The sequence below is a fragment of the Corynebacterium sp. UBA4397 genome, from assembly GCF_002390965.1.
In the GTDB taxonomy this organism is placed as follows: domain Bacteria; phylum Actinomycetota; class Actinomycetes; order Mycobacteriales; family Mycobacteriaceae; genus Corynebacterium; species Corynebacterium flavescens.
Genome location: NZ_DGRD01000003.1, coordinates 1 through 56,334, shown reverse-complemented (window position 1 = coordinate 56,334; position 56,334 = coordinate 1). Strand labels below are relative to the sequence as shown.

At 62.1% G+C, this 56,334-nt stretch carries 52 protein-coding genes, 2 pseudogenes, 1 CRISPR repeat array and 1 riboswitch (1 of these 56 only partly in view); of the genes and pseudogenes, 35 read left to right on the top strand and 19 right to left on the bottom strand.

Annotated elements, in window-relative coordinates; genetic code table 11:
• The 4 genes in view from B2696_RS01215 to B2696_RS01200 are tightly spaced (at most 49 nt apart) and all read left to right on the top strand, a layout consistent with a single transcriptional unit that may run on beyond the window.
• Positions 1-223, top strand: the final stretch of a protein-coding gene (locus B2696_RS01215; RefSeq protein ID WP_286953481.1) for a DUF445 domain-containing protein. The gene continues 1,082 nt to the left of window position 1, outside the view; only the last 223 of its 1,305 coding nucleotides appear in the window; its start codon lies beyond the left edge, outside the window; its stop codon occupies positions 221-223.
• A 49-nt stretch (positions 224-272) separates the two neighbouring features.
• On the top strand, positions 273-788 hold the full coding sequence (locus B2696_RS01210; protein WP_276622507.1) for a CGLAU_01105 family protein: 516 nt from the start codon (positions 273-275) through the stop codon (positions 786-788).
• Between the two features lie 6 nt (positions 789-794).
• Positions 795-1,085: a DUF2516 family protein gene (locus B2696_RS01205; RefSeq protein WP_075729027.1), complete on the top strand. Its 291-nt coding sequence runs from the start codon at positions 795-797 to the stop codon at positions 1,083-1,085.
• Positions 1,086-1,103: 18 nt separating this feature from the next.
• A complete protein-coding gene (locus B2696_RS01200) occupies positions 1,104-1,592 on the top strand; it encodes a deoxyribose-phosphate aldolase (protein ID WP_286953476.1) in 489 nt (162 codons plus the stop codon).
• A gap of 19 nt (positions 1,593-1,611) precedes the next feature.
• Here B2696_RS01200 and B2696_RS01195 read toward each other — a convergent pair whose 3' ends face one another.
• The 3 genes and pseudogenes from B2696_RS01195 to B2696_RS01185 form a co-directional block, all read right to left on the bottom strand.
• The gene (locus tag B2696_RS01195; RefSeq protein WP_286953473.1) at positions 1,612-2,409 is read right to left on the bottom strand and encodes a DUF2993 domain-containing protein; all 798 of its coding nucleotides are present in this window, start codon (positions 2,407-2,409) and stop codon (positions 1,612-1,614) included.
• A 175-nt stretch (positions 2,410-2,584) separates the two neighbouring features.
• Positions 2,585-2,665 (bottom strand): annotated as a pseudogene (locus B2696_RS11505) (class I SAM-dependent methyltransferase); the annotation flags it as partial.
• Between the two features lie 20 nt (positions 2,666-2,685).
• Entirely contained in the window at positions 2,686-3,177 is a 492-nt protein-coding gene (locus tag B2696_RS01185; protein ID WP_075729030.1) for a DUF2505 domain-containing protein, read from the bottom strand.
• A 24-nt stretch (positions 3,178-3,201) separates the two neighbouring features.
• Here B2696_RS01185 and B2696_RS01180 point away from each other — a divergent pair, with 24 nt between their 5' ends.
• Positions 3,202-4,296: a UDP-N-acetylmuramate dehydrogenase gene (locus B2696_RS01180; protein WP_286953468.1), complete on the top strand. Its 1,095-nt coding sequence runs from the start codon at positions 3,202-3,204 to the stop codon at positions 4,294-4,296.
• 107 nt (positions 4,297-4,403) lie between these two features.
• Here the strand turns inward: B2696_RS01180 and B2696_RS01175 are convergent, their stop codons facing one another.
• A complete protein-coding gene (locus tag B2696_RS01175; RefSeq protein WP_075729032.1) occupies positions 4,404-4,865 on the bottom strand; it encodes an S-ribosylhomocysteine lyase in 462 nt (153 codons plus the stop codon).
• Positions 4,866-4,998: 133 nt separating this feature from the next.
• On the opposite strand from B2696_RS01175, the gene B2696_RS01170 reads away from it, so the two are divergent.
• Positions 4,999-6,150, top strand: coding sequence for a YihY/virulence factor BrkB family protein (locus tag B2696_RS01170; protein ID WP_286953465.1), 1,152 nt, complete (start codon positions 4,999-5,001; stop codon positions 6,148-6,150).
• Between the two features lie 60 nt (positions 6,151-6,210).
• On the opposite strand, the pseudogene B2696_RS01165 reads toward B2696_RS01170, so the two are convergent.
• The 3 genes and pseudogenes from B2696_RS01165 to B2696_RS01155 all read right to left on the bottom strand — a co-directional run bounded on the left by B2696_RS01165 (position 6,211) and on the right by B2696_RS01155 (position 19,125).
• Positions 6,211-15,283: pseudogene (locus tag B2696_RS01165) on the bottom strand (fatty acid synthase subunit beta domain-containing protein).
• A gap of 239 nt (positions 15,284-15,522) precedes the next feature.
• Positions 15,523-17,238: a long-chain-fatty-acid--CoA ligase gene (locus B2696_RS01160; protein ID WP_286953464.1), complete on the bottom strand. Its 1,716-nt coding sequence runs from the start codon at positions 17,236-17,238 to the stop codon at positions 15,523-15,525.
• 174 nt (positions 17,239-17,412) lie between these two features.
• Entirely contained in the window at positions 17,413-19,125 is a 1,713-nt protein-coding gene (locus B2696_RS01155) for a long-chain-fatty-acid--CoA ligase (protein WP_286953463.1), read from the bottom strand.
• Positions 19,126-19,188: 63 nt separating this feature from the next.
• Here B2696_RS01155 and mshA point away from each other — a divergent pair, with 63 nt between their 5' ends.
• The 4 genes from mshA to B2696_RS01135 all read left to right on the top strand — a co-directional run bounded on the left by mshA (position 19,189) and on the right by B2696_RS01135 (position 23,415).
• Positions 19,189-20,454, top strand: coding sequence for a D-inositol-3-phosphate glycosyltransferase (mshA, locus tag B2696_RS01150; protein WP_075729037.1), 1,266 nt, complete (start codon positions 19,189-19,191; stop codon positions 20,452-20,454).
• A 115-nt stretch (positions 20,455-20,569) separates the two neighbouring features.
• Complete coding sequence (locus B2696_RS01145; protein ID WP_075729038.1) at positions 20,570-21,316, top strand: phosphoglyceromutase; 747 nt, start codon at positions 20,570-20,572, stop codon at positions 21,314-21,316.
• Positions 21,317-21,457: 141 nt separating this feature from the next.
• Positions 21,458-22,717: a sensor histidine kinase gene (locus tag B2696_RS01140; protein ID WP_286953460.1), complete on the top strand. Its 1,260-nt coding sequence runs from the start codon at positions 21,458-21,460 to the stop codon at positions 22,715-22,717.
• Positions 22,717-23,415: a response regulator transcription factor gene (locus tag B2696_RS01135; RefSeq protein ID WP_286953456.1), complete on the top strand. Its 699-nt coding sequence runs from the start codon at positions 22,717-22,719 to the stop codon at positions 23,413-23,415. Before B2696_RS01140 ends, B2696_RS01135 begins: the two co-directional genes overlap by 1 nt.
• 3 nt (positions 23,416-23,418) lie before the next feature.
• Here B2696_RS01135 and B2696_RS01130 read toward each other — a convergent pair whose 3' ends face one another.
• On the bottom strand, positions 23,419-24,369 hold the full coding sequence (locus tag B2696_RS01130; protein ID WP_286953453.1) for a hypothetical protein: 951 nt from the start codon (positions 24,367-24,369) through the stop codon (positions 23,419-23,421).
• Between the two features lie 33 nt (positions 24,370-24,402).
• Between B2696_RS01130 and B2696_RS01125 the strand changes: the two genes are divergently transcribed.
• The 5 genes from B2696_RS01125 (at position 24,403) to B2696_RS01105 (ending at position 28,178) form a co-directional block, all read left to right on the top strand.
• The gene (locus B2696_RS01125) at positions 24,403-25,332 is read left to right on the top strand and encodes a Ppx/GppA phosphatase family protein (protein ID WP_075729042.1); all 930 of its coding nucleotides are present in this window, start codon (positions 24,403-24,405) and stop codon (positions 25,330-25,332) included.
• Between the two features lie 9 nt (positions 25,333-25,341).
• Positions 25,342-26,352 carry a tripartite tricarboxylate transporter TctB family protein gene (locus B2696_RS01120; protein WP_286953451.1) on the top strand — a complete coding sequence of 337 codons (1,011 nt, stop codon included), beginning with the start codon at positions 25,342-25,344 and terminating at the stop codon, positions 26,350-26,352.
• Between the two features lie 94 nt (positions 26,353-26,446).
• A complete protein-coding gene (proC, locus tag B2696_RS01115; protein WP_276623145.1) occupies positions 26,447-27,238 on the top strand; it encodes a pyrroline-5-carboxylate reductase in 792 nt (263 codons plus the stop codon).
• 303 nt (positions 27,239-27,541) lie between these two features.
• Positions 27,542-27,730 carry a helix-turn-helix domain-containing protein gene (locus tag B2696_RS01110; RefSeq protein ID WP_075729045.1) on the top strand — a complete coding sequence of 63 codons (189 nt, stop codon included), beginning with the start codon at positions 27,542-27,544 and terminating at the stop codon, positions 27,728-27,730.
• Positions 27,731-28,076: 346 nt separating this feature from the next.
• The gene (locus B2696_RS01105; protein ID WP_003855542.1) at positions 28,077-28,178 is read left to right on the top strand and encodes a 30S ribosomal protein bS22; all 102 of its coding nucleotides are present in this window, start codon (positions 28,077-28,079) and stop codon (positions 28,176-28,178) included.
• A gap of 99 nt (positions 28,179-28,277) precedes the next feature.
• Here B2696_RS01105 and B2696_RS01100 read toward each other — a convergent pair whose 3' ends face one another.
• Positions 28,278-29,267 carry an HAD family hydrolase gene (locus B2696_RS01100; RefSeq protein ID WP_286953449.1) on the bottom strand — a complete coding sequence of 330 codons (990 nt, stop codon included), beginning with the start codon at positions 29,265-29,267 and terminating at the stop codon, positions 28,278-28,280.
• Between the two features lie 181 nt (positions 29,268-29,448).
• Between B2696_RS01100 and B2696_RS01095 the strand changes: the two genes are divergently transcribed.
• From B2696_RS01095 to B2696_RS01050, 10 genes are all read left to right on the top strand, one after another.
• On the top strand, positions 29,449-29,691 hold the full coding sequence (locus tag B2696_RS01095; RefSeq protein ID WP_286953448.1) for a glutaredoxin family protein: 243 nt from the start codon (positions 29,449-29,451) through the stop codon (positions 29,689-29,691).
• Between the two features lie 193 nt (positions 29,692-29,884).
• Positions 29,885-31,267 carry a glutamyl-tRNA reductase gene (locus B2696_RS01090; RefSeq protein WP_286953446.1) on the top strand — a complete coding sequence of 461 codons (1,383 nt, stop codon included), beginning with the start codon at positions 29,885-29,887 and terminating at the stop codon, positions 31,265-31,267.
• The gene (gene hemC / locus B2696_RS01085; RefSeq protein ID WP_286953445.1) at positions 31,268-32,152 is read left to right on the top strand and encodes a hydroxymethylbilane synthase; all 885 of its coding nucleotides are present in this window, start codon (positions 31,268-31,270) and stop codon (positions 32,150-32,152) included.
• 241 nt (positions 32,153-32,393) lie between these two features.
• Positions 32,394-34,103, top strand: a complete 1,710-nt coding sequence (locus tag B2696_RS01080) for a uroporphyrinogen-III synthase (RefSeq protein ID WP_075729049.1) — start codon at positions 32,394-32,396, stop codon at positions 34,101-34,103.
• Positions 34,104-34,137: 34 nt separating this feature from the next.
• Positions 34,138-35,121, top strand: a complete 984-nt coding sequence (hemB, locus tag B2696_RS01075; RefSeq protein ID WP_075729050.1) for a porphobilinogen synthase — start codon at positions 34,138-34,140, stop codon at positions 35,119-35,121.
• An 8-nt stretch (positions 35,122-35,129) separates the two neighbouring features.
• Positions 35,130-35,948: a hypothetical protein gene (locus tag B2696_RS01070; RefSeq protein WP_174775520.1), complete on the top strand. Its 819-nt coding sequence runs from the start codon at positions 35,130-35,132 to the stop codon at positions 35,946-35,948.
• An 11-nt stretch (positions 35,949-35,959) separates the two neighbouring features.
• Entirely contained in the window at positions 35,960-36,487 is a 528-nt protein-coding gene (locus B2696_RS01065) for a tellurium resistance protein TerC (protein WP_286953441.1), read from the top strand.
• 47 nt (positions 36,488-36,534) lie between these two features.
• Positions 36,535-37,581 (top strand): uroporphyrinogen decarboxylase, encoded by a 1,047-nt coding sequence (hemE, locus tag B2696_RS01060; RefSeq protein WP_286953439.1) that lies wholly within the window; start codon positions 36,535-36,537, stop codon positions 37,579-37,581.
• The gene (locus B2696_RS01055; RefSeq protein WP_286953436.1) at positions 37,582-38,970 is read left to right on the top strand and encodes a protoporphyrinogen oxidase; all 1,389 of its coding nucleotides are present in this window, start codon (positions 37,582-37,584) and stop codon (positions 38,968-38,970) included.
• Between the two features lie 106 nt (positions 38,971-39,076).
• On the top strand, positions 39,077-39,451 hold the full coding sequence (locus B2696_RS01050; protein WP_286953434.1) for a hypothetical protein: 375 nt from the start codon (positions 39,077-39,079) through the stop codon (positions 39,449-39,451).
• Here B2696_RS01050 and B2696_RS01045 read toward each other — a convergent pair.
• From B2696_RS01045 to B2696_RS01035, 3 genes are all read right to left on the bottom strand, one after another.
• Entirely contained in the window at positions 39,448-40,572 is a 1,125-nt protein-coding gene (locus tag B2696_RS01045; protein ID WP_286953432.1) for a DUF1648 domain-containing protein, read from the bottom strand. The genes B2696_RS01050 and B2696_RS01045 overlap by 4 nt on opposite strands.
• A 22-nt stretch (positions 40,573-40,594) precedes the next feature.
• A complete protein-coding gene (locus B2696_RS01040) occupies positions 40,595-40,969 on the bottom strand; it encodes a GntR family transcriptional regulator (RefSeq protein WP_276623210.1) in 375 nt (124 codons plus the stop codon).
• Positions 40,970-41,214: 245 nt separating this feature from the next.
• Entirely contained in the window at positions 41,215-42,054 is an 840-nt protein-coding gene (locus tag B2696_RS01035; RefSeq protein ID WP_286953430.1) for an NAD(P)-dependent oxidoreductase, read from the bottom strand.
• A gap of 25 nt (positions 42,055-42,079) precedes the next feature.
• Positions 42,080-42,146, top strand: a riboswitch (guanidine-III (ykkC-III) riboswitch).
• 9 nt (positions 42,147-42,155) lie between these two features.
• Here B2696_RS01035 and B2696_RS01030 point away from each other — a divergent pair.
• The 8 genes from B2696_RS01030 to B2696_RS00995 all read left to right on the top strand — a co-directional run bounded on the left by B2696_RS01030 (position 42,156) and on the right by B2696_RS00995 (position 49,023).
• On the top strand, positions 42,156-42,473 hold the full coding sequence (locus B2696_RS01030; protein WP_075729057.1) for a DMT family transporter: 318 nt from the start codon (positions 42,156-42,158) through the stop codon (positions 42,471-42,473).
• A 61-nt stretch (positions 42,474-42,534) separates the two neighbouring features.
• Positions 42,535-43,860: a glutamate-1-semialdehyde 2,1-aminomutase gene (gene hemL / locus B2696_RS01025; RefSeq protein WP_286953428.1), complete on the top strand. Its 1,326-nt coding sequence runs from the start codon at positions 42,535-42,537 to the stop codon at positions 43,858-43,860.
• A gap of 27 nt (positions 43,861-43,887) precedes the next feature.
• The gene (locus B2696_RS01020) at positions 43,888-44,496 is read left to right on the top strand and encodes a histidine phosphatase family protein (RefSeq protein ID WP_286953425.1); all 609 of its coding nucleotides are present in this window, start codon (positions 43,888-43,890) and stop codon (positions 44,494-44,496) included.
• Between the two features lies 1 nt (position 44,497).
• The gene (locus B2696_RS01015; RefSeq protein WP_075729060.1) at positions 44,498-45,094 is read left to right on the top strand and encodes a TlpA disulfide reductase family protein; all 597 of its coding nucleotides are present in this window, start codon (positions 44,498-44,500) and stop codon (positions 45,092-45,094) included.
• Entirely contained in the window at positions 45,095-45,904 is an 810-nt protein-coding gene (locus tag B2696_RS01010) for a cytochrome c biogenesis CcdA family protein (protein WP_075729061.1), read from the top strand. It begins immediately after the preceding gene.
• 24 nt (positions 45,905-45,928) lie between these two features.
• On the top strand, positions 45,929-47,560 hold the full coding sequence (locus tag B2696_RS01005; protein WP_286953421.1) for a cytochrome c biogenesis protein ResB: 1,632 nt from the start codon (positions 45,929-45,931) through the stop codon (positions 47,558-47,560).
• Positions 47,561-47,696: 136 nt separating this feature from the next.
• On the top strand, positions 47,697-48,740 hold the full coding sequence (ccsB, locus tag B2696_RS01000; protein ID WP_286953419.1) for a c-type cytochrome biogenesis protein CcsB: 1,044 nt from the start codon (positions 47,697-47,699) through the stop codon (positions 48,738-48,740).
• A gap of 1 nt (position 48,741) precedes the next feature.
• Positions 48,742-49,023 carry a helix-turn-helix domain-containing protein gene (locus B2696_RS00995; RefSeq protein WP_286953418.1) on the top strand — a complete coding sequence of 94 codons (282 nt, stop codon included), beginning with the start codon at positions 48,742-48,744 and terminating at the stop codon, positions 49,021-49,023.
• Here B2696_RS00995 and B2696_RS00990 read toward each other — a convergent pair.
• Positions 49,020-49,274, bottom strand: coding sequence for a hypothetical protein (locus tag B2696_RS00990; protein WP_286953416.1), 255 nt, complete (start codon positions 49,272-49,274; stop codon positions 49,020-49,022). The genes B2696_RS00995 and B2696_RS00990 overlap by 4 nt on opposite strands.
• A gap of 51 nt (positions 49,275-49,325) precedes the next feature.
• Here B2696_RS00990 and B2696_RS00985 point away from each other — a divergent pair, with 51 nt between their 5' ends.
• Entirely contained in the window at positions 49,326-49,658 is a 333-nt protein-coding gene (locus B2696_RS00985) for a DUF4229 domain-containing protein (RefSeq protein WP_075729066.1), read from the top strand.
• On the opposite strand, the gene B2696_RS00980 is transcribed toward B2696_RS00985, so the two are convergent.
• A complete protein-coding gene (locus tag B2696_RS00980) occupies positions 49,655-50,554 on the bottom strand; it encodes an AEC family transporter (protein WP_286953414.1) in 900 nt (299 codons plus the stop codon). The two genes, B2696_RS00985 and B2696_RS00980, sit on opposite strands and share 4 nt — an antisense overlap.
• Positions 50,555-51,466: a 1,4-dihydroxy-2-naphthoate polyprenyltransferase gene (locus B2696_RS00975; RefSeq protein WP_075729068.1), complete on the bottom strand. Its 912-nt coding sequence runs from the start codon at positions 51,464-51,466 to the stop codon at positions 50,555-50,557.
• A 136-nt stretch (positions 51,467-51,602) separates the two neighbouring features.
• Here B2696_RS00975 and B2696_RS00970 point away from each other — a divergent pair, with 136 nt between their 5' ends.
• Positions 51,603-52,301, top strand: coding sequence for a metal-dependent transcriptional regulator (locus B2696_RS00970; RefSeq protein WP_286953410.1), 699 nt, complete (start codon positions 51,603-51,605; stop codon positions 52,299-52,301).
• A gap of 10 nt (positions 52,302-52,311) precedes the next feature.
• On the opposite strand, the gene menE is transcribed toward B2696_RS00970, so the two are convergent.
• The 4 genes from menE to cas1 all read right to left on the bottom strand — a co-directional run bounded on the left by menE (position 52,312) and on the right by cas1 (position 56,296).
• Entirely contained in the window at positions 52,312-53,469 is a 1,158-nt protein-coding gene (gene menE / locus B2696_RS00965; RefSeq protein ID WP_376778862.1) for an o-succinylbenzoate--CoA ligase, read from the bottom strand.
• A 5-nt stretch (positions 53,470-53,474) separates the two neighbouring features.
• Positions 53,475-53,627, bottom strand: a complete 153-nt coding sequence (locus B2696_RS00960; protein ID WP_170216823.1) for a hypothetical protein — start codon at positions 53,625-53,627, stop codon at positions 53,475-53,477.
• Between the two features lie 70 nt (positions 53,628-53,697).
• A CRISPR array of direct repeats spans positions 53,698-55,014; the repeat unit is 36 nt; unit sequence GCTGGGGTTCAGTTCTCAAAACCCCTGATAGACTTC.
• A gap of 51 nt (positions 55,015-55,065) precedes the next feature.
• Positions 55,066-55,395, bottom strand: a complete 330-nt coding sequence (gene cas2 / locus B2696_RS00955; RefSeq protein WP_349679248.1) for a CRISPR-associated endonuclease Cas2 — start codon at positions 55,393-55,395, stop codon at positions 55,066-55,068.
• Positions 55,376-56,296, bottom strand: a complete 921-nt coding sequence (gene cas1, locus B2696_RS00950; protein WP_286953403.1) for a type II CRISPR-associated endonuclease Cas1 — start codon at positions 56,294-56,296, stop codon at positions 55,376-55,378. Before cas1 ends, cas2 begins: the two co-directional genes overlap by 20 nt.
• Between the last annotated feature and the right edge of the window lie 38 nt (positions 56,297-56,334).

Sequence of the window (56,334 nt, the reverse complement as noted above, 5' to 3'; positions counted from 1 at the left end):
TCGCCTTACCTCTGCGGTGGCCTTCTTCGCCGAGAACTACTCCGGCGAGGTCACCGGGATCATTTCTGAGACCATCAAGCGCTGGGATGCCAGCGAGGCGAGCGAAAAGATAGAGCTCATGGTGGGCAAGGACCTGCAGTTCATTCGCCTCAACGGCACCGTTGTCGGCGCACTCGCCGGCTTAGCTATCTACACTGGCAACCATCTACTGTTTGGGCTCTAGCAGTCTAGGCAGTGCACTACCCGTCCCCGAGTAGAAAGAAGTACCTGACATGACTGACAAGAAATCCCTGACAGATTCCCTCAAAGAGGCGGGCAGCTCCGCCTTCGAGGTAGCCAAAGAGTTCGGGGGCCATCTCAAGGCCGACCGGGCAAAGCAGGCAGAGGATAAGCCTGCAGGCGAGGGCACAGGAAACTCTTCGGACAACGTCTTCGACAAGGTTTCGAGCACCGCCAAGGACTTGGGAGCCACACTCAAAGCGGCCGCAGAGGCAACCCGGACCTCGGAAGCCTTCGCAGACGCGAAAGGCAAGATCAATACCGCCTATAATGAAACTCGCGAGGGGGTCAGCGAGGCCTATAAGTCCGCCAAGGAACGTAGCCAGCGCGCGGAGGGCAACGCCACTCCGGACGGCCCTAGTGCCAAGACCGGCAATCCGAGCAAGACCGACGGCACCGCTGCTGATGGATCCGCTTCCCCGGCGGAGGAGATCCTCGAAGGCGAAGTCATCGAAACTGACCACACCGACCATCCTGACCACACTGACCACACTGATCCGACAAAGTAAGAGTAAATGGACATTCTGATTCTCATCATGAACAACCTGCAGTACTGGGTGTTCATGGCACTTTCCATCTTCGCCGTGATCGGGGCGGTGCTCGCCGCCTCGACGCGCGAGGATGCCTTCCGCGCCGGCGACCGTAAAAACAAGTGGTCCTGGGTGGGCTTCTTGGCAGCGTCCGCAGTGGGCATGATGCTGCCCCTGCCCTTCATCCCGTGGATCGGCGCAGTGGTGACCGGGATTTACTGGTTTGATGTGCGCCCGCAGCTGCGTGCCATCATCAACGGCGATTACAGCTACTAAAAGCAGTGGCAGCCTAACATGGAATACCTCAATCTTTTGGAGTCCACTTCTGAGCAGGTCCGTGCGCAGGCAGAGGGCAACAGCGTGGTGGTCTCACCGACCCACGTTGCCGCCGCCTTGAGCGGAAAAGCCCACGAGGTGATCTCGGTGGCGGGCTATCCCACCGGCAGGCACCACAGCCTCATCAAGGCCTCGGAGGCGCGCTTGGCGGTCTATACGGGTGCTACAGAGATTTGGTTGGCGGTAGATCCGCAGCTGGAGGACTCAAATGAGTTGCTTTCAGAGCTTGTCGCCGTGCGGGAGGCTTGCCCGCAGCCGGTTAAGCTGGCGCTCATTGCCACGAACCAAGCCGCGGTGGACGCGGCCGAGCTCGCAGGATTTCAGCGCATCGTTCTGCACCACGCCAAGCAGGAAAAAGCAGAGCCCACGGATTCGGCAGCGCCTGCGAAGCCCGCTCAGGGCGTGAGGTCGGCGCTGCCTACTGTGGACTTCGACTTCTCCGGCTAGGCCGCGTCGGCCACTCCGGCTAGGCCGCGTTAGTCTCACCGGGGGCGGTGGAGACCGCGGAGCTGAGCTCCTTTAAGGGGACGTTCGTGCCGGCGACGGTGAGCTTTAGCTCCCCGCTTCCTACCTCAACGGCGTCGACGTGCAGCTGGCTGCCCACGAACTGCTCTTGTACCCCCTCGCGCAAGGAATCTGAGAGGGCAGCGGTGGCCTGATCAGGAAGATTCATCCCGAATACTGCTGCTTTGCGGGTGGCGATGTCGAGTACGCCGTTGTTCGCGCTGGGCTTGAGGGCGAGGCTGGCGAGCCCTCCGCCGAACTCGACGTCGATAGTGCTGTCTTCCGCGTTCGTGGTGATCGAGGTGATCACCATGTTGCCCAAGGTGGCATTGCCGGATTGTTCCGCGATGCTCTTTTGGAAGGTGGCGAGGAGGAAGTCATCCGGGAGTGTGGTGGTCGCACGCATCTGGCCGGCCACCGGCGCGGAGGCGACGCTGAGATCGCGCAGCTCGATGTCGGCGGCGGGCTGGCCCTTCACCTCCGTGCCCTCAATCTGCAGGGTGGAGGGAGTGCTCATGTTCATCTGCGAGATCTTGCCGCCCAGCATGCCAAGGGTAAGCGGGCTGGCACCGAAGCTGACGCTGGGCTTTTCTGTCACCTCGAGGCCCTCGGCCTGGGTGGTTTCCATAAACTGGGAGGTCATCTGCCTTCCCATGTACCAGCGCAGGCCAAATTCGGCGATGAGCAGGATAAGAAGGAGGCCGACGAGCACGCCGACAAAGATTTTCCACGCCTTAGAAGCGGAGTCTTGAGAAGCCATGGCTAATAGTGTGGTCTATGTTGTCCCCCAAGGCTAGTCAGGCACGAAAATCATAGTCGGGTTCACAGGTGCGGGGCGACGAGCTCCCAGTCTACGGTGAGCGTGTTATCGCGGAGCCGATGGCGAACTGGGTGGACGGGTAGCCCGACTTCGCCAAGCAATTGACGCGCCATGCGCCAACGCACCCGCGGGTGATGACGCCAAAAGGCCGACCCGCACCCGCGCTGGCGCGCAGATTATGTGCATGGTCGGCCATGGTTTTAACCCGAGGAAGGACTAGAGGTTAGCGGAGATCCACTGATCGGCAAGGTTGCCTTCGTTGGTGAAGAGCTCGCCCAGAGCCTCGCCCACCTTCGGCTCGATGGCGGCACCCATGAGGGGGATGTTCACCGAGACCTCGTTGATGTAGGACAAGGTGGTGGTGTCGCCCTCACCGGTCAGGGAAATCTCGCCCTTGAAGTCGACGGGGGTTCCCTTCACGTCTGCGGTGTAGGTGACGTCGGCAGCGTTGCCCTCGAGGGCACCGACGGTGATGACGCGCTTGACCTTGAGGTCCTGCGAGACCATGGCGCGCACGGCCTCGGGCAGCAAAGTGGTGGGCAATACCTCGTAGAGGATCGCGGTGTTATCCGTGAAATCGTGCACCTCGCCGGGATCCGGGGAGAGGTTGGCTACGATGTATTCCCAATAGCCCTCGCTGAGCAGTGCCTTGTGCACCTTCTCAATGGGCTGATTGATAGTTACGGTGTTTTCGCTACGGGTTGACATGCATAACAGACTACCTTGGTAGGGGTGTTAGAAGAATTCTTGACCCAGCAGCTGGCAGCGGTCGAGGGCATCACCCTCGACTATGACACCGACTTTGCCTCCTTGACCACCCTGCGGGTGGGCGGGAAACCCCAGGTATTGGTGCGTTGCTCGAACCCGGAGGCGGCCGTGGCTGCCACCCAGCTTGTCGACGACGCCTCGGTACCTCTCGTCATCGTCGGCGGCGGCTCCAACCTGCTGGTGCGCGATGGCGCAGTGGACGTGGTGGCGCTCTTGCTCGAGTTCGGCGATATCAACGTCGACGCGGGGTCAGGCCTCGTGCGCGCCGGGGCGGGGGCCGAGTGGGACCGCGTGGTCGCGGCATCCGTGGACGCTGGATTGGGCGGCATCGAATGTCTCTCCGGAATCCCCGGCTCGGCAGGGGCGGTGCCGGTACAAAACGTGGGCGCTTATGGTGCGGAAATCTCTGATGTGCTTACCCGGGTGCGCCTCTACGACAGGCGGGCCCACGTCGACGAATGGGTGCCCGCCGCCGACCTGGACCTGGACTATCGCTACTCCAACCTCAAGTTCACCCACCGCGCGTTGGTCCTTGAGATCGAGTTGCAGCTGAGCACCGATGGCCTATCCAAGCCCCTGCGTTTTGGGCAGCTCACCCAGCAGCCCGGTGAGCGGCGCCGCGTTGCCGAGGTCCGCGAGGAGGTCCTGCGCCTGCGCCACGGCAAGGGAATGGTCTTAGACCCGCAGGACCACGACACGTGGTCTGCCGGCTCCTTCTTCACTAACCCCATCGTTGATCCCGCGCTTGCCGAAGCCGTCTGTGCACGCGTGCGCGCCACCCACGGGGACGCCGTGGCTGAGACAATGCCGCGCCACGCGGTGGCCAAGGGCGAGAAGCTCTCGGCTGCCTGGCTCATTGAAAAGGCAGGTTTCCCCAAGGGCTACCCGGGGCAGGGGCGCGCGACCTTGTCGACCAAGCACACGCTGGCCTTGAGCAACCGCGGCGAAGCCCGCGCCGAGGACATCGTGGCCCTTGCCCGCGACATCCGCGATGGGGTGCGTGCGGCCTTCGGCGTTGAGCTTGTTCCCGAGCCCGTCTGGCTGGGCCTGGCGCTCTAGGCGTGTGCGTGTCCCAAGGGCGCGTTCGCTGCACATAGTGGCTAGAAGCTACCCCAGCCAAAATTGGGCACTATTTACCGTGAACGAGACGCGGGGCCGCGAAGTCCCTAGCGCATGACCTCGAGCCACTCGTCCTTGTGGGCGAGGTAGTCACGCACGGCGGCCTGCGCGCCTTCGAGGCTGTGGTTGGCTCCCCAGCCGCACTGCGTGACGTTGGCCGCCGGAACTTCGGTGGCGGTGAGGATATCGCCCAGGGACTTGGTGAGGACTTCGATAAGCTCGTCTTGCTCGAGGCCGTTGGTGATGGCGTAGAAGCCGGTCTGGCAGCCCATGGGGGCGAAACCGATGAGCTTGTCGGTGTAGTTGCGCATGAAATTGGCCATCATGTGTTCGATGGAGTGCACCGTAGGCATGTCGAGATGCTCCTCGTTGGGCTGGCAAAAGCGCAGGTCATATTTGATGATTTCCGTTCCATCGCCAAGGTCCTGGCGGCCGGCAACGCGCACATAGGGCGCGGCGACAAGGCGGTGATCAAGTTCGAAGGATTCCACGTTGCTGCGTTTCGTCATGGAGGACAGCCTAGTGTGCTTGGCTTAGCTGGCGCCATAATTAAAGTCGCGGGGATAAAGCTCTGATAACCATTGGCGCTGGCCCGGAGTGTCCGCGAGGGCGCGGAGGAGCGGTGCTGCCTAGGCTGGCAGGATGAACTCCCAGGAAAAGCCGGACAGGCAGCCGGATAGGATCTTGCCACCCCGCGGAGTGGAAACCATCGGCGTCGATTCCCGCGACGAATATGAAAGCCCCCTCGGCCGCGGCAACCGCCTGGGATCTAAGAGCTGGGCGCTGGTGCTCCGGCGCACATGGAATGACTTCTTCTTCGAAGGGTTTCTGGACAGAGGCGCGACGCTGACCTACTTCACGCTTATGGCTTTTGCACCGACGGTGTTGGCCGCCTACTCCATAGCCACCTTGGTCTTTGCCAGCAGGCGGGCACAGGTGGAGGAGATAACGCAGGAGTTCATCGTGGAGTATCTCCCCGCCCAGACCACGCAGCAGGCCAGCGACTTAGTGGGCACGATCATCGGCTCGAGTGCGCAGGGGACGATAGCGCTGGTCTTGTCGGTCTTGATCTCCTTGTTCTCCGCTTCGGCTTATGTGCGTGCCTTCTCGCGCACGGCCAACATAGTCTACGGAAGGGTGGAGGGCCGCGGCCTCATCCGCACCTGGGGCATGATGTGGGTGCTCACGGTGGTCCTGGTTCTCGGCGCCGTGACGCTGGTCTTTGCAAACCTGGCGCGGGATACCGTCATCAGCGGGATTCTGGGGCCTATAGCTGGGCCCTTGGGGCTGGAGGACACCTTGGACTTCATGCTGCGGATATTCTTGCCGGTCTGGGACTGGCTGCGCCTGCCCTTAAGCGTCCTTTTAGTCCTCGCGCTTATCGCGGTGCTCTATCACTTCGCGCCGAATGTTAGGCCCCAGCGATTCCGGTGGTTTTCCTTGGGCTCCGTGCTCGCGCTGATGGCCACGGTGGCAGTGTGGTGGCTCATTGGCCTCTACCTGCAGTACTTCGCCGGGCTCAACGCCTATGGGGCGCTGAGCGTGGTGCTCGCGGTCCTGGTGGCGGTGTGGATAACCAATACCGCTCTTATCGTGGGCCTCAAGATCGACGCGGAGGTGCTGCGCGCCAAGGAGCTGCAGCGGGGATTGGAGTCCCAGCGCCACATTCAGGCGCCGCCGCGCTCGGATGAGGCAGCACTCGCGCAGGCTCAGACCCAGCAGCGCCTCGAGGACAAAGGCGAGCAGATCCGCACGCAGGCGGAAGAAAACAAGGCGGAAAAAGATAAGGCCTAGCCCCGCACATTTTTAAGGTGCGGGGCTAAGCCTTAGTTCTTCAGATCTTCCTGGGCAGAATTAGACGCGCGGGAACACGCCTGATTCGTCGAGGCGAACGGACTCGTCGAGCAGCAGCGCGACCTCGGCGGCCTTGGCTGCGGAGACGGTGCCATAGCCCGGAATCTCACCGGTGCCGCCCTCGGGAAGGCGGCGGCCCTCGATGACTTCGAAGAGAGGCTCACGGCCGAGCATGCCGTTCTCGAAGTGGGTGTGCCCGGCGGCTAGGCGCTCCTCGGCGCGGGCGCGCCACTGGGTAGCGGCGTCGGCCCCGCGCTGCTGGGCGACGGCGGTCTCGAAGACACCCGGGTGAGCGTAGACCACCAAGGCACCGACGTGACCGAAGCCAAGCGAGGTCAAAGCGGCCGCACGCACGGTGCCCACCGACAGTGCAGAACGCAGCCAGACCAGGTTGCGTGCCTTGGGCTCGATGAGCGGATCCACGCAGTCCAGCGCCACGTTCGGCGGGACGATTCCGGTGCGGAATACATCCACCAGGCCACCGGTCTGGAAGAGTGCCGCGCCGCCCTTGGAGTGGCCGGTCAGCGTCTTCTGCGAGATGACGAACATAGGCTCGTCGGCGTCGCGTCCGATGGCGGGCCACAGAATCGAGTGCAGCTCGGACTCGTTCGGGTCGTTGGCGTTGGTCGAGGTGTCGTGCTTGGAGAGCACGCTGACGTCGTTGGGGTGCAGCCCCAAGCCGCGCAGGGACTTCGCCAAGCGCGAGTTGGTGCGGCCGCGCCCGGCGCCGAGGGCACCGAGACCAGGGGCCGGAATGGAGGTGTGCGCGCCGTCGCCATAGGAGGCGGCGTGTGCGACAACTGCCAGCACCGGCAGACCCATGTCCGCAGCGACAGAACCACGCACGAGCAGGACGGTGCCGCCGCCCTCGCCCTCGAGGAAGCCGCCGCGGCGACGGTCGTTGGCGCGGGAGATGAAGCGCTCATCGATGCCCTTGGTGGTCATCGCGGCGGTCTCAGCGGTCGCGTTCATGTCGCCGAAGCCGGTGAGGGACTCTACCTGGACATCGTCGATACCGCCGGCGATGACCACGTCGGCCTTGCCGAGCGCAATCTTGTCGACGCCCTCTTCAATGGACACAGCAGCGGTAGCGCAGGCGCCGATGGGGTGAATCATCGAGCCATAGCCGCCGACCAAGGACTGCATCGTGTGCGCTGCGATGACGTTCGGCAGAGATTCCTGCAGGATGTCGCTCGGGCGCTCCTCACCCAGGAAGCGGGTGACGAAGACCTTGTAGAGAGATTCCATGCCGCCGATGCCCGTGCCCTGGGTGGTGGCCACCTGTGCCGGGTGAATGGAGCGCAGAAGCTCCGCCGGGGAGAAGCCTGCCTGGGTGAAGGCATCGATGGCGGTAACCAGGTTCCACACCGCCATGCGGTCGAGGGAATCGAGCATGTGCTCCGGGATGCCCCACTTGGAGGCGTCGAAGTTATCCGGCATCTGCGCGGCAACGGTGCGGGTCAAGGTGGCCTTGCGAGGAACCTTGGCGGTAGCGCCCTTCAGGCGGGTGACTTCCCACTCGCCGTCGGCCTCACGCACCGTGGTGAACTCGGGATCTGCTACCTCGATGTCGCGGGCCTCGCCCTCGGAGGCCACGGTGAAGGTGATGTCGCGGTCGAGGAAGACGGTGGTCAGGTCGATGGAGCCCTGGTCCACGAGATGGAACTTATCGCTCAGCGTGCGGATGCCGGCGCGGGCGACGACCTCGTCGCGGAAGCGATCGTAGATGTCCTCCTCGGCGACCTCGGTGCCCTCGGCGTCGAACCAACCCGGGTGCGGATCCTCGGCCCACGTGATGAGGCCGGTCATCCAGGCCAGCTCCAGCACGCCAGCCGCGGTCAGTTCCACGGCGCCGTCATGCTGGAGGCCATACTCGGCCTCGAAGCGGGTGCGTCCCGAGCCCCAGGAGCTGACCTCGCCGATACCGGCGATGACGACCATGTCATCGAGGTCGGTGGTGACCTCAGAGATCTTCTCGTCGGGGCCAAAGCTCGGCTGCTCGGCGCGCGGCGGGTTAGGCAGAGCGGAGATGGTGGCGGGGGCCGCAGAATCCGCGGCCGTGGCAGCTTCGGCGCCTGCGCCGGCCCCGGCCTGATCCGCCTGGGTCTGTGCGGCCAGCGCGGTCAGCGAGACTCCCTCGAGGCCGCCGGTGAGGTCGGCCTCAACTGGGGACTTCTCGGCAGCAGCGCGCGAAGACGGGCTGGCGAGACCGATGAGCTCGGAGGAGATTTCCTCCGGGGACCACACGTGAATGCCTGCGGCCTGCGCGGCCGGGACGAGCACGTCGTTGCCGCCCATGAGGTGCGTGCCGGCAACCCAACCAATCTTGGCCTGGGCCAAGGTAACGCCTGCGGGCCAGCCAGCCTCGACGTGCCACTTGTTCAAGATGGCGTCGAGAGCAGCCTTGACCTCGCCATAGGCGCCGTCGCCGCCGAAGGTGCCGCGGTTGGGGGAACCAGGCAAGACGATGTGGCAACGGGTGTCAACGGCGTCCTGTGCCAGGCGGGAGAGCCCGGCGATGGTGCGCTCGAGCGACCACAGCAGCAGGCGGGCCTGGTTTTCGGTGGCGGAGCCGGCGTCGGCAAGCGAGCCGGAGACCGAAGGAGCCGCGAAGGGGTAGGCCACGGTCGGGGTGAGCGCGGGCTTGAGTATCTTGACCTCGTTGCCCACGGACTCGCGCTGCTCGGTGCCGATCCAGTCGATGAGGGCATCGACGTCGCGGTAGCTCGAGAGGTTGGCCGGAACCAGCCACAGAGCAGAGCCCTGCGCGCCGTGTGCGGCGTAGAGCTTGCGGGCAAACTCCTTGCGTGCCTGGGTGACCCGCGAGGCGGTCATGACGACAGTCGCGCCGGCCTCGAGCAAGCGCTCGACCAGGGCGGTGGCGATGGACCCAGGAGCCGCGCCGGTGACCAGGGCCACCTCGCCACGGAACTCGCCGTTGAAGTCGGACTCGGCCTCGGCGGCGACGGCCGCGAGATCTCCCTGGCCGCCGTTCTTGGCCCACCAACGAGCCTGGGCGGCGACGGTAGCGCCGGCGCCACGGAACTCGGCGGCGTCATAGGTGTCCTGACCCAGGGCGAGGCGGGCGAGCTTCTCGCGGGCGGTGGCCCAGGAGTCGTCGAAAAGCACTGCCTTGGCAGCGTCGAAGGTCGGGGAAACCAGCTTGAGCCAGCCGGTGCCCAGCTCGGCCTCGACAGTCTCGATGGCGGAGTTATCGGGGACGATGGTCTCCGCAGGCTCCGGGAGGTATCCCAGCTGGTCAAGGACCTGGCGGGCGGCGGTAGCCAGCACGCCGTTCTCGCCGGTGACGGTATCGGCGTAGGCGTCCAGCGCCGCGGAATCAACCACGCCGCCGCCTGCCGAAGAACCGGAGGACATGGACACCGAGGTGCCGTGGGCGGCTGCAACGGCAGCGATGGCGGCGTCGACCAGATCGTTGGCCGCGGCCTTCGAGGTCGCCGAGGTCGGCACGGTGCTCAGGCTACCGCCACGGACGGAATCCTCCTCGCGCGAGCCCAAGAGGATCTCAGCCTCGACGTGAGGGACCCACGATGCAGGCAGGCTCCAGGCGCCGGTGACGCGCTCGGCAACGAAGGCGGGCTTGAGGCCGGCCGCGCCGAGAAGCTGGCGCAGGCGGGCCGAGATGGCCTCGCCGAGGACGCCGCCAAAGGGCGTGTAGCCAGGTGCAGCGGTGGAAACCTTCTCGCGCAGGGAAGCCACGTCCGCGTCGGCGGCGCCATCGATGGCAGGCACGCCGATTTCTGCGGACATATCCATGAGCAGCTGGTTACGGCGCGAGGAGACGCCGTTGGTCAGCTCCTCGACGGTGTCAGAATCATTGATCTGATCGACACGGATCTTGTTCTGGAAGGCGAAGAGCACCATGATGGCCTGTGCTGCGCCGAACTTGAGCTCGGGCGCGTCGGCGCCGCTGGAGGCTCCAGCAGCGGGTGCGGCAGCCGGCGTGGGAGCCGCTGCGGGTGCTGCTGCGGGAGCTGCGGCGGGCTGCGCTGCGGCTGCGCTTGGCGATGCCGCCTCGGCGGTGTCCGCCGCATCCTCAGCGGCTTCCGGTGCGGCGGGGGGNNTAGGGAGCGGCCTGGACGTCTTCGAGCATGACCTGGTCTTGGTCGCGCTCGACGTTGTAGACAGACAGGTCCACGCCGGCCACGGCCATGGAGCGCTTGGCCAGGTTGGTCAGGGTAGGAGCAGAAGCGAGGCCGACCTCGATAATCTGGTCCACCTTTTCAAAGAGCAGTTCCTGGGTCTCAATCCAGCGCACTGGGGAAGCGAACTGCCAGGAGAGCAGTTCGATGAGCAGCAGGCGAGCCAGCTCCTGATCGCTCAGGCTGGAGGCATCGAGGCCATCGAGGCGCCCGGAAGGAGCGAGCGGCGCGACGAGGTCGACGAACTCCTGGGTGAGCTCGAAAGGACGGGCCACGAGGTTGGGCACGTAGCGGCCAACGAGGGCGTCGAGGTCAAGCTCGGCGGGCAGCAACTCGTCGAGCTTTGCGGCGAAGGCGGGGACGCCATCACGTAGCACGCGGGAGTGGAAGGGCACGTCGATGCCCGGAACCATGACGGCGGCGCGCTCGCGGATGGAGTTGGCGCGCTTGACCAGCTCGCGCAGGCCAGCCTTGGTGCCAGCAATGGAGTACTGCTGACCACGGATGTTGTAGTTGACGATCTCGAGGATCTCGCCGGTCTCTGTCGCGATGCCGTCGACGTAGCCGTCAACCTCATCGGAGGACACCCCGATCATGTTCGGACGCAGGGCGGCCATGGCGTAATCGGAATTGCCCTCTGCGTCGCGCGGCACGAGGGTGCCCATGGCGGAACCGCGGGAGTAGACAATGTCGATGACGGCTTCAAGGTCGAAGATGTTGGCCAGGGAGGCCAGTGCGGTGTACTCGCCCAAGGAGTGGCCGGCGTACATCGAGCCAGCGGCGAGGGCATTAGCCTCGCGCAGGCGCTCGGTCTGCGCGTAGGCGACCACTGCGAGGGCAACCTGGGTGAACTGCGTCAGGTGCAGCACGCCCTGGGGGTGCTTGAAGGTCGTGCCGCGGACGGTGACCTCGGTGGGGTTGTCATCGATGACCTGCTGGATGCTAAAGCCCAGCGCGGTGCGGGTGTGCTGATCGGCGCGGCGCCAGATCTCGCGGGCAGCCGGGGAGGCATCGCGGTCGCCGCGGCCCATTCCCTCGGACTGGATGCCCTGGCCCGGATAAACATAGGCGGTGCGGGGCTGCGCCAGGAGAGCCTGGCCGCGGGAGACTACCTCGCCGTTGATGCGGCAGGTGACCTCGAGGGCGGCGTGGATGCCGGCGCGGCCGACGCGCTCGACGGTGATTTCCACCTCGTCATCGAGCTGAACCATGCCGTACATGGAGTAGGTCCAGCCGGTGACGGTGCCGTGCTTGCCTGCGAGGTGCTCGGCGGTGGCGGAGAGCCACATGCCGTGCACGAGCGGGGCCTTAAGGTTAACCAGCTGCGCCGCGTTATAAGAGGTGTGGATGGGGTTGTAGTCGCCCGAAACCAGCGCGAAGGGCGTCATGTCCTGCGGGGCGGTGACCACGGCGCGGTCTACGAAGGAGCGCGGGGTGGCAGTGACCTGTGCGGAAAGCTCGCCGCCGCCCCACTCAGGGGCAGGAACTGGCATATCGGTGCCGGTGGCGCGGCCGCGGATGGCGAAGCGCTGCATCTGGGTGGCCACGATTTCCTGGGAATCATGATCGCGCAGCTCCAGCTCGACGGTGACGATGCGCCCAGAGACGGACTCGTCGATGGAGGTGCACTTGGAGGTCACGTCGATGGTGCGGCCATTTGCCAGCTCGTCTAGCGGAATGCGCAGGTCCACCAGGTGATCGAGGTGCACGGCGTTGAGCAGGCCCTCGATGACGGGGTAGCCGTCCGCCAGCTTGCCGGAGCCGAGAGCCGTGTAGATGGCCGGCCAGCAAGGGCCGACGAGCACGTCGGGAGTGCCTGGCTTGACGGAGCCGAGCGCGGCGCCGGTGACGTTGGTGTGTGCCTGCAGCAGGGAAGCCGGCAGTGTGAAGGAGTAATGAGCCACGCCGAAGGGAGCGTCAGCGGATTCGCTACCGGGCTCGATGCGCGGCATCTCGGTGATTTCGTCACCCTGCTCAGAGATGGAGCCCACGCCGGCCAGGCCCTCGAGGAGGGCGAAGACGGAGGCGGGCAGGCGCTCCTCGGAGACAACGGGCGAGCCGCCGGTGGCCACGTCTGCGGGCAGGTCGAGAGGGACGGTGACCTGTTTGACGTAGAAGGGGCGCTGCTCGGAGGGGAGATCGTCCCAGTAGGAATCCGAGTTGATGCGGATCTCCCAGTTGCCCTGGTCATCCTGACCCAGCTCGTAGGCCTCCGGGCTCATCTCGTGAGCGGGGTTGGCCATGAGGTGGCCGTGCCAGACAATCGTCGGCGCGGCCTTGATGAACTCAGCGGCGCTGGTGGCGGACTCGAGGCGGCTGAAGATCTCGGTGGCCTCGTGGTCTTGTGCCAGGGTCTCGGTGGCGGCGGATTCGAAGCGGGCGAGCAGATCGGCGACCGGCTCGTTCTTCTTGGTGATGCCTGCCACGGCTACTGGGCCAGGAATGATACGGACCTCGTCGGCGCTGTAGCGCTCGTCCTGGGCCTGCCACAGGGTGTCCTTGCCAAACCACACCTTGAGGTCGCCGTCGATGGCGGGAACCCACGGCATGGGCTTGACGTGCTTGTAGTGCAGGGAAATCCACCATGCGGCATCGCGGGGGATGACGGTGGTGGTTGTGGCCTGCGGGTAGGCGGCCACGAGCTTGGCGGTGGCTGCCGGGGCGTCGTGGACTTCGGAGATCTCCGGGAAGAGGGTCTCAATCTGGCCGTGATCGGCGTCGTTGAGGCGGGCCTCGATGCGGTGGAGCAGATCGAAGAAGCGGTCATCCCAGGTGGGATCGACGAAGGGATAAGCAAGCTCCACGAAGCGCTCGAGCCACTGCGCGTAGGTCATGGACTCGACGTCGCCGAAGTAGGGCTTAGAGGTCTTGGCCAGGGCGGCGATAATGTCATCGCGGCGCTCCTGGTAGTCCTCCAAAGGCAGCGAGGTGATGAGGCGCGAGGCCTGCGCGAAGGAGTTATCCAGGTCGTGGATATCCGCCAGCAGGTGGGACTGGGAGGAGGCCACACCGTGCGTTCCGGTGCCGCGGCCGACCCAGCCGTCGTTGTCCTCGAGCTTGACGCCGGGGGTGTTGACCAGCAGATCCTTGACCGAGTCGGTGGCCTTGGCCTCCTTGGTGGCCATGGCTACGGTGCCGATAAAGACGGCGTCGACAGGCATGGCGGGCAGGTCATACTTCTGGGACCAGGAACCGGTCAGGTAGGTCGCGGCGCGCTCGGGCGAGTAGATGCCGCCGCCGACTGCCAGAAGGGCGTTGGGGTGATTGCGCACCTCGGCGTAGGTCTCGAGGAGCATGTCATCGAGGTTGACCCAGGAGTGGTGACCGCCGGCGTGGCCGTCCTCGACCTGGAGAACGATCTGGTCCTGCGGGTTGGCCGCGGCGATCTTGAGCGCGTCGCGGATCTGCTTGGCAGTGCCAGGCTTGAAGGTGATGTAGGGGAAGCCATCGGAGTGCAGCTGCGCGATGAGCTCGGTGGCCTCCTCAACCTCAGGGATGCCGGCGGAGATGCACACGCCGTTGAAGGAGGCGCCGGCCGCACGGGCCTTGGGTACGATGCGGGCCTGGCCGAACTGCAGGTTCCACAGGAAGCGGTCGAAGAACATGGTGTTGAACTGCGCGGTGCGACCCGGCTTCAACAGGGACTCCATGACCTGACGGTGGTGGTTGAATACCTCGTCCGAGTACATGCCGCCGCCGGCCATCTCGGTCCAGTAGCCAGCGTTGGCCGCTGCGGCCACGATCTCGCCGTCCGCAGAGGTCGGCGTCATGCCGCCGAGCATGATGGGGGACAGGCCCGTGAGATCGGAGAAGCGGGTCTGCGTGTAGGTCTGACCATCAGGCAAGCGGACCAGGCGCGGGGCGAAGTCGGCGTAGTTGACAGCCTTGGGCAGGGAGTTGCCCGGGGTGGCCAGGCCGTCGCGCTGCTGCGGGGTGGCGGCGAGCACGGAGACCTTGCCGGTGCCATTGACCAGCGGGGCGGTGAGCTTTGCTAGGCCCGCATCCAGGAAGACGAGGCTGTCGGCCTCGAGGGAGGCGACGGCGGCCGGCCAATCGTGCGGCTCGACAAGGATGGCCTCGGCCAAGCGCTGCGCCGTGGAACTATCGACGCCGCATTCCTGCGCGAGCTGCGCGGTACGTGCAGCTGCGGGGCGCAGGCTGGGGTGGTGGAAGGGCAGGGCCACGGGCAGCTCGTCGAAGACGGCGAGGATCTCGTCGCCACCGATGGTGCGGTTCTCGAGGCTGTCGTTGAATGCGTCAACGGCGCCTTGGAGTGCCGTGCGAGTGGACTCGAGGCTCTCGGGGGCGCCGGAGATGACAAAGTGGCGGCGGCCGTTGATGACGGCGATGGTGGCATCCCCGCGCAGCGCTTGCTCGATGAACGGGCGGTCGATGCCGCGGATGGAGAGCATGTGCGAGCGGGAATCGGATCCCTCCTGTGCGGAGGCTGCGGTGCCCATCAACACGGCGATGGTGAGGGCTTGCTTCTGATCCTCGAGCGCCGCAACGCCGAGGATGCCCTGCGAATGCCCGATGGCTTCCTTCGGGTCGAGCCCGAGGCTGCGGAGGTGGTCGATGGCTGCGATCTGTCCCAGCACGATTCCAGGGATGGAAACGGCGGGGTAGACGTCTACGTCTGCGGGCTTGGCGGAGGCCCCTTCGGCCCCGTTAGTGCCCTCGGCGCCAGCTGAAATGAGTTCTTCGAGGCGCTCAATGGCGCCGGGGCAGGTGGAGGCGATGAGTCTAGCGGCCGGCCCGGTGGCGGCGCGGACTTCGCTTAAGAGTTCGCGCAGCTTTTGGGCGATGGCAGGCGCCTGGCTGGCCAAGGAGATGGCCTCCTGCCAGCGCGAGCCTTGGCCGGCGAAAAGAATTGCGGGGTTGTGCAAAGAATGCAACGGAGTCAAAGACATTGTCCCTCTTTTGTCCTCGGTGTTTCATAAAGGAAGAGTGCTTAGTTTCCGGGCAGGAAGTAAACACATTCACGCCACGGTAGCCTACTGCCACGTAGGTTTAGGGTTCCGACTTATCAAATGTGAGCTTTTTCTCATGTTTTTTCTGAGGAGGAAAAATCACTGTCGATTCTCGGATGCGCGCTGGCAGGAGAGGGACCCGCCAGCGCGCAGGGGCAGTCAGGGCCTTAGCCGCGGCTTTAATTCCCGTTCTTCTTGAGCAGCTCAAGGAGCTGTTCTTGCACCTCGCGGCGCCTAATCTTGCCCAGCTGATCCTTGGCCAATTCCTCGAAGTGGTAGAAGGTGCGCGGCACCTTGTACCGGGTCAGGCGCGTGCGGGCGAATTCCTTCATGCCCTCGGGATCGAGCGCCGCGCCGTCACGCAACACGAGGCAGGCGACGACGTCCTCCGAACCATCCGAACGCGGCTGCCCGACGACGGCGGCGTCAACAACGTCGGGGTGAGCGAGCAGGGTCTCCTCCACCTCGGCGGGATAGACGTTAAATCCGCCGGTGATGACCATTTCCTTGATGCGGGAGACGATCTTGATGAATCCGTCCGGCTCCATGACAGCCATGTCCCCGGTGCGGTACCAACCATCGTGAAAGGACTCCGCGGTGGCCTGCGGGTTATTGAAGTAGCCGCGGAAGACCTGGGGTCCGCGCGCGAGCAACTCGCCCGGGGTGCCATCAGGCTGAGTCTCGTCGAGGTTCTCCGGGTTGCCGATGCGGATGTCTGTATCGGGGAAGGGGAGACCGATGTATCCGGGGCGCCGATTCTTATTCATGGGGTTGCCGGTCAGAACCGGCGAGGTCTCGGTGAGGCCATAGCCTTCGACGAGCAGACCCCCGGTGAGGTTCTCCCATTCCTCGACCGTCTCCGTGGGCAGCGCTGCGGCTCCGGAGAGCGCATTGTTGATGCCGGAGATGCTGATATTCTTCTCCCGCGCGGCGGCAATGATCTTGGAGTATAGGGTGGGGACTCCTGGCAGCCAGGTAGGAGTGTGCTTCTTCATGATGTCCATGATGAGCGGGATCTTCGGCGCCGGGGTGAGGACGAGTTCGCCACCGATATAGACGCCTAGCGCGGCGATAAGAGTGAGGCCATAGGCGTGGAACATCGGCAAAGCTGCCAACATGCGCTCGGGCTTCTTGCCAAGGCCGGGGACCCAGGCCTCGCCCATCTTGACGTTGGAGGCGATGTTGCCGTGCGTGAGCTCTGCGCCCTTGGGCTTGCCGGTGGTGCCGGAGGTATAGAGGATGACCGCGAGGCTCTCGGGGCTTAAGGAGCCGTCATCCCGGAGGTTAGAGCCATCCCCACCGATGGCCGAGCCGATAAGCGTGCTCCAGGGCACGGTGTTGGGGGCTGGGGAGGTCAGCTGGTTGCGCTTCTCGGTGATGGGGGGCAGGGGGATGCGCAGCAGCAGCTGTTGTGCGCGCGGCATGGCCTCGGTCATGTTGACGGAGACGATGGTTTCAAGAGAGGTGGTCTCCCGCAGCTCCTCGAAGACCGCGGAGGCGTTGTCCCAGACAATGGCCACTCGTGCCTTGTGGTCCTGGAATAGCTCCTCGAGCTCATGGGCGGTGTAGAGCGGGTTGTGTTCGACGACGGTCGCTCCCAGCTTCAAGATCGCATAAAAGGCCGCGATATGCTGCGGGCAGTTGGGCAGGGCGATAGCCACGCGGTCACCGGGGCGGATGCCGAAGGCCTTGAGCCCTGCGGCTGCCGCTCGGACCTGAGCGTCGAGATCTTTGTAGGTTTGGGTACGGCCGAAGAACCAGGTGGCGGGCCAGGCGGCGTGTTGGGAGAGGTTCTCGTTATACATGTCGACCAGAGTGAGGTCGCCGTAGTCGAGAGTGGCAGGGGTCCACTCCGCGTATTGCTGCAGCCAGGCCTTTGTCTCATAAGCGGACATGATGGGAAGGTCTCCTTTTGTTGGCAGGTGCACTAATAAGTGTTTTTGCTGCTTAGTACTAAGCGCTTCAGTACTAAGTACTTAAGCGTCAACAATATCTGCCTGATGTGAGTTTGACCACTTTCTAGCTTTAGGGGTTGAGAGACGGCCGCTTCTCACACCCCTTGGTTCGAGCTAGTGTTTTTCCTCCGCGGCGAGTCGCTCGAGCAACGCGGCCTGCACCTCGCGGCGCCGAATCTTGCCCATTTGATCCTTGGGCAGTTCCTGGAAGTGGTAGAAGGTGCGCGGCACCTTGTAGCGGGTGAGGCGCTCGCGGCAGAAGTCCTTCAGGCCCTCTGGGTCCAGCGCCGCACCGTCGCTGAGATCGATGCAGGCGACGACGTCCTCCGAACCATCCGGGCGCGGGCGCCCGACGACGGCCACATCATCGATGGAGGGGTGCGTGCGCAGAACTTCCTCGACCTCGCCGGGGTAGACGTTGAAGCCGCCAGTGATGATGATTTCCTTGATGCGGCTGACCAAGCGGATGAATCCATCCGAGTCCATGATGCCCATGTCCCCAGTTCGGAACCAGCCATTGTGGAAGGCCGCAGCGGTGGCTTCTGGGTTATTGAGATAGCCCTTGAATACCTGGTGACCGCGGGCGAGGACCTCGCCAGCGGTGCCATCCGGCTGCGTCTCATCCAGGTTATCCGGGTTGGCTATGCGGACCTCGGTGTCGGGGAAGGGGATACCCACGTATCCAGGACGGCGATCGGTGGTCATGGGGTTGCCCACGATGATGGGGGAGCACTCAGTGAGGCCATAGCCCTCCACGAGCAGCCCTCCTGTGTACTTTTCCCACTTTTCTACGGTTTCCACGGGCAGGGTCGAGGCGCCGGAAAAGGCCGCGCGCACGCCCTTGATGTCCACGCCGTCCTTCTCCGCGGCCTCCACGATGCGCTGATAGAGGGTAGGAACGCCGGGGATCCAGGTCGGGGTGTGCTTCTTCATCAGCTTCATGATGAGGGCAATATCCGGCTTCGGAATGATCACGAGTTCGCCACCGATGAGGGGCTGCAAGACCACGTTCATGGTCAGGCCATAAGCGTGGAAGAAAGGCAGGGCAGCGAGCATGCGCTCGGGACGATCTCCCAAGCCCGGAACCCAGTTCTTGCCCTGGAGAATGACGGCGAAGAAGTTCCCGTGGGAGAGCTGTGCGCCCTTGGGCTGGCCAGTGGTGCCCGAGGTGTACATGATAACCGCGATGGTGTCTTTGGTGACTTCCGGTGGATTCTTCAGATCCTTGCCGTCCCCGCCAATCGCATCCCCAATAAGGGTGTCCCAGGGCACTGTATTGGGGGCCTCACCTGAAAGCTGCTCGCGGGTGGATTTAAGGAAAGGAAGGCGCAGCGCCAAGCGCTGGGCGGTGGGCATAGCATCGATCATGTTGATGGAGATCACCGTCTCCAGATCGGTGCTTCCGCGCAGCTTCTCTAAGGTGGAGGCTGTTTTATCCCAGGCAATGGCGATGCGTGCGCCGTGATCTTTGAACAAACCCTCTAGCTCGTGTGCGGTGTAGAGGGGATTGTGCAAGACTGCGACCGCGCCCAACTTCAAGATGGCATAAAAGGCCGCAACGTACTGCGGGCAGTTGGGGGCGACGATGGCGACGCGATCCCCAGGGCGCACGCCGAAGGCCCGCAGGCCCGCCGCGGCGCGACGCACCTGGCGGTCTAGATCACTAAAGGTCTGGGTCCGGCCAAAGAAGTAGGTGGCTGGCTTATCTGGGTTGATGGCCAAGTTGTTGTCATAGACATCGAGCAGCGTGGTTTCCCCATAATCAAGAGAATGCGGCGTCCATTCCGGATAAAACTGGAGCCAAGCTTTGGAATCAACTGCCGACATGAATGACCTTTCGGGTACGGAGGTTTAGCACCGGCCAGTATACCGCCGCTAGGATAGGGCGCTATGCGCATCGCCATGATCTCCATGCACACCTCTCCCATTGAACAACCAGGCTCGGGGGATGCGGGGGGCATGAATGTCTATGTCATCAACGTGGCCCGCCAATTGGCGCGCCAAGGAGTTGACGTCGACATCTATACGCGCGCCACTCGTCCCAGCCAGGGCGAAATCGTGGAGGTCGAGCCGCGCCTGCGCGTTATCAATATCGTGGCCGGGCCCTATGAGGGGTTGAGTAAGGAAGAGCTCCCCACACAAATGGTCGCCTTCACCGGCGGCTTGGTGCAATTTGTTAAGTGCCATGGGCTGCACTACGATCTCATCCACTCGCACTATTGGCTCTCCGGCCAGGTGGGGTGGCTGTTGAGGGATCTGTGGGGACTGCCACTCGTGCACACAGCGCACACCCTGGCGGCAGTTAAGAACCAATACCGCAGCGGGGATGATACCCAGGAGTCCGAAGCACGCCGCATCTGTGAGCAGCAGCTGGTGGATAACGCGGATGTTCTCGTGGTCAACACTGAGCAGGAGGCTCGCGATCTCATCCGGCATTATGATGCCGATCCTTCACACATTCAGGTGGTATCTCCCGGTGCTGACACCGAGCTCTTTACACCTGGCAGCGATCGCAATACCGAGCGCTCCCGCCGCGAACTGGGCATTCCCCTGCACGCTAAGGTCGTCGCCTTTGTTGGGCGCCTGCAAAAGTTTAAGGGGCCGGACGTGTTGATTCGGGCCGCCGCAGAGCTCTTTCGCCGTGATCCCGAGCGCAACCTGCGCGTCATCATCTGCGGCGGTCCCTCGGGCGCCGATGCCAGCTCCGAGAGCTACCACGCCTTGGTGCGGGAGCTAGGCATGTCCTGTCACGTGCGTTTCTTACAGCCGCGCCCCCCAGAGGAGCTGGTCTCGATTTATCGCGCCGCCGACATCGTGGCTGTTCCCAGCTATAACGAGTCCTTCGGCCTAGTGGCCCTTGAGGCACAGGCTTCTGGCACCCCGGTCGTGGCCGCGCGCGTGGGCGGGCTGCCCATAGCTGTGGCCGAGGGTGAAACCGGTGAGTTGGTTGAGGGACACTCCGCTGCAGCCTGGGCGGATGCACTCGCGCGGCTCCTTGATGACGATGACACCCGCATCGCCATGGGGGAGGCGGCAGTCCACCACGCGGCCCGCTTTAGCTGGGCGGCGTCGGCTAGCTTATTGCGGGACATCTACCAGCAGGCGCTGGCGATCGAGGTCCCCGATTGTCATCAGCGGCACGCGGCTGGCGCTTAATCCTCCCGCGAAGATCACAGGTTGCGCGATTACTTCGGCTCTAGGACGAGCACAAAATGTGAGTCCCGCCCCAATCTCTCGGAACTTTCTTTCAGTTCATGGCATGCTGGTGGCTATGAGTAACGGAAAGCTAATTCTCCTTCGTCATGGTCAATCACAGTGGAACGAGTCCAACCAATTCACCGGCTGGGTAGACGTCGATCTCACCGCCAAGGGTGAGGCCGAGGCAAAGCACGGCGGCGAGCTGCTCAAGGAGCAGGGAATCCTGCCCGAGGTGGTTTATACCTCGTTGCTGCGCCGTGCCATCCGCACCGCGAACATCTCCCTCGACGCTGCTGATCGCCTCTGGATTCCCGTCGTGCGTGACTGGCGTCTCAACGAGCGTCACTACGGTGCGCTCCAGGGTCTCAACAAGGCAGAAACCAAGGAAAAGTACGGCGAAGAGCAGTTCATGGCTTGGCGCCGTTCTTATGGCACCCCGCCACCCGAGCTCGAGGATGGCGCTGAGTACAGCCAGGCCGGAGACCCGCGCTACGCTGACCTGCCGCACGTGCCGCGCACCGAGTGCCTCAAGGACGTCGTCGAGCGCTTCGTCCCCTACTTCGAGGAAGAAATCCTGCCTCGTGCAAAGAAGGGGGAGGTCGTCCTCATCGCCGCGCACGGCAACTCCCTGCGCGCGCTGGTCAAGCACCTTGATGGAATCTCCGATGAGGACATTGCGGGCCTCAACATTCCTACCGGAATTCCGCTGCTCTATGAGATCACCCCTGAGGGTGGAGTGGTCAACCCCGGCGGCACCTACCTGGATCCGGAGGCTGCCGCAGCTGGCGCCGCCGCAGTGGCTGCCCAAGGCGCAAAATAAGCACAGTAACGCGCCGCGTGCAGGCGGCTCAGCGTCTGCCGCGTCGCCTTGTGTGCGTCAGCTAACGCACTAGTTAGACTGCGAAGATCCCCGGGGTGGGCATATACTCCCTGGGGATTCTTTCGTTTTGAGGCAGGGCAATTGGAACTTCTTCTCGCTTTCCTGGCAGGCGTGGCCGTATGCGGTCTCGCCATTCCGCTATACGCGCGTGTGCGTGCCCGCATTCAGCGCTACCGCCAATCCGCCGATACGGATGCCAACCAGGTCAATACGCTCAGCCAAGTCTTGCACCTAGCGGTGCAGGGCTCGCCCACTGGCGTGGCGGTGTTGTCGCGGGATAAAGAGGTCCTCTTGTCCAACACTTCTGCCCATGAGATGGCCATTGTCCATGATCGCTCCGTCAACCCCAATATTTGGTCCGTGGCCGGTGAGGTCTTTGAGGATATGGAAACCCGTACCCTCGACATCGCCATCCCCAAGCGCCGCACTGGGCACCGCGTGACGCAGGTGCAGGCTGTTATCAAGCCGCTCAGTCTCAATGATGACCGCTTCGTCATCATCTACGGCACCGATGAGTCGGAATCCGTGCGCATGGAGTCGGCGCGCCGAGACTTCGTGGCCAACGTCTCTCATGAACTCAAGACCCCTGTGGGCGGCATCGCGCTTTTGGCGGAGGCTCTTTTGCAGGATACGGGGGACCCCGAGCACGTTGAGTACTTCGGCTCTCGGGTGCAAAAGGAAGCCACGCGCTTGGGAGAGATGGTCAGCGAGCTCATCTCCTTGTCCAAGCTGCAGGGAGCGGAGGCGCTGCCTGAGATGGAGCCCTTGCGCATCGATGATGTGGTTGATGAGGCGATCAACCGCAATCAGCTGATGGCGGAGTCCTTCTCTATCGAGCTCACGCGCGGGGAGGCAGTAGGGGTCAAGGTCTTAGGGGATCGCTCTCTATTAGTCACCGCCATCTCCAACCTTATTTCTAATGCCATCCACTACTCTCCAGAGGAGGTGTCGGTGTCTATTTCGCAGAAGGTCGTCGGCGGGGAAGTGGTGCTCGTCCGGGTGACTGATCGCGGCATCGGCATCGCCCCTGAGGATCAGAAACGCGTGTTCGAGCGCTTCTTCCGCGTAGACAAGGCCCGCTCGCGGCAGACGGGTGGCACTGGCCTAGGATTGGCAATTGTAAAGCACGTGGTGGCCAATCATGGCGGCAATATTAAGTTGTGGTCGCGTCCGGGCACAGGTTCTACGTTCACCATTGAGCTGCCCATTTATAAAGAAGAAAAGCCGGCGGAGTCTGCCGGGAAACAGGATAATGTCAAAGAGGGAGCTGTTAAGTCCGCAGCTTCAGGGTTGCCGCGCGCGGTTGTGCGCGCCGCAGCACGTCGAAAGGATAAAGCATAATGACCACTATCCTCATCGTCGAAGATGAAGAGTCGCTGGCGGATCCGCTTGCGTTTCTCCTCCGCAAGGAAGGCTTCGAAACGGTTGTCGCCAATGATGGCCCCACCGCCCTGGAGGAGTTCGCGCGCAATGACATCGACATTGTCTTGCTCGATCTCATGCTTCCGGGCATGTCCGGCACCGATGTGTGCAAGCAGCTGCGGGCAGTATCTTCTGTTCCCGTCATTATGGTTACCGCGCGCGACTCGGAGATTGACAAGGTCGTAGGCCTCGAGCTCGGCGCGGATGACTACGTGACCAAGCCCTATTCTTCGCGCGAACTCATCGCCCGTATCCGCGCGGTGCTGCGCCGCGGGCAGGATTCCTCCGGGGATCACGCGGATCCGGACTTTGATGAGCAGATTCTCGAGGGCGGGCGCGTGCGCATGGACGTCGAACGCCATACCGTCATCGTCGCGGGTGCCCCAGTGGCAATGCCCCTCAAAGAATTCGACCTACTGGAATACTTACTGCGCAACATCGGCCGAGTACTCACGCGCGGCCAGCTCATCGATCGCATCTGGGGTGCGGACTACGTCGGGGACACCAAGACCCTCGACGTTCATGTCAAGCGTCTGCGCTCCAAGATCGAGGAGGAGCCCTCCCGTCCACGCCACCTCGTCACCGTGCGTGGCCTGGGCTATAAGTTCGAGCTTTAGCGCCTAGGCGTTAGCCCCACGAGAACTGACAGGGCCCTTGCGCTGGTTCTGTTCTGGATAAGCATGAGCCTCCACGCTGGCAGGGTGGCGCGATAGGCCTACCCCTACGGCGGCGGCACGCTCGCGCGCGCTGCAATGGGAGGCCAGAATCTCATAGCATTCCTCGCCCATGAGGGCGATGAGCTCCGTCTTTTGGGAGCGCCACATGGGAGCCGCGGAGGTATGGCAGGCGGAATCGCCGCTGCAATACCAGTCGAAGTCCTCGCCGCCGTTGCCCCACCCGCGGCGATCGTATTCGCCGATGGTGGTGCGCAGGATCTCCTGGCCATCGGTGCGTTCTTCGTAGGCCTCATGCCGGCGCAGCGGCAGCTGCCAGCACACCTCGGGCTTGGCTACCGTGAGGTCGGCCCCGGCCTCGAGCGCCCATTGATGGATGGCGCAGCCAGCACCAGTGCCCCAGCCGGCGCGGTTGGCAAAGATACACGCCCCATCCACGATGGGCGTTTTCAACGCCGGCTCCGGCTCCCCGTCCTCGCCATCGAGCTCGTCCCATTCCAGCCAGGGCTCTAGCTCTATGGGGTCCTCCGATTGCAGGTACCTATCTACCCCCGCCGGGCGCAGCTGCCAAAAACGAGCGGGCATCTGCGCGACGGCGTCATATAGCTGGTCGCGGTCCGTCTCATCAGCCATGTAGGCGCCGTGGACGCAGCAGCCCACCTCGGGGCTTTGCTTGTCGATGCCGTGACAAGCCGCCGTACCAAATTGGCAGCTGTAGTGCGATTCCAACCACGTCAGATCGATGCTGAAGAGGTGGTAGGGGTCCTCTGGATCACAAAACTCGAACCATTCGCGCGGAAAATCAGGGGCGACCTCGCGGCCGGCGCGGATAGAGGCTGCGGCGGGTGAGGAGGCGGGAAAACCGAGATAGACCTCGGTGGATTTCGGGCGATTCACACCTCCCCACGGTAGACCTACTACGCTAAGAGTGTGCGATTAGGTGTATTAGACGTCGGAAGTAATACCGTCCACTTGGTCGCGGTAGATGCCGCGACCGGTGGACGGCCATCTCCCATGAGCGATTGGAAGACCCCGCTGCGGCTCGTCGAGCAGCTGGACAAGGATGGAAACATCCATGACAAGGGTCTAAAGAAGCTCATTGCGGCGGTCGATGAAGCCAACGAGTTGGGCCAAAAGCTCGGCTGTGATGAGTTCATCGCCTTTGCCACCTCCGCAGTGCGCTCTGCCCCCAACTCCGAGCACGTGCTCGATGAGGTGGAGAAGGCCACGGGCGTGCGCCTGGAGATCCTCTCCGGCGTCGAAGAGGCGCGGCTGACATTCCTGGCCGTGCGGCGCTGGTATGGCTGGTCTGCAGGCCGTATCACCAACCTCGATATCGGCGGTGGTTCCCTCGAACTATCCACCGGCACTGATGAACAGCCGGATTTGGCCTTCTCTCTGGACTTGGGTGCTGGGCGCCTGACCCATAATTGGTTCGATACCGATCCTCCCGGCAAGAAGAAGGTCAGCATGCTCCGGGACTATATCGATGCTGAGTTGGTCGATGTCACTGCGCAGATGAGCAACCTGGGCCCGGCAGGACTGGCAGTCGGAACCTCAAAAACCTTCCGCACGCTGGCACGATTGACTGGTGCTGCGCCTTCTTCAGCCGGCCCTTATATGAAGCGGACGCTGACCGCGCCTGGTCTGCGGCAGTTGATTTCTTTCATCTCGCGCATGACCGCAGCAGACAGGGCAGACCTGGAAGGTGTAAGTTCAGACCGTTCGCATCAAATCGTGGCCGGTGCGTTGGTGGCGGAGGCCAGCATGCGCGCTCTGGGCATCGACAAGCTAGAAATTTGCCCTTGGGCACTTCGAGAGGGCGTAATTTTACGCCGAACTGACAAGGGACTGGAATAGGAAGAGATCATGGCTGACGAAAAACAGTTGACCGTGGCGGAACTGCTCGCGCGTAATAATAAGGAGCGGAGCGCTCACGGTGACGCCTCCTCTGAAGGCGAGGGATCGCGCCGCCGTCATCGTCGCAGCATCGACGAGGGTGGTATCTCCGTAGCGGAGCTGACCGGCAATCTAGAAAAGGTCAAGGCTACCCCGGCCCAGTCCAAGCACTCCAGCGTGCCCATTGATAAGACCGCCCCGGTCATTCCTGCGCCCCCTAAGCCTGCAGAGGAAGAGAAGCCGGAGCAGGAGCGGGCGAAGGCGGCCACGCCGGCTAAGTCTGCAGAGTCAGCAAAGTCTGCGGAGTCACAAAAGCCTGCCAAGCCTGCCAAGCCTGACTCCGGCAAGGCTGCATCGTCGGACGCCGACAAGGTTGCATCGTCGGACGCCGACAGCGCCCCTTCTCTGGACGTCGACAAGCAACCAGCGGAAGAAGCTACGGCGAAGAAGCCGCAGCCTTCCACGGATGACACCACCGTATTCAACCGCGTTCCGCAGGCTCCTGCTGCAGTAGTGGAGCCGGAGTCCAAGGCTAAGGTTGCACAGACTCCTGCTACTGCGGAAGAAGAGCCTTCCAGCGCCGCCGGACAGGGCGCAGCAGTTGCTGCTCCGGCAGTTGCTACTCCGGCAGAGGGCATCGACAGCGAGGCTATCGATGGAGAGTCCGCGGAGTCTGAGGTTGGGCCCGAGCTGGAGAGTGATTCCGAGGAGGGCGAGGAAGAAGACTCTAAGCTCAACGCTTTCTCCATCATCCTCTTGGCAGTGATTGGCATCGTCGTCGGTGCGGTTGTATTCAAGGGATTTGAGATCTTGTGGGATCGCTTCGACCGCATCGTCGTTGCCGTGCTCGCCATCATGGTCACAGCGGCCAGCGTGGGCGCCGTCCACGCGTTGCGCACTGTGCGTGACCGTTTCTCCATGGTCTTGGCTGCCTTTGTTGGCCTGGTGCTGACCTTCGGACCCTTGCTTCTTGTCATGTAGTTCTTTCTTCGCCGCGCTTGTCCGCGCAGAAATTTCGGCCCGGTTTCCTCTGTGGAGGTAGCCGGGCCGATTCCTTTCTGGCACTGTGGAGGGCATGACAAAGATTGCAGTTTTAGGCGGAGGACAAATCGGAGAAGCCCTAGTTTCAGGGCTGATAGCAGCGGGTTTCCCGGCTGCGGACGTGGTGGTGACGAACCGCCGCCAAGCGCGGAGCGCCGAGTTGGAGGAGACCTACGGGGTGTCGACCACCAGCAACAATGAGCAGGCTATCGCGGGTGCGGACTACGTATTCCTGTGCGTCAAGCCCTATGCCATCATCGAGCTCTTGGAGGGTCTGCACCCAGGCAAGGAATCGGTATTCATCTCCATGGCCGCGGGCCTGACCCTCAACGCGCTGGAGGCCGCGGTCCCACAGGGCACTCCGGTGATTCGCGTCATGCCCAATACACCCATGCTGGTGGGGGCAGGTATGAGCACGCTAGCCCCGGGAACGGCTGTTTCTGAGGAACAGACTGCGCAGGTGGTCAAGCTGCTTGAATCCGTCGGTGAGGTCGAAGTAATCGCGGACAAGGACATGGATGCCGCCGCGGCGCTGCAAGGCTCGGCTCCGGCGTACTTCTTCCTCATTGCAGAGGCGCTTATCGACGCAGGGGTACAGCTTGGTCTAACGCGCGATAGCGCCCAGCGCATGGTCACGCAGACAGTAGCCGGCTCGGGCAAGATGCTCACGGATTCCGGCCGTGACCCTGTGACCCTGCGTGCCAATGTCACCTCGCCCGGTGGAACAACCGCCGCCGCATTGCGCGAGTTGGAGGAGTCAGGACTGCGCGGAGCCTTCTTCCGTGCTGCTGAGGCCTGTGCGCAGCGCTCTAAAGAACTTGGTTAGAGCGCTTGGCCTGAGTGTTTGGCCTGAGTGTTGGGCTAAGGAACTGTCCAAACGGACACAATCCATCGCCAAAGGGCGATATGGCGTTACTATCGCCCCCATGTGGGGGCGTTTAGGGCGCGGGTCCTGTGACGCCTGTTGCGCGGGGTGTTTCTGGGTGACTTAGGGGGCGAAAGTTAAGAAAATTGGCTCTTGGGTCGCATTAATCACAAGTTTCACGATAGGCTAGTTAAAGCACGTGCGTGATTGTCCTGTAGGAGGGGAAGCCTACAGCGCGTCGCGAGCTGAAGGATTAGATAAATTATGGCTAATGAAGATAAAGGGACCTTTCTAACCATCGCCGAGGTTGCGGAGATTATGCGCGTCTCAAAGATGACGGTTTATCGTTTGGTCCATGCGGGCGAGATGCCGGCTGTGCGCGTGGGACGCTCGTTCCGTGTTCATGAGTCCGCCGTCACCGAGTACCTTGAGGCCTCCGTTTACGGGGCATAGCAAGTACTGCTAAGTAAGTACTGCAACCGGTACTGGGATGCGAAGAAAGCCGCATCATTAGGCAGCGCCCACCACTGTAGATCCGCTGGGTCCGCGGTGGTGGGCGTTGTTTATGCCTTCTTAAGGCCGTGCTCATGGCGTGCACGAGCATTGCATTAATGCCGACCCGCTTTTGGAGCTGGGACATGGCCTAGGTATGATGAGGAGCATTCGTGTCGACACCCGCGCCTGTGTCTTTCCAGCTGCATACGCGGCTGGGGTTGCTTAGAGTGCACCTTTGCGGCCATTTCCGGGCTACTGTCGGCAGGTTTAGTACGTACTAACTGCGAAAGTGAGGAAACCAGTAATGGGTTCTGTTATTAAGAAGCGCCGCAAGCGCATGTCCAAAAAGAAGCACCGCAAGATGCTGCGCCGTACTCGCGTGCAGCGTCGTAAGCTCGGCAAGTAAGAGCTTCTTCTCTAATGCCCCGGCAGTCTTTTCCTAGTGGATGAGACTGCCGGGGCCTTAGTGCGTTTCTGGGGAGGAAAAGAGGTTGCAGTGACCTATCTACCGCCGTAGCCAGCGCCATGAGCCATAGGAGAGAGCGCCGGTGACGAGGGCGGGCAGGCCGTAGGAGCGGATGGCACGGCGGATGGAGCGGTAGTCGCGCACGAGCCAGCCGCGCTCCTCAGCAATACGGCGCAGCTTGCGGTCAGGGTTAATGGCGACGGCAGTGCCCACCATAGAGAGCATGGGGACGTCATTGGCGGAGTCTGAGTAGGCGGTGCAACGCTCGAGATCGAGGCCTTCGATGGTGGCCAGCGCAGCCACGGCGTGGGTCTTGCCCGGGCCGTGGAGGATGTCACCCACGAGGCGCCCGGTGAACTTGCCGTCCTTGACCTCCGCAACGGTGCCGAGGGCGCCGGTGAAGCCGAATCGGCGAGCAAGGATCTGTGCCAGCTGCACGGGGGTGGCGGTGACGAGCCAGACCTGCTGCCCGGCGGCTAGGTGCATTTGGGCGAGCTGATTGGTGCCGGGGTAGGCGCGGCGAGCCAAGGAGGCGTCCACGATCTCCTCACAGAGCTCGGTGAGATCCTCCACGCTGCGGCCTTTGACAAACTCCAAGGCTTGGGTGCGTCCGGCGGCAACATCGGCGGCATTTTCGGAGCCGGAGACCCGGAACTTGAGCTGCTTCCATGCCACGGGCAGGATCTCGGAGAGCTTGAAGTAGCGCTTGCGGGCGAGCCCGAAGGCGAACTCCACCAGCGAGGAGCCCTGGATGAGGGTGTTATCCACGTCGAAGAAGGCAGCGGTGCCGACATCCTCAGGAACGTCCGGATCGGGGGCGGTGAGCCGCTGGCTGCCAGCCGCATCATAGGAGCCGGAGACGGAATCCACCCCGGAGGCGAAGGACTCCAGGTCAATGCCGAAGACCTCCAGCGCGGCCGCCGCAGCTGCTTCGCCCGCCTCTTTCTGAGACTTCTCATCCACGGGTGGGAGCGCCTGGGTTTCCAAGAAGTTGCGCAGGTTTCCACGCGAGGCCGTCCAGTTAGCCAAGAAGGCCCGGGGCGACTCAGGGAATCCGGGGGGTTGCGGGGAGGAGGCTGGCACGAGGAGAGGAAACAGCTTTCGTTTTCGGGATAGGTGATATCGGGATACGTGGTCGAGATACTTTACTGACGTGCCCATAGTATCCTCTTTAATCTAACCTTGATACCGGTAGAGGAGAACCCCGTATATGGCACGTCGGATAGTGGAACTTATGGTGCGCACTGGCTGCGGATCGTGCAGCCGCGTCTATGAGCAGATCCTTCCCGTGGTCGAGGCGGCGGGGGCAACGCTGCGGGTGCGCAATATTGAGGAAGAAAAAGAACTGAATATGGAGTACGGGGATCGCGTTCCAGTAGTGGTCATAGACGGCGAAGAGTTCGCGTGCTGGGAAGTGGAGAACGCTGAGTTGGCTGCTGAGCTGGCGCGCTGAGTCGGGGGAAGAAGAGGTATTTCTGCGGGTTTATGAATACAATTGCGGAAATGGCTGGCGCGCCAGCAAGCGGTGCGGCCGGCAGCCTGCGTCAGACGCGGCGCGCTGGGTTTCGGATTTTCCCAGTAAACCAGGTAGTCTTTTGGTTGATTTCGATCAATCAAAGGATTGATGTGACTGTGGAGGAATGTGCATGAGTGTGCTCGTCGTGGGGATGTCCCACCAGTCGGCACCGGTAGCGCTGCTAGAAAAGCTAAGCATGGACCCGGCGGTACAAAACAACGCCTGCGGGATGCTCATCCACTCCGGCTCTTTGTCGGAGGCGATGATCATCTCCACGTGCAACCGCCTGGAAGTCTATACGGTGACCAACTCCTTTCACACGGGAGTACAAGACGTGGTGCGTACCCTCACGGAGATCTCCGGTGTAGAGGAAGACGCGCTGCGTAGTTATCTCTACGTTCGCTACGCCGATGCCGCCGCAGAGCACCTCATGACCGTCACCGCTGGACTGGATTCCATGGTCATGGGTGAACAGCAGATCATCGGCCAGGTACGCACGGCCTATCAGCTGGCCGCGGATCAAGGCACGGTGGGGCCACGCATCCATTCGCTGGCGCAGTCGGCGCTGCATGCCGGCAAGCGCGTGCATACGGAGACCAGCATCGATGAGGCAGGTGTCTCGATGGTCTCTTTCGCCTTCGATCAGGCGCTACAACGCATGGGCGTCAAAGATCTAAGCGGCAAGAAGGTTCTCGTTCTCGGTGCCGGTGCCATGGCTTCCCTGGCGGCTACGCACGCTGGCAAGCTGGGCGCGGCCGAATTGGTCGTGGCCAACCGCACGCGCGATCGCGCCGAGCGCCTCGCCAGCCATGCTAGGCAGGCCGGGGTGGCAGCGCGCGTCGTTGACTTTGGGGATCGGGCCCGTGCCCTAGGCCAGGTCGATATGGCGATCTCCGCCACGGGAGCGCAGAACTTCACCATTCGTGCCCAGGATATTCCAGTCCTTCCGGCGCGCGCCAAGCTCATGTTCGTTGATCTATCGCTGCCGCGTGACATCGATGACGCCGTCGCCGAGCGCCCAGGCGCTGATCTGGTCAACATTGAAAGGCTCAGCCGTTCCCTCAATGCAGCGGATACAGACGTTGCCGCAGGTACGAGCCCGCATGCGCAGGCGCGGCGGATAGTCAACGAGGAGCTCGAGGCTTATGCCTCCGCGCAACGCGTGCGTGACGTGGTTCCGGCGGTCTCCGCGCTGCGTCGGCGCGCTGCCGATCTGGTGGCGTGCGAGGTAGCTCGGCTCGAGCAGAAGCATCCGGAGCTCGATGAGAAGCAGGTGGGGGACATGAACATGGCCCTCAAACGCGTCGTCGACAAGCTCCTGCACGAGCCCACAGTGCGGGCGAAGAAGCTCGCTGCCGCCTCGGGAACCGTCAGCCACGAACGCGCCCTCCAGGAGCTCTTCGGGCTCCAGCTCGAGGGCAGTGGGGTATCAGTTCCCGCGGATCAGCTGCCGGATTGGGGCCCCACAAATACCGTCTCGCCCCTGCCCCTCAAGACTCAGAAAGAAGCCTAGATGTTCAAGATCGGTACCCGAGGTTCCAAACTTGCCACCACCCAGTCGGGGCATGTGCAACAGTGGCTGGAGGAGGCGGGGCACCCTGCCGAGCTGCACATCGTTACCACTGCGGGGGATACCAATATGGCCCCCGTCGAGCGTATCGGCGTGGGCGTGTTTACCCAGGCGCTGCGGGAGGCGCTGGACAAGGGCGAGTGCGATATTGCGGTGCATTCCTTCAAGGATCTGCCCACCGCCCCCGATGATCGTTTCCGGCTGGTTGTTCCCCGCCGCGCTGATTCCCGCGAGGCCCTGGTGGCGCGCGATGGAATGCGCCTGCAGGACCTGCCGCAGGGCGCGCGGGTGGGAACCTCGGCACCGCGTCGCATTAGCCAGCTCAAGGCGCTGCGCCCGGATCTGGATATTCGCCCCCTGCGTGGCAACATCGACACCCGCATGTCGAAGGTGACCGATGGTGAGCTCGACGCCGTGGTCTTGGCCTATGCGGGGCTGATGCGCGCGGACTACCAGGATCGCGCCACCGAGGTCTTTGACCCAGAAGTATTCATGCCGGCTCCGGCCCAGGGCGCACTGGCCTTGGAGGCCAAGATTGGTACCGCCGCCGCTGCCGCCTTGGATGAATTGGCTGATAACGCGGCCACCTTTGCCGCGGTGGGAGAGCGCACAGTGCTCTCTCGCCTGGAGGCGGGTTGTACTGCTCCGGTAGCGGCTACCTCGCACTGGGAGGGCGAGGAACTCGTGGTGCGCGGGGGAGTCTTCGCCCTCGATGGTTCGCGGCAGATTCTGGCCACGGCGCGCGGTGCGGCGGAGTCGGCGGCAGAACTAGGCCGCGGGGTCTCCGAGGAGCTTTTTGCCCATGGGGCCGCCGAGATCCTGCAGTGATGGTTTCTGCAATGGTTTCTGCGTTAATTTCACCTTTAAGCGTTAATAAATTAAGGTGTACCTAGCATACAATCATTGCTTCCCAATGATTCGGTCCACCTTAAGGGCATCCCAGGACGTTTGACCTGGGATTTTGTCCGTTATGTACTGATTTCGCACCCCGCCCGCTGGCTTCAGGGCAAACGTCGCACTCGATCATCTCCGCGCGTGACGCCTGAGTCCCGATTTAGAAAAGAACCTTATGAGCAATGCCGTGCCCGAGAACCAGCCCAAACTGGGGAACCCCGAGCTGGGAAAGATCATCTTTGTCGGTGCTGGCCCAGGCAATCCTGACTTATTGACCGTTCGTGCACGGGAAGTTTTGGCCTCCACGGCCGTGGCCATCGTGGAGCCCGAGGTCCTCGGCTCCGTCCGCGAGATCATTGCCTCCGCCGTCCCAGTTCCCAAGGAGTTGGTTGACGCCGCCGAGGAAGAATACGCACGCATGTGCGCCGCGGCTAAAGAGGCAGGCGCGCGCCGCAAGCCACCGCGTCCGGCAGAACCCACTGCGGCAGTTATCCATGTCCAAGAAGGGGTTCCCGGCGAGGACATCGTTCCCCAGCTGTGCGCGGCCTTGGAAGAGGCACAGGGGGGCGACGTTATCCGTCTCGTGGCAGGAAACCCGCTCAACAGGGATTCCATTAAGGCGGAGATCAACGCGGTTGCCTCCGCGGGCCTGGAGTTCCAGGTTGTACCCGGTATGTCCCTTCCTTCTACCGTGCCTTCTTTTGCCGGTCTCGCGCTGGGCTCGACCTATACCGAGGCGGATGTCACCGGCGGGGCTGATTGGGAAGCGCTGGCCAATGCCACCCAGCCCATAGTTCTGCAGGCCACCGCAGCGGATCTTCCGCTCATCTCCGCGAAGTTGCAGGAGTTTGGGATGCCGGCTGATACCGAGGCCTATGTCACCGTGCATGGCACCACTCGGTTGCAGCGCACCCATGAGACCACGCTGGGAACGTTGGGCAAGCTCGATGCCGAGCTCAGCGGTAGCCTCGTCGTGACGCTGGGCCGCAGTTTCGATGATCGCTCCAAGTACTCGTGGTGGGAAAACCGTCCGCTCTACGGCTGGCGCGTGCTCGTCCCGCGCACGAAGGAGCAGGCAGCGGCCATGTCCGCCCGCTTGGCTGGCTACGGGGCTATCCCGCAGTCGGTGCCCACGATTTCCGTGGAGCCCCCGCGCAACCCCGCGCAGATGGAGCGCGCCATCAAGGGAATCGTCGAGGGTCGCTACAAGTGGATAGTTTTTACCTCCGTCAACGCCGTCACGGCCGTATGGCGCAAGATCGCCGAGCTCGGCTTGGACGCGCGTGACTTCGCTGGCGTTCACCTCGCCGCGGTGGGGCAGAAGACGGCGGATGCCGTCCGCGCCAAGGGTATGGTTCCGGAGCTGCTTCCCCCAGCCGCCAAGCAGAATGCCGAAGGCTTGGTTGAGGTATTCCCCAACTACGTCGAGGACATCGATGCGGTGGGTCGCGTGCTTCTTCCGCGCGCTGACATCGCGGGCGAGGCCCTGGTTACTGGGCTAGAGGAGCTGGGCTGGGAGGTCGATGATGTCGTGGCTTATCGCACGGTTCGCGCCGCGCCGCCTTCGGCCGAGATCCGGGACATGATCAAGTCCGGCGGATTCGACGCGGTGGCCTTTACCTCGGGCTCTACCGTGCGCAACCTCGTCGGTATAGCCGGTAAGCCCCATACCCGTACCATCATCGCTTGCATTGGCCCCTCCACCAAGGCGGCGGCTGAGGAGATGGGTCTGCGCGTTGACGTGGTGCCCGAGGTTGCGGATGTGCCCTCGCTTATCGACGGTCTTGCTGAGCACGTCGCAGCCCTCCGCGCCGCCGGAAACCTTCCCGCGCCCCGCAAGAAGCGTCGTTCGCGCAAGAAGGCTACTAAGGTCGAGAAGGCATAGATTTTTCTCAACCTCGCTCAAAGGAGTAATACCAGTGAGCACTTTCCCCAATCGTCGTCCCCGCCGCCTGCGCCAGTCCGCGGCCCTCCGCGAGTTGGTCGCGGAGACCACATTGCGCCCGGCGGACTTTATCCTCCCGATGTTCATCGTTGATGGGATCGACGCGCCGCGCGAGATTCCCTCCATGCCGGGGGTTTATCAGCACACCATCGATTCCTTGAAGCGCGCCGCCCACGAGGCGCTCGACGCGGGCGTGAAGTGCGTTGACCTTTTCGGCGTGCCGCTCGATGAGGATAAGGATGAAACCGGTTCGGCCGCGTGGCAGCCGGATGGAATCCTCAACCTGGGCATCAGCGCGCTGCGGCAGGAATTTGGGGATGATCTCATCGTCATGTCCGATACCTGCCTCGATGAGTTCACCTCCCACGGGCACTGCGGAGTGCTCGATGAGAAGGGTCGCGTGGATAATGACGCCACCGTCAAGCTCTATCAGGATATGGCGCGTTCGCAGGCCCGCGCCGGCGCTCACATGGTGAGCCCCTCCGGGATGATGGATGGCCAGGTTGCCGCCATTCGTCGCAACTTGGACGAGGCCGGCCACGAGGATGTGGCCATCATGGCCTACTCGGCGAAGTATGCCTCGGCATTCTTCGGCCCCTTCCGCGACGCGGTGGGATCTTCCTTGGAGGGCGATCGCCGTACCTACCAGCAAGATCCCCGCAACTTCCGGGAGTCCCTCCTCGAGGCGCAGCTCGACTTCGAGGAAGGCGCCGACATTGTTATGGTCAAGCCGGGGCTGCCCTACCTCGACGTGCTCTCCGCTGTTGCGGAGACCTCGCCGGTGCCGGTTTCGGTCTACCAGGTCTCGGGTGAGTATGCGATGATCAAGGCCGCCGGCGCCAACGGTTGGATCGACGGCGAGGCAGTTATGATGGAATCCCTGACCGCATTCAAGCGCGCCGGGGCGGATCAGATCCTCACCTACTTCGCCACCGACGCCGCCCGTCTTCTCAAGTAAGGAAAACGTTGACCATTCCCGCCCCTCGACTTTCTCCGCCAACGTCCCCTAAAAATTCCTCACAGAATTCCTCGCAGAACCCCTCGCAGGGTGCTCCACAGGGGCAAGAAGATCAGAGCAAGCGCACAGAGACCGTCTCCCTGCTCATCGTGGTGTGGCTCGTTGCCTTGGTAGCGGAGTTTGTGCATCAGTGCCTGAGCGTCATTGCCTCCCTGCTCAACCGCGATCAGCTGCTGGCGCAAGCCCGCGAGCAGGCGGCGGACACGCTGGCTGGAACGGGCCAGGATCTTTCGGATTCCCTCATCCAGTCCGCCGCCTATGGCTCGATTATTCTCTCGGCGCTGTTTTCCTTTGCCATCATCGCGGTGTTGGCCTGGATGCTGTGGTCTTTTAATAAGCCCACCAAGCGGGCGGGGACGGCGCGGCGGTTGTGGTTCTTCTTCTCGCTGTACTTCGGCATCCGCATCGTCTTCGTATTCCTGCTCACCCCCGCGGGCAGCAAAGTGCCGGACTGGCTCTTCGTGCTCGATGGCTCGGTGCAGATCATCGTGGGCGTTGCTGCCGTGATGGGCCTGTTCTTCTCCAGCAGGGAGGAAACGCTCGACTACACAGGCGAGCTCGAGCAGATGCGGGAGATGGAAAAGGAGCTGCAGAAGGCCCGGCGGGAGAGGGAAGAAGAAGAACGTCAGAAGTCTCGTGAAGAGAAGCTCGGGGAGCTGCGCCAGGGGAGCAAGCGGGGCAAAGACGGTAAAGATTCTAATGATGGCCAAGAAGACAAGGACTCTTCCGGCTTTCGCTGGCCCCCGCGCTCAAAGGGAGGCAAGTAGAAGTGACCAGCATGTTCCCGCAACCCGGTCGGCCCGATGACGGCAAGCCGGATGCGGATCGCCCCGGACCTAAGGACTATAACCGTCCCTCTCGCCCTGTAGATAACACCGACCCCAGCGTGGCGCCTCCGGCGCTGGCGTGGGCTTATTGGGTTCTCGTTGGTGCGGCGATTGTCATGCTCACCAGCGCCATGGTCGGCATCTTCGGTGCGGGCGACAGCCAAGGCCACGCTCCTTCAGAGGCCGTGTCCGAGTATCTGCGCAGCAACCGCCGCTTCGTGTCTGGAGTCAATGCCATAGCTGCGCTCGTCATGGCTATAGCTGCCACGCAGCTCAAGAGTGGTTCTAAGTGGCCGCGCCGAATCATCACGGTGGCTATCGCGCTGACGCTTTTCACCAACATCGCGGCCCTAGCGCTGGGCGTTGGGGGCTTGGCCCTGCTGTTCATCCCCATGCTGCTCATGGTGGCGTTGGTGTTGTTGTACCGCCCGGCGGTCAACCGCTTTATCAAGAGTCATAATTACCGCAGCTTCACATAGGTTAGGCTAATTAGCCCCTCTACAACTTTTGATTCATAATGTAGGGCATGCCACAACGTAGCCTTCATGCCTCCCCGCTCATCGACGCGGCACTGGGACACAGTCCCACCCGCCCGCCCGTATGGTTCATGCGCCAGGCGGGGCGTTCCCTGCCGGAGTACCGCCGCGTGCGCGAGGGCATCGACATGCTGGACTCGTGCTTCATGCCGGAGCTCCTCGCCGAGATCACCCTCCAGCCGGTCCGTCGCCATGGTGTTGATGCGGCTATTCTCTTCAGCGATATCGTCGTCCCGCTCAAGGCGGCAGGCGTTGGTGTCGATATCGTGCCTGGCCGTGGCCCCGTCATGGATAAACCAATCCGCAGTGCAGAGGACGTCGCCAAGCTGCCCATTCTGGACACAGACGTGCCAGAGGTCGCCGCGGGTATTGGAATCGTTCTCGATGAATTGCGCGCTGACCAGGCGCTCATCGGTTTCGTCGGGGCGCCATTTACTCTGGCTTCCTACCTCATTGAGGGCGGGCCCTCCAAGAACCACGAGAAGACCAAGGCGCTCATGCACGCCGACCCTAAGACTTGGCACGCGTTGATGCGCCGGCTAGTGCCGACCATCAAGGCCTACCTTAAGGTGCAGGTGGACGCCGGCATTGATGCCATGCAGCTCTTTGATTCCTGGGCGGGCTACCTCAATGAGGCGGACTACCGCGAGTTCGTGCTGCCCTATTCCACCGAGATCCTTGACTCCGTGGCCGGTGTTATCCCGCGCATCCACTTTGGCGTGGGAACCGGCGAACTGCTCGGGGCGATGTCTGAGGCCGGGCCCGAGGTCGTCGGCGTGGACTATCGGGTGGCTATGCATGCCGCCGCCAAGCGCGTGGGCGCGCGGATTCTGCAGGGAAACCTGGATCCGGCTTTGCTCTTTGCCGGGGATGATGCCGTGCGCCAAGCCGTGCGCGTTATCAAGTCCCAGGTGGATGCCGCGCGTGCGGCGGGCGATATCGACGGGCACATCTGGAACCTCGGGCACGGGGTGCTTCCCACGACGGACGCGGAGGCCATCACCCGCGCCGTAGCGATCATTCACGAGGAGGGCTAAATGCGAATTGCCATTGTGGGTGCAGGTTTAGCGGGGCTAAGCGCTGCTTATGAACTGCGCGAGCACGACGTCGATGTTTATGAAGGCTCGGGGAGGATCGGCGGCAAGCTCTACAGTGTCGCTTTTAACGACGGCCCCACGGACATGGGTGCTGAGGCCTTCTTGGCGCGCAATGCCGAGGCAGTGGAGTTCTTCACGGAGTTGGGCTTGGGGGATTCCCTCGTCGCACCTTCGGGGCTTCGGCCCCTGCTCTATGTGGACGATAAGCTGCAGGCTCTTCCCACCGGCGGAATGATGGGGATTCCCTCCTCCGCAGAGAAGATCGCCGCATTGGTCTCCGCGGAGAGCGCGCGGCGCATCGCCAACGAGGAGCCCTTTGAATGGACTCCTGGCGGGGATGTCTCCGTGGGCGCGCTGGTGCGCCAGCAGTACGGCGCCGATGTGGTCGAGCACGTGGTCTCCGCTTTGTTGGGCGGGGTCTACTCCTGCACGGCGGATGATTTGGGCCTGCGGGCCACCATTCCGGGCTTGGCACGGGTGCTCGATGAGCAGGCCGCGCAGGGGTCGGTCACTTTGTCCGGCGCGGTCAAGATCCTCGAGCAATCACGCGTATCTACCCCGGGCAAGGGCGCGCCCTTCCGGGCCTTCCGCGGTGGCTACGCCGAGGTCTATGAGGCCTTGGCGGAGAAGTCCGGTGCGGATATTCACCTGGATTCCTTCATCTCTGGGATTAGTCACCGTCCGGGGGAGGGCTATGTCCTCAAGGGTGCGCCGGCGGATGCCCCGCTTTACGAAGGCGTGGTGCTAGCTACCCCAGCCCCCACCACCGCCCGGCTTATGGCGGGCATTGCCCCGCAGGCCACTGAAGCCCTGCGCGAGGTCAAGCTCGCGAGCTCGGCCGTGGTGGGCTTCAAGTTTGACTCGGATGTGGATCCGGAGGGCAATGAGCTGCCGCAGAACACCGGAATCCTCGTCGCCACCGATCAAGAAGACGTCCATGCCAAGGCTTTTACCCTCTCCTCGCGGAAGTGGCCGCACTTGGCGGAGCGCGGTGGCGCACTCGTGCGTGCCTCATTCGGGCGCTTCGGTGATGACGCCCTCGTGCGCGCCGATGAGGAAACGCTGGTGGACTACGCCTTGGACGATCTCGCGCACATCACCGGCTTCGATGGCCGCGCCGCGGGCGTCTCTGAGATCTTTACCCAGCGCTGGTTCGGCGGCCTGCCGCGATACGACGAGCACCACCTGGAGACCGTGTCCTCGGTTTTGGGCGCGCTGGCGGATGTGCCTAGCATTGCCGTTGCTGGCTCCTGGGTCAACGGCGTCGGAGTTCCTGCGGTTATCGCGCAGGCCAGGGAGGCCGCGCGTAGGATTATCGGCGCAAAATAAAGCGAGCCGCCGCGCAGGGCAACACCCAAGGAGATACACGTGCCACACGAAAACGAGGCTTCTACCTTCAGCGCACCGGAATCGGGGGCGCTGAACTCGGCGGCGCGTGACCTCTCCCAGGCTTACCGCACGCGCCATCCTGGTCGATCCCCGGCCGCTAGATCTGGGGGCGGGGCTCGATTGCTCCGCGCCCGGTGCACAAAGTCTGCTTCGTGCCCAACCTGGTCCGCTCACGGAGATTGAGGCCACGCTATCGCGCGATGGGCAGGAATACTCCGTTGGTCGTGGTGCCGATGTCCTAGGACACCCGCTCTTGCCCTTGGTGTGGCTGGCGCACACTTTGCACGAGCACGGCTCCAGCCTGCGGGCGGGGCAGACGGTGCTCACGGGCAGCTTCTGTGCGGCGGTTCCGCTGCGCGCGGGATCGCACATCCGCGCAGATTATGGCGCCTCTGGTGCACTCGACATCGAGTGCGTCTAGAACAAGAACGCGAAGGCAAGTACGCCGATCGTGCTGGCCAGTAGTAGGCCCGTAGCAGCCTGGGCCTGCCACCGCGCGTAGTTGAAAGCTATGCCGGTGCCGAAGCGCTTGTCCACCAAGACTGCCGGGTCATTCGGGTTGTAATAAAACATGCCCCACTTGTAGTACTTGTCATTATCGGGGCTTTCTGCGTCTTGCTCATGCAGCCCGGCCTTGCGCAGTTGAGCATCCATGGCCGTTTGTGCGCGGAGCTGGTTGATAAGAAGTAGGAGAACTCCCACGAGCGCGCCGCCAGCGGTAATCGCCAGCCCGAGCCACATATAGTCCTGGTAAGCGGGCAGTACGCTGCAGATTTGGGTCACGGCCAGCCCGGCGCTGATGATGAGGAAGAGGTAGCCTATCCCGGTCGTGCTTGCCGCCAGCAAGGCCTGCGCGCGCAACTGCCCAGATATCGAGCGATCGGTGCGTTGGTGCACGGTGGACGCCTTAAACGTCCAGCCAATGAAGAATAGGAGCGCTACGAGTCCGAGTCCTATGAAGCTGGGAAAGAAGGCCGCGCCGATGGATTTATCCGCCCACGCATCGGGCTGCATGCGGGGACCCCAGTGGGTGGCGATGACATCTGGGACCTCGGCCCAGCGTGTAGCCACGGTGATGACTCCGGCGGCAATGAGAGCTAGAGAGCCGATGATGGCGAGCCACGGAATAGTGGGCACCGGTACGTCGACGCCTTGGATAGCAGCTTGGGAGCTGATTCTTCCCGATACCGCGGTCTCGATGCCTTCAAACCAGCCCTCACGCTGCTTGGCGGTGATGAGATCCCTGCGGCAAACCGCATAGGCATAGAACGCAAAGGCAATGAGCAGGAGCGGGCTTGCCGCAGCCACCAGGGGCACACCGGCGGCGATAAGGGCTAGGAGCGCGCTGAGTATTCCGCCGTAGAGCACCCACCTGCGGTACCTGCGCAGGGCATCGCGCACGGGCGGGCTTTGACTAAAGCGGGTGGGAACTCGCACGCCGAGAGGTGCGGCGGGTGAGGTCATCGTGGGCGCATAGATGAAAGCGATGGTGATGACGAGGGTGCTGAACAGCATGGTCAGCGGGAAGATGAGGGTGTCCATGATTTCTCCTATAACTTGGAAATTAAAGATCGAACTGAGTAAATGCCGAGTCGAGCTCGGCGTGGATGGCTTCCTTTTCAAAGCCCTGCGCGCGGGCGAGTGCGGCAAGCCGGCCCAGCTCCTCGCGCAGATGGGCCTCTTGCTCGGGGCTCGGTGGGGAGGGGGGCGCTACGACGCTGCCCGCGCGTTGCGAGGTCTCGATGATGCCTTCGGCGGCCAGGAGGTCATAGGCCTTCTTGACGGTGGCGGGGTTGATTCCGAACTCTGCTGCCACGCGGCGCACAGAGTCCAGCCGGGTCCCGGGGGTGATGTCGCCTTTGGCTATGGCTTCGAGGATGCGGTCGTGGATTTGCTGGAATAGGGGAGTCTCAGACTCCGGGTGGAGGGTGATGAGCATGAGTGCCTCCTTTCTGTACTGCCTATAGTAACACAATCTGTATTACTAAAAGTGATACACAAGCCGTCCATATGCGGTGGTGAAGCGCGTTCACGGTAAATAGTGGCTCTTTTCCCAGGGGCCACTATTTACCGTGAAGGAGCAGCCTGGGCCGTGCAACCTCGCGGAGAAGGCATGAAAAAGCGCCCGCGGACCTCGACAAGCGTGAGGAGCGCGGGCGCAGTGATAGTGGCTAGCAGCTAGGACTATCCCTTATTGCGGAAGACGAAGATGGAGGAAAAGTCTTGGTTCCCGTGGCCCATGTGCTGCTGCTCCTCGAAGCGGGAGATGGCTGCGGCGACGGCGGGCAGAGGCTTTGCGGAGGTCTCCTCCATCAGGCGCGCATCCTTGCACAGAGCGTCCACGGTGAAATCGCCCGGATCGGTATTGCGATCCCCGGTGATGAAGGGGCCCTTCATGTTCTTCATGAAGGCCAGGCCAGTGATGTCGAGCATCTGAAGGATGACCTCGGCGTCGAGGCCTTGGGACTCACCGAGATCGAGGGCCTCAAGCAGCCCCTCGGCGGTGACGGCCAGAGCCAGGTTGGCCAGCAGCTTGCCGGTGGCGGCCGTCGCTGCCGATTTGACCCCGATGAGCTTGTGCTCATCAGCCCAAGCCTCCGCGAGGCTCATGGCCAGCTCGCGGCGCTCGTCATCCGGGGTTCCCACGTAGACGCCGAGCTGACCCGCGCGCGCCGGGCCCAGGGAGCCGATGACGGGGGCGTGGACATAGGAGTCGACGGCGGCGGCGAACTCGCGGGCGACGTCGGGGGAGATGGTGGTGGTGTCGATCCAGGTGATCCCTGCGGGGATGAGGTGCGGCTCGATGACCACCTCGCGGATGTCATCTGGGCCAAAGAGCGAGGTGATGACGACCTCGGCATCGGCGACCGCCTCTGCGGGGGTGGCGGCGAGGCGGGCTCCCTCCTCGACGAGGGGCTGCGCGCGCTCGGGGTGCCTATTCCACACGGTCAGCTCGTGGTTGGCCAGCAAGTGACGGGCAAGCTCGCTGCCCATGCGTCCGGTTCCTAAAAATGCAATCTTCATGATTGATAGTGTGCCATTATTGGGGACAGGCCCGCAGGAAAGCGAGCCCCGGACGACGGAGCCGTACCCGGTAGTGCGACAAGACGGCCAGCAAGGACATCATGTTTGCCTGGTTAATTCTCATATCTTCGGCCGTTTTTGAGGCCGTATGGGCTACCGCCCTTGGCCGTTCCGAAGGCTTTAGCCGCCTGTGGCCCACCGTCATCTTCGTCGTCGCCTGTGTGATTTCGATGGGCGGACTCGCCGTGGCTATGAAGTCCATTCCCGTGGGAACCGCCTATGCGGTGTGGGCCGGATTCGGTGCGGTATGCACTGTTAGCTACTCCATCGCTACTGGTCAAGAGGCCGCCAGTGTGCTCAAAGTACTCTTCCTGGTACTGATCATCAGCGGCATCGTGGGCCTTAAACTCGTGGGCTAGGTGAAAGGCTGCGCCACACTCCCCGGGTATCCAACTTTTGTATAAGGCATTTACCGTTACAATGTGGGCTATGCCTAAATCGAGCGAACAGCCAGTTTCTCAATCAGCTCAGTGGTTCCGCCGGGCCAGCCAGGTCACCCCGGGGGGTGTCAACTCTCCCGTGCGGGCCTATGGATCCGTCGGCGGGCAGGCGCGGTTCATCGCCCGCGGCCAGGGATCTCGTCTCTGGGATATTGACGGCAACGAGTACGTCGACCTCGTTAGCTCCTATGGTCCGATGATTCACGGCAATGCCCAGCCTGACATCGTTGCCGCGGTCCAGCGCGCCGCCACCAAAGGCCTGAGCTTCGGCGCCCCCACCGAGGCGGAGACGCTTTTGGCGGAGCACATCGTCGAGCGCACCGCCGTGGAGGAGGTGCGCCTGGTCAATTCCGGTACGGAGGCGACCATGTCTGCAGTACGCCTGGCCCGTGGTTTCACTGGCCGCGCCAAGATTTTGAAGTTCGAGGGCTGCTACCACGGGCACGTCGATGCGCTCTTGGCTTCGGCAGGCTCCGGGGTGGCCACCTTTGCCCTTCCGGATTCACCTGGCGTAACCGGCGCTGCGGCGGCGGATACCTTGGTTGTTCCTTATAACGATCTCGAGGCAGTGCGCCGCGCCTTCGCGGAGAATCCGGGCCAGATCGCCTGCATCATCGCCGAGGCCGCAGCCGGAAACATGGGCACGGTCGCGCCCCAGGAGGGCTTTAATGCCGCGCTTGCCGAAGTCGCCCATGCCGACGGCGCCCTGCTCATCCTCGACGAGGTCATGACGGGCTTCCGTACCTCTTATCGTGGCTGGTACGGCGTCGATGGAGTGGCACGTGACCTCGTCACCTTCGGCAAGGTGGTCTCTGGAGGTCTGCCGGCTGCTGCTTTCGGCGGACGCGCTGAGATCATGGAGTACCTCGCGCCGACTGGGCCGGTCTACCAGGCGGGAACGCTCTCAGGAAACCCCGTGGCTATGGCCTCCGGCCTCAAATCCCTGGAGCTGGCGAATGAGGAGCTCTACCCGCGCCTGCAAGCTCAAGCGGATCGCCTTACCAGCATGATCACCCAGGCCTTGAATGAGGCTGGCGTGGAGCACCACATTCAGCGCGCCTCCTCGATGTTCTCCATCCGCTTCGCCGAGGGGCAGGGGCATAACTTCTCCGACATGAAGGCCGCGCAGACCTGGCGTTTTGCCCCCTTCTTTCATCAGCTTTTGGAGGGCGGGGTGTATGTTCCGCCTTCAGCTTTCGAGACCTGGTTTGTCTCTGACGCGTTGAGGGACGAAGATTTTGAGGTAATCGAGCAGGCTCTTAAACCCGCAGCACGCGCCGCCGCCGCTGCAACGCCCCCGCAATAAGCCTCGGGAAGCGTGAAAGGAATACCCATGTCTAGCACCATCGTTCACCTCGTGCGCCACGGTGAAGTCTTCAACCCAGACAAGATCCTCTATGGCCGTATCCCCGGCTATCATCTGTCTTCCCGCGGCCACTCCATGGCGGCGCGGACGGCCCAGGCCTTCCGCGGGCACGACGTCACCTATCTCGCGGCCTCGCCCTTGCAGCGCACCCAGGAAACCTCGCGGCCCTTTGCCCAGCTCACCGGGCTCGATGTAGAGATAGAACCGCGCCTTATTGAATCGGGCAACCAATTCGAAGGCCTGCGCACCAAGGGCTGGAACTCCCAGCTGTGGAATCCGCGTTATTGGCCGCAGCTACGCAACCCGGCTATCCCGTCTTGGGGAGAACCTTTTAGTGACATCGCCGCCCGCATGCTCGACGCCGTGGCAGATGCGCAGCGCAAGGCCGAGGGGCACGAGGCCATCTTGGTCTCCCATCAGCTGCCCATCGTCATGGTCCAGCGCAGTGTCTTGGGAAAGCGCCTGCCGCACGCACCGTGGAACCGCGAATGCGATCTGGCCTCGGTGACTTCACTGGTCTATCAAGACGATCAGATTTCCGATATTTACTACTCCGCACCAGCGCAGGCAATCTAAGATGTCACGACTTACTACAGCGGCCCTCATTGCATCGGCGTGCCTGACGTTGTCCTCCTGCACGCAGGACGCGGACAATGCGCAGAACGCTGTCGCCTCGGGCGGCACCTTCGAGTTCATCTCGCCGGGCGGCCAGACGGTTATTGATTACCCCGCGGAAGATCGCAAGCCCCTGTCGAATTTCAGCGGCCCGGATCTGCGGGATCAGAATAAGACCATTTCCTTGGAGGACTTCCCGGATCAGATTGTGGTCCTCAATTCCTGGGGTCAGTGGTGCGCGCCGTGCCGCTCCGAATCCGATGATCTGGATTCCATCCATGCCCAGCTGCAAGAACGCGGCCTCGGCACGGTGCTCGGCATCAATGTGCGTGATTACAATCCGCAGATTTCCTTGGACTTCCTTGAGGACAACGGCTTGGAGTACCCCTCCATCTACGATCCGCCTTTCAAGACTGCGGCGGCGCTGGGCGGCGTGCCTACCTCGGTGGTTCCCACGACCATCGTCCTGGATAAGCAGCACCGTCCTGCCGCGGTATTCCTCCGCGAGATCACGGAGAAAGACGTCATGGAGGTCGTCGACAGGTTGGAGCAGGAGTAGATGCTTGTCACTCTCGCTGCCGGCATAGGGGAGACCTTTGCCGAAACCGCGGCGGCTGGCCCCCTTCTGCTGGGCATCCTCGCCGCGGCGGCCGCAGGCCTCGTCAGCTTCGCCAGCCCCTGCGTCGTCCCGCTCGTGCCCGGCTATATTTCCTACCTGGCCGGCGTGGTCGGCGGTGAGGTGACGTATGACGAGAAACTTGGGGTGGGCGTCGGCAAGCGCAGGCAATGGGCAGTCGTTGGTGCCTCCTTGCTCTTCATCCTCGGTTTTACCGTGGTATTTGTGCTGGCCACCGTCTCTGTTTTTGGCGCGATTTCGGCCCTGACGTTCAATGCGGATGTGCTGATGCGCATCGGCGGCGTGGTAACCATCCTCATGGGCGTGGTCTTCATGGGGCTCGTGCCTTTCTTGCAGCGTGATACCCGCATGGCTCCCAAACGTTGGAGCACATGGCTGGGCGCGCCCCTGCTCGGCGGGGTTTTCGCCCTGGGGTGGACGCCGTGCCTAGGACCCACCTTGGCCGCCATCATCTCCATCTCGGCGGGAACGGAGGGCATGACCGCGGTTCGCGGGGCAGTGCTCATCGTGGGCTATTGCCTCGGCCTGGGCCTGCCTTTCCTGCTCGTGGCGCTGGGCTCGGCGCGGGCCATGCGCACCATTTCTTGGATGCGTAAGCACTCGCGCACCATCCAGATTATCGGCGGCCTCGCCATGGTTTTAGTCGGACTGGCGCTGCTGACCGGCGCTTGGGGCGCGTTCATCAACTTCATCCGGCAGTGGACTGTCGAGTACGGTGCGACCTTAATCTAGGTCGACTAGAGGAGAGAAACTTCTGTGATTTATATCCGCAAGGCCTGGCGCTGGCTCACCAGCATGCGTACCGCTTTGGCGCTGCTGTTCTTGCTGGCGATAGCGGCGATTCCAGGTTCCCTGCTGCCGCAGCGCGAGCTCAATGAGACCAACGTCAACGAGTTCATCGAGACCAACGGCAACATTGCCAAGATCTATGACAAGCTGCAGCTTTTCGACGTCTTCTCCTCCATCTGGTTCCAGGCCATCTTCGTACTGTTGATGATCTCCCTGGTGGGTTGCATCCTGCCGCGCTCGGTGGAGCACTACCGCGCGTGGCGTTCCCAGCCCACCCGGGCCCCGAAGTACCTGACTAGGCTGCCTCTTAACGCCTCCGGCAGCAGCGATCGGTCTGTAGAAGAGGTCAGCGCTGAGGTCCGTAGCATGCTTAAGAAGTGGCGCGTTTCGGAGTATTCTCCTGCGCAGGACCGCGCCGGTGCTCTGTCCTTCTCCGCCGAGCGCGGTTATGGCCGCGAGTTGGCCAACCTCATCTTCCACGTCGCGCTCGTTGCCATGTTGGTGACCGTGGCGGCGGGCCGGCTCGCCAATTACGAGGGCCAGGTCATCGTGGTCACCGGATCCGGCTCGCAGGAGGAAAGTGCTGCTAGTGGGCAGAACACGGAGTTCTGCAATACGTCCACCTCAAACTTTGATTCCTTCAGGGCGGGCGCGCTTTTCGACGGCACCGGGCTCCACCCCTTCTGCATTCTCGCCCACGACTTCAGCGCCGACTACCTGCCCAATGGGCAAGCCGAGATGTTTAGCTCCAATATTTCCTACGCCGAGGGCGATGACATCTACAGCGATAGCTCGCAGTGGAAGGACTATGAGCTCAAGGTCAACCATCCCTTACGACTGGCCCAAAACCGTCTCTACCTCCAGGGCCACGGTTACGCACCGACTGTGACGGTGCAGTGGCCGGACGGGGAGACTCGTACCCAAACCATCCAGTTCCGCCCGGATGATCTCACCAACTTCCTCTCCTCGGGTGTCATGCGCTTTGATCCGCCGGCCGGAATGTACCCGGAGCTTTTTGACCGCCGCCAAAACCAGCTGGCTATCCAGGGACTTTTCGCCCCGACAGCACAGTGGTCCGGAGAGAACGGTCAGCTGCTCACCTCCTCCTACCCGGCACTGACGGATCCGGCCCTGGCCATCGACATCTATCGCGGTGATGCCGGTCTAGATACGGGCTCGGCGCAGTCCATCTTCTCGCTTGATTCCACGCTCGTGCACTCGGGCCAGCTGCAAAAGATTGACCGCGTCAACCTCACGCAGGGCGAATCGGTCACGCTTGATGATGGAACGAAGGTCACTTTCGACGGTGCCTCCCAGTTTGCCAACTACCAAATCTCCTATGACCCTTTCCAAAAGTGGGTCCTTTTCTCCACCGTCATCATGCTCGTGTCCTTGGTTGGTTCCCTGGTGATAAAGCGCCGCCGCGTGTGGGTGCGCCTTCGCCCCAATGCCACCGGTGGCACCGACGTGGAGATGGGCGGCCTGGCTCGCACCGACCGCGCTGGTTGGTCGGAAGAGTTCTACGAGCTCTACCGCCATCTTCTCCGCCTGCCTGATCCGGACGAGGTGGAAGAGGACGACATTTACGTAGACGACTAGGCTGCTTCGTGGCCGCAAGTTCTTCTACTTCAGTTCCCCCAAGTCCTCCTCCAAAAGTTTGATTCCTACATTGACGCCGAGTAGGGTATGAAGGAAAACGCTTTTACTGCTCATACGCTAGATTCCAAGGTGCTTTATGCAGGTTAACCAGAATTTGTCTTATTTTTCGGACGTCTCCGTCCAAACCGCTTTCGTCATCTATGCCCTGGCGTTATTCTTCGCCGCTTTCTATTACGGCAAGATTCAGAGCGTTATCGACGGCCGTCGCTCACGCGATGCGGCGAAGGTGAACGAGGAACCCAAAGTTCTCGTCGGTGCTGGGGCGGAGGCAACAGACTCCGTTCCCCCCGCTACTGATTCATCGGATCCAAACAGCGCTGACCAGGAAGTCAGTTCCTTAGAAGAACTGGCTGCGCGCGAGGCCAAGGCGAATAAATTCGGGGGAATGACGCAGTCCCTCATCTGGCTTGGAGTTGTCTTGCATGCGGTCGCCATCGTCCTGCGCGGGCTGGCCACCGGCCGCTTCCCCTTTGGCAACATGTATGAATACGTCTTGATGGTCACCGCCGGTGTCATTGTTATCTCCTCCATAGCGTTGCAGCGCAAAGAATGGCGCACGCTGTGGCCGTGGATTCTCACGCCTGTCTTGGCGTTGATGTTCTACGGTTCCACCAAGCTCTACGCCGAGTCCGCTCCGGTCGTTCCCGCCCTGCAGTCGCATTGGCTGCCTATCCACGTCACCGTGGTCTCCCTCGGAGCCTCCCTCGGCATCGTGTCCGGGATCGCCTCACTGCTGAGCATGTTGCGGCGTTGGCAGTCTAGGGGCACGGAGCACGGTGTCTTTGGAAAACTGGCTAAGCCTCTGCCTTCGGCTAATAAGCTCGACCAACTGGCATACCGTCTCGCCGTCATAACCCTTCCCACCTTGGGATTGGGCATCGTGTTGGGTGCCATCTGGGCCGAAGCTGCTTGGGGGCGTTTCTGGGGTTGGGACCCGAAGGAGACGGTGTCCTTCGCCACCTGGATCCTCTACGCGGCTTATCTGCACGCACGGGCTACGCCTTCCATGCGCAAGATTGCCCCTTGGATCAACATCGCCGCCATGGCCGTGATGGTATTCAACCTATTCTTCATCAACATGGTCGTATCAGGACTGCACTCCTACGCGGGGCTAAACTAGAGTGTCTGAGGTCCACCGTCCCCGTCATAAGCAGGGAAAGCCGGCCGGAGACAATCCGGTGTTGATTGCCTTGGGCGCGCAATTTGCGCAGCACCGCCGCGAGCTAGGGATTTTGCAGCAGGAGCTCGCGGATGCCGCAGGCGTATCCCGCTCAACGTTGCATACCATCGAGCACGGTGCGGCCGGGGTGCGCTGGGAAAAAGTATTTGCCGTAGCGCACGCCCTCGGCCTTGAAATGGCTTTTATCCCCCAGGAAGACTCCCGCAAGGATTCTGAAGCCTAGTCCTGGGCTTCATCCTCGCCGCGCTGTTTGCGCTGGCGTTCTTCCTCTTTTTCTTTGGCGCGGCGCTCCTTGAAGCGCTGCTTTTCAATATTCCAGAGGAATTCTTCATCGTCATCTGGGCCTTTGATTTCTCGCCGCGGATTATCCTGGACCTCACCGCGCCCGTTCTTCTTCCAAGAGGAAGGACCAAAGGCTTTCCACACCAGGTAGACGGCAAGCACAATCAGAACAATCAGTATCAAACGACCCATAGGCCCCATCCTACTTAACTTGCTAAGTGGCGCCGCGTAGAATCGAGTCCCATGAATAACGAAGCTGCCCCCTTGAACACCCCGGAGCCCCCGCTCCCGGATCCGCAGTTGCGTCGGCGCTCCCGGGTTGCCCTGTGGAAGTACGGCATCGCCCGCGTTTTGCTCTTTATCGTGCTGGCTGTCGTTATCCAGCTGCTCTCCATGGCGGTGGGTTTCCCCATCCCTGTGCTCATTTCTGCGCTGCTAGCACTCTTTGTTGCCTTGCCGCTGTCCATGCTTGTATTCTCGCGCTGGCGCGTCGAGGCCACCGGAACCTTGGCCGAATACTCCGCACAACGCAAAGCACACAAGGCCTGGGTCCAATCGGAGCTCGCCGGGCGCTAGTGCCCGAAGAGGAATGCAATCACTAGCATCACCGGCAATGAGGCGAAGGTCGTGATGAAGACCGTATCGCGCGCCACGCTCTGCCCGCGTTGGAAGGTCGCTGCATAGTTATAGACCTGCTGCGCTGTCGGCAGCGCACAAAGAATGACTGCCGCATAAGTGTGTTCCGGGCTCAACCCTAAGGCGAGGCTGAGGCCATAGGCCACGGCGGGCAAACCCACGAGTTTCAGCGCCGTGGCTGTATAGGTCGCGGGCCGCGAGCTGCGGTCGGAGAGCACTCCCGCGGTCTTGAGGGAGGCACCGAAGCTGAGCAGGATAAGCGGGATCGAAGCCCCGCCGAGCAGCGCCAAGGGCTCCATGATGGGCGCGGGGATATGCCAGTCCTGCCAAGCCACTATGAAGCCTAAGGCTGAGGCGATAACCATGGGCGATAAAAGCCCCGTTTTTATCCCTCCCAGCAGGGATTTGCCGCCAAGGGCACCCAAGATGAGCGGCGTGAAAAGGACCATCTGCACAAAGACGGCCGGGATGGCATAGGTCGAATCTCCCAGGACGTACTGGCTGACGGGAAGCCCGATGTTGACGGCGTTGAAGTAGCTGGCCGCCGCAGCACCCGAGGCGAGCTCGGCGATGCCCTTGCGCCAGAAGAATGCGGCGTAGATGGCGGCGACGATGACCGCGGATAGGACAATGACAACGATGACGGGGGAGAGCACTACTCCCGGGTCGGAGCGCGCGACGGAGCTAAAAAGCAGGGCCGGCGTGGCGGCATAGAAAGCCACCTTGTTGAGAACGAGTCGCTCGCGGTCAGAGGAGATGACGCCGCGGGCGGCTAAGAACCAGCCAATGAAGATGACCGCCAGGATGATGGAGAAAGCAGTGAGTACTCCCAGCATCTAGATTCCCAACCCAGCCGCGATGAACAGCGCGGCCGTAACCACCACGGACCAGGCCAGCATTGCCCGCCCCGTCATGCCAAGCACCGGGATAAGCTCTGGGCCGCGTGCGCCCCGGTTGACGGTACGCACGGACTTGAGTGCCAGCGGAAAGTAGACCAATCCCACCAGAGCCGGCCATGCGCCTATCGCAATGCCCAGCGTTAGGAGGCAGGGCAAGAGCAGCAAGAGTGTGAACAACAAGCGGGCGCGGGAATCACCCAGGCGCACAGCCAGGGTGAGTTTCCCTGCCTGAGAATCGGAGGGAATATCGCGAATATTGTTAGCGAGGTTGACCGCCGAGCTCATAGCGCCGATTCCCACCGCCAGGGCCACACCCGTCCAAGTAAGCGTCCCGGCCTGGGTGAATTCGGTGCCCAGTACTGCGACTAGCCCAAAGAAGACAAAGACTGCGACCTCGCCCAGACCACGGTAGCCATAAGGGTTCTTGCCCCCGGTATAAAACCAGGCGCCGGCGATGCACACCGCGCCGACGAGGATAAACCACCAGGCGCCGGAGGTCAGCGAAAGAGTCACCCCAGCCAATCCGGCGAGGGCAAAGGAGCCAAAGGCCGCGTACTTGACGTGGGCGGGTTTAGCCAGCCCCCCGCCGGTGAGGCGCTGCGGGCCGGTGCGATCATCATCCGTTCCGCGGATCCCGTCGGAGTAGTCGTTGGCGTAGTTGACGCCGATGATGAGTGCCCAGGCCACGATGAGTGCAAGCAGCGCCCGCCCCCAATGCACGGAGCCATACGCCGCTGCCGCTCCCGTACCTGCGACCACCGGAGCAAAGGCGTTGGCCCAGGTATGGGGCCGGGCGCCTTCTAACCAGTCTTGAGCGGTTGCGGAATACGGGGGAGTGGGCTGATTCATAAAAGCTATTGTGCCACGCCCCTGTGCACCGGCTTTCTTTCGCCCGTGTCCTGTCGCCAGTCCACAGCGGCATGGCTAACGATGTCACCACAGCCTAAGAAGCCTCTCCACGCCTTGCCCAGATACAATGAGCGCCATGGATCTGAGCACCTTGCACGAGCGCACACAGGACTATTTGAAAACGCTGTGGGGCTTTGAAGAGCGCAATGGACTAGGCGCCACCATGTCGCTCGGTGATCTTGCCAAGGCCACAGATCAGAAGCTGCCAACCACCTCCGAGGCGGTTAAGCGCTTGGCGGCCAAGGGGCTAGTGGAGCATGAGCGCTACCTCGGGGTGAGGCTGACGGAGGAGGGCCGCGGCCTCGCCGTCATCATGGCGCGCCGCCACCGCCTACTCGAGACCTTCTTAATGCAGACGCTCAACTATTCCTGGGACGAGCTCCACGAGGAAGCAGACATGCTCGAGCACGCGCTCTCAGATAGATTCGTGGCGCGAATCGACGAGCTTTTGGGCTATCCCACCCGCGATCCCCACGGGGACCCCATCCCGGGGGCCGATGGTAGCGCGGAGCCGCTCTCTCGCCTCCTGCTTGGCGATGTCGCGCCGGGCATCCCCGTCATCATGGAGCAGGTCAACGATTCCGATCCGGAGTTCCTGCGCTACCTCGACTCGAAGGGCGTGCGCCCTGGCGTGGAGTTGCAGATAGTCTCCGCCCCAGTGGCCGGTCTTTTGGAAGTATCCATCAACGGCGGTGCTGACAAAGGCGGCGCTGAGTTCTCCATCGGCCTGTCAGCCGCCGGCGATATCGCGGTGCGGGAGAAGGCTGAAGACTGAAGATCAAGACCTAAGAACCGGCAGCGCTAAAAAGCTCGCGTACGGCGCGGCGATCGATCTTGCCCGGGCCGGTCAACGGCAGCTCCTCCACCCGCTTTAAGTCCTTCGGTACCTGCCAGCGCGGCACCTCTGCATCTTCGAGGGCGACCAGGATGTCCATCAAGGAGGCGGCGCCGGTATAGGCGGCCACGATGGCCTGCCCCAGCCGCGGGTGTGGCACGCCGACCACGCAGGCCTCAGCCACGCCCGGCACCATGAGCAGTTCCTTCTCCAGCACCTCGGGGTGCAGCTTCAACCCGCCGGAGTCGATGACATTATCCAAACGGCCCGTCACGTTAAGGTGCCCGTTCTCAATGAATCCTCCATCGGAGGTGATGAACCAGCCGGGTTCGGAAAAGGCTGCGTGGCCGGGCAGATTACGGTAACCGTGGGCGATGGTGGGCCCGCCCAGGCGAATGCGCCCGTCGACGACGCGAACCCGGGTACCTGGCAGCGCCACGCCGTCGTAGACGCACCCGCCCGCGGTCTCGGAGGCGCCGTAGGTCGCGCGGAGTGTGATGCCGAGCTTCTCCGCGCTTACGCGCAGCTGTGGGTTGAGAGGGGCGCCGCCGATGAGTACGGCGTCGAAAAGCGCGAGCGCCTCAATTCCCTCCAATGTATCCATCGCCTTCGCCAGCTGCAGCGGGGTCAGCGCGGTATATGCGCGGTCCCCGGTGCGCCCCAGCACGTGGGCGGCGCGCGCGAAGGCCGACACATCAAAACCTGCGCTGAGGTCCAAGCACAGGGGATCGACCCCGGCCACAAGGGAGCGGATGAGCACCTGGATGCCTGCGATGTGGTGACCAGGCATGGCCAAAAGCCACTGACCCGGCCCACCCAGCGCCTGGTGGGTGGCATCGGCGCTGGCCACCACGTTAAGCGGGCTGATCTGCGCGCCCTTCGGCGTACCCGTGGAACCGGAGGTGGCAACCACCAGCGCTATCGCATCATCGATGGGCTCACCCGCGCGCTGCGTATTGCGCAGCACGGTCGAGCGCGTGATATCACCTTGGGGCAGCGGCAGCACCGACGTCTGACCGGCAATGGCCGCCTCCAAATCGGGCAAGATTGCGGCCGGATCGTGGGGATTAATGGGCAAGGGGGCAAGGATATGACTCACCCGAGACATTTTAGCTACCGGCCATAAGGATCGCGGTCATCGTCCTCATAGTCGAAGGGACGCTCGTTCTTCTTCGCCGCATCGCGGATACGCCGCAGCATCCACACACGCAGCACAAGCACCGCAGTAATCGCCAGTATGGCGAGAATCCAGGCAAAGTACATCATGGATTGCAGATACTACGCCACAATCGTTGAAATGCTTTGCCCCTAGCTAACGAGTCCAATTTTGAGCCGCGCGTGACTTCTGTTCTCAAAACCCCTGATAGACTTCCAGGTCACAGCCCTACAAACATCGGACAGCTGGGGTTCAGTTCTCAAAACCCCTGATAGACTTCAGCCCGGACACATCGAAACCGAGGACGTGCTGGGGTTCAGTTCTCAAAACCCCTGATAGACTTCCGACGCAACCGCTTCCGCATCCTCCGAAGCTGGGGTTCAGTTCTCAAAACCCCTGATAGACTTCAAACGCTTGGGAGGCTGTACCTTTGACAGCTGGGGTTCAGTTCTCAAAACCCCTGATAGACTTCTTGGGGGCCACGACGTGCCAGATGCGAGGCTGGGGTTCAGTTCTCAAAACCCCTGATAGACTTCGGCGCATCACCCACCAGGATAGGGACTGGCTGGGGTTCAGTTCTCAAAACCCCTGATAGACTTCCATTCACGATGCGGTGCTGTGGCACGATGCTGGGGTTCAGTTCTCAAAACCCCTGATAGACTTCCCGTCCTTGGTGGTGTGGGCGATTGCCAGCTGGGGTTCAGTTCTCAAAACCCCTGATAGACTTCGTGGTGCTAAGCGCTGCTGATGTGGGCGGCTGGGGTTCAGTTCTCAAAACCCCTGATAGACTTCTCTCACTCATGCTCGACACGGGGCATCAGCTGGGGTTCAGTTCTCAAAACCCCTGATAGACTTCCGAGAGTGTCGGACATGGGCTTTACTCAGCTGGGGTTCAGTTCTCAAAACCCCTGATAGACTTCGGACGTGAGTTCGTAGCAACGCGATGCGGCTGGGGTTCAGTTCTCAAAACCCCTGATAGACTTCGACGTCGGCGCGGGTGACGAACACGGAAGCTGGGGTTCAGTTCTCAAAACCCCTGATAGACTTCACATCGAGACGATACCCAATGGTCGGCTGCTGGGGTTCAGTTCTCAAAACCCCTGATAGACTTCCATTGTGCACTTTCTCCTTTTCCAGGCGGCTGGGGTTCAGTTCTCAAAACCCCTGATAGACTTCTTCGCGCCTGCTGCTGCTCATCTGCCTGGCTGGGGTTCAGTTCTCAAAACCCCTGATAGACTTCGAATCGCTATGTACCCCATCTCAAACTCGCTGGGGTTCAGTTCTCAAAACCCCTGATAGACTTCGAGAAGAAATGACCATCACCATCACCACGCTGGGGTTCAGTTCTCAAAACCCCTGATAGACTTCTGGCGTTGCCATGCTCGGCACACTTTCTGCTGGGGTTCAGTTCTCAAAACCCCTGATAGACTTCCCCCAGCTTGGACGCACCGACCCCGGGCGGCTGGGGTTCAGTTCTCAAAACCCCTGATAGACTTCAGGATGGTCTGAAAATGGCCTTTTTCCTGGGGTCTCTTTAGTGATCTCCGATTAAAAAATGACAAGTTGACTCGGCGGCTCGTCTCCAGAACCTACTTTTCCTTTCGAGAATCGGATCATTTTAGACCACTGCGTATCGGTTACTGAAAGAACTCGTATGTCTCCACCGTTCGGCAACTGCGTCTTCAGTTGTTTTACTGTGGCAGCAACACGTGATGACAAGGGAAAATATTGGACATAAACGCTGAACTGAGCTCTGCAAAATCCGAGGTCTAGGAGATGGTTCCTAAAGCGATTTGCTGCACTGGTTTCTGCTTTTGTTTTGACTGGTAGATCGAACATTACAACGCACCACACTGGGTCACTTCCCTTCGCCGGCATCTAACAATCCTTTCCACCGAGGCACACTTAGTTCGCGAATATCGCCCTCGACGTAGAGCCCATATTGTTGAGCGAACTCATTGAACACCGTGGGAAGCGTTTTCCCAGAATTGTCGAAAGCCGCAGAAAGCCCTTTTGAGAGGTACTGTTTGACAGATGCATTGAGTTCTTCCCCGTGGTCTACTCGTGTAAATACGAGTTGATCAACCATGGGCCGAAAAGGTTCCATCAGATCATCTACAAGGGCGAACGCGTTGCCTCTACCATGGTGAAATACTCCCAGTGCGCCCGCCAACCCGGCGCCGGATATTGCTCGTATACCGTAACCTCGTAAAAGGGTATATCCGTAGTCCAGTGCCGAGTTCCATCCTGAGATTCCCGCACCAGGGAGTCTAGAAAAAGAATGATTGCCGCTAACTAGGGGCCAATAAAGCCGAGCAGCCTGAGCCTCAAAATTCTCTGGGTCACCAGACCTTACTTTTTGAGATAACCGCAATAAATGCGGAGAGGTCTTTCCTGTTGTTTGAAGTAGACAGCTATGTTGACCCGAAATCTTCGATGACACAATTTTTGACCATGCTTGCTTCTTACGAGGGATAGACAATTCTGCCTGGGATCGATGGCGTACCCCGATTCTCGTATGGTCACGCCAAGGTATTGCGCCGGCTGTGGGCACGGAGCGCCAATCGCAGACTAATAACGCGATGTCATACTCGCTTAGCTTCGTGATAACAGCGCCAGATACGCTTGTTTGGATGCCGATGAGGACCACTGCTATTTGGGCTAGCGGAAAAACTATATCGGTGCGCTCGTCATACTTGTGAATGACGAGCTGACCCCTCTTGTATCGAAGCGACCCCTTTAGAGCAATGCAGTCTAGAACCCTCCATCCAGAGTTCATGACTAGCTAGCCTTCCACTGGGGTTACCCTCTTGTTGT

Bases quoted from the DNA above. Each gene is read 5' to 3' on its own strand.
- B2696_RS01195 (WP_286953473.1), bottom strand. From the start codon at position 2,409: ATGGCTTCTCAAGACTCCGCTTCTAAGGCGTGGAAAATCTTTGTCGGC.
- B2696_RS01010 (WP_075729061.1), top strand. From the start codon at position 45,095: ATGCTTGTCACTCTCGCTGCCGGCATAGGGGAGACCTTTGCCGAAACC.
- proC (WP_276623145.1), top strand. From the start codon at position 26,447: ATGACAAAGATTGCAGTTTTAGGCGGAGGACAAATCGGAGAAGCCCTA.
- cas2 (WP_349679248.1), bottom strand. From the start codon at position 55,395: ATGCCGGCGAAGGGAAGTGACCCAGTGTGGTGCGTTGTAATGTTCGAT.
- B2696_RS00990 (WP_286953416.1), bottom strand. From the start codon at position 49,274: ATGGGTCGTTTGATACTGATTGTTCTGATTGTGCTTGCCGTCTACCTG.
- B2696_RS01015 (WP_075729060.1), top strand. From the start codon at position 44,498: ATGTCACGACTTACTACAGCGGCCCTCATTGCATCGGCGTGCCTGACG.
- B2696_RS01105 (WP_003855542.1), top strand. From the start codon at position 28,077: ATGGGTTCTGTTATTAAGAAGCGCCGCAAGCGCATGTCCAAAAAGAAG.
- B2696_RS00960 (WP_170216823.1), bottom strand. From the start codon at position 53,627: ATGATGTACTTTGCCTGGATTCTCGCCATACTGGCGATTACTGCGGTG.
- hemE (WP_286953439.1), top strand. From the start codon at position 36,535: ATGCCACAACGTAGCCTTCATGCCTCCCCGCTCATCGACGCGGCACTG.
- B2696_RS01145 (WP_075729038.1), top strand. From the start codon at position 20,570: ATGAGTAACGGAAAGCTAATTCTCCTTCGTCATGGTCAATCACAGTGG.
- B2696_RS01065 (WP_286953441.1), top strand. From the start codon at position 35,960: ATGTTCCCGCAACCCGGTCGGCCCGATGACGGCAAGCCGGATGCGGAT.
- B2696_RS01035 (WP_286953430.1), bottom strand. From the start codon at position 42,054: ATGAAGATTGCATTTTTAGGAACCGGACGCATGGGCAGCGAGCTTGCC.
- mshA (WP_075729037.1), top strand. From the start codon at position 19,189: ATGCGCATCGCCATGATCTCCATGCACACCTCTCCCATTGAACAACCA.
- B2696_RS01175 (WP_075729032.1), bottom strand. From the start codon at position 4,865: ATGACGAAACGCAGCAACGTGGAATCCTTCGAACTTGATCACCGCCTT.
- B2696_RS01040 (WP_276623210.1), bottom strand. From the start codon at position 40,969: ATGCTCATCACCCTCCACCCGGAGTCTGAGACTCCCCTATTCCAGCAA.
- hemL (WP_286953428.1), top strand. From the start codon at position 42,535: ATGTGGGCTATGCCTAAATCGAGCGAACAGCCAGTTTCTCAATCAGCT.
- B2696_RS01020 (WP_286953425.1), top strand. From the start codon at position 43,888: ATGTCTAGCACCATCGTTCACCTCGTGCGCCACGGTGAAGTCTTCAAC.
- B2696_RS01185 (WP_075729030.1), bottom strand. From the start codon at position 3,177: ATGTCAACCCGTAGCGAAAACACCGTAACTATCAATCAGCCCATTGAG.
- B2696_RS01045 (WP_286953432.1), bottom strand. From the start codon at position 40,572: ATGGACACCCTCATCTTCCCGCTGACCATGCTGTTCAGCACCCTCGTC.
- B2696_RS00985 (WP_075729066.1), top strand. From the start codon at position 49,326: ATGAATAACGAAGCTGCCCCCTTGAACACCCCGGAGCCCCCGCTCCCG.
- hemC (WP_286953445.1), top strand. From the start codon at position 31,268: ATGTTCAAGATCGGTACCCGAGGTTCCAAACTTGCCACCACCCAGTCG.
- B2696_RS01030 (WP_075729057.1), top strand. From the start codon at position 42,156: ATGTTTGCCTGGTTAATTCTCATATCTTCGGCCGTTTTTGAGGCCGTA.
- B2696_RS01095 (WP_286953448.1), top strand. From the start codon at position 29,449: ATGGCACGTCGGATAGTGGAACTTATGGTGCGCACTGGCTGCGGATCG.
- B2696_RS01205 (WP_075729027.1), top strand. From the start codon at position 795: ATGGACATTCTGATTCTCATCATGAACAACCTGCAGTACTGGGTGTTC.
- B2696_RS01210 (WP_276622507.1), top strand. From the start codon at position 273: ATGACTGACAAGAAATCCCTGACAGATTCCCTCAAAGAGGCGGGCAGC.
- B2696_RS00970 (WP_286953410.1), top strand. From the start codon at position 51,603: ATGGATCTGAGCACCTTGCACGAGCGCACACAGGACTATTTGAAAACG.
- B2696_RS01080 (WP_075729049.1), top strand. From the start codon at position 32,394: ATGAGCAATGCCGTGCCCGAGAACCAGCCCAAACTGGGGAACCCCGAG.
- B2696_RS01110 (WP_075729045.1), top strand. From the start codon at position 27,542: ATGGCTAATGAAGATAAAGGGACCTTTCTAACCATCGCCGAGGTTGCG.
- B2696_RS01155 (WP_286953463.1), bottom strand. From the start codon at position 19,125: ATGTCGGCAGTTGATTCCAAAGCTTGGCTCCAGTTTTATCCGGAATGG.
- cas1 (WP_286953403.1), bottom strand. From the start codon at position 56,296: ATGAACTCTGGATGGAGGGTTCTAGACTGCATTGCTCTAAAGGGGTCG.
- B2696_RS01160 (WP_286953464.1), bottom strand. From the start codon at position 17,238: ATGTCCGCTTATGAGACAAAGGCCTGGCTGCAGCAATACGCGGAGTGG.
- ccsB (WP_286953419.1), top strand. From the start codon at position 47,697: ATGCAGGTTAACCAGAATTTGTCTTATTTTTCGGACGTCTCCGTCCAA.
- B2696_RS01170 (WP_286953465.1), top strand. From the start codon at position 4,999: ATGAACTCCCAGGAAAAGCCGGACAGGCAGCCGGATAGGATCTTGCCA.
- B2696_RS01055 (WP_286953436.1), top strand. From the start codon at position 37,582: ATGCGAATTGCCATTGTGGGTGCAGGTTTAGCGGGGCTAAGCGCTGCT.
- B2696_RS01200 (WP_286953476.1), top strand. From the start codon at position 1,104: ATGGAATACCTCAATCTTTTGGAGTCCACTTCTGAGCAGGTCCGTGCG.
- B2696_RS01120 (WP_286953451.1), top strand. From the start codon at position 25,342: ATGGCTGACGAAAAACAGTTGACCGTGGCGGAACTGCTCGCGCGTAAT.
- menE (WP_376778862.1), bottom strand. From the start codon at position 53,469: ATGTCTCGGGTGAGTCATATCCTTGCCCCCTTGCCCATTAATCCCCAC.
- B2696_RS00980 (WP_286953414.1), bottom strand. From the start codon at position 50,554: ATGCTGGGAGTACTCACTGCTTTCTCCATCATCCTGGCGGTCATCTTC.
- B2696_RS00975 (WP_075729068.1), bottom strand. From the start codon at position 51,466: ATGAATCAGCCCACTCCCCCGTATTCCGCAACCGCTCAAGACTGGTTA.
- B2696_RS01090 (WP_286953446.1), top strand. From the start codon at position 29,885: ATGAGTGTGCTCGTCGTGGGGATGTCCCACCAGTCGGCACCGGTAGCG.
- B2696_RS01135 (WP_286953456.1), top strand. From the start codon at position 22,717: ATGACCACTATCCTCATCGTCGAAGATGAAGAGTCGCTGGCGGATCCG.